Source organism: 'Nostoc azollae' 0708 (assembly GCF_000196515.1).
Taxonomy (GTDB): domain Bacteria; phylum Cyanobacteriota; class Cyanobacteriia; order Cyanobacteriales; family Nostocaceae; genus Trichormus_B; species Trichormus_B azollae.
Genome location: NC_014248.1, coordinates 4,248,771 through 4,306,441, shown reverse-complemented (window position 1 = coordinate 4,306,441; position 57,671 = coordinate 4,248,771). Strand labels below are relative to the sequence as shown.

The 57,671-nt window shown below is 37.5% G+C and carries 57 protein-coding genes and 13 pseudogenes; 39 read left to right on the top strand and 31 right to left on the bottom strand.

Translation table 11 applies throughout. The features are described from left to right. The first annotated feature begins 112 nt into the window (after positions 1–112). The 5 genes and pseudogenes from AAZO_RS31525 (at position 113) to AAZO_RS35720 (ending at position 2,772) form a co-directional block, all read left to right on the top strand. Entirely contained in the window at positions 113–349 is a 237-nt protein-coding gene (locus AAZO_RS31525; RefSeq protein ID WP_013192636.1) for a hypothetical protein, read from the top strand. A 231-nt stretch (positions 350–580) separates the two neighbouring features. Then, complete coding sequence (locus tag AAZO_RS34305) at positions 581–808, top strand: helix-turn-helix domain-containing protein (protein ID WP_266886390.1); 228 nt, start codon at positions 581–583, stop codon at positions 806–808. Next, entirely contained in the window at positions 778–930 is a 153-nt protein-coding gene (locus AAZO_RS35725) for a hypothetical protein (protein WP_187289670.1), read from the top strand. The genes AAZO_RS34305 and AAZO_RS35725 overlap by 31 nt, the downstream gene beginning before the upstream one ends. 599 nt (positions 931–1,529) lie before the next feature. Further along, positions 1,530–2,579 (top strand): annotated as a pseudogene (locus AAZO_RS27445) (IS701 family transposase). A 10-nt stretch (positions 2,580–2,589) separates the two neighbouring features. After that, a complete protein-coding gene (locus AAZO_RS35720) occupies positions 2,590–2,772 on the top strand; it encodes a hypothetical protein (protein WP_049790852.1) in 183 nt (60 codons plus the stop codon). 524 nt (positions 2,773–3,296) lie between these two features. Here the strand turns inward: AAZO_RS35720 and AAZO_RS20095 are convergent. Together AAZO_RS20095 and AAZO_RS20090 are read right to left on the bottom strand one after the other, a co-directional pair. Next, positions 3,297–4,448, bottom strand: coding sequence for a hybrid sensor histidine kinase/response regulator (locus AAZO_RS20095; RefSeq protein WP_013192634.1), 1,152 nt, complete (start codon positions 4,446–4,448; stop codon positions 3,297–3,299). Between the two features lie 169 nt (positions 4,449–4,617). After that, on the bottom strand, positions 4,618–6,147 hold the full coding sequence (locus AAZO_RS20090) for a response regulator (RefSeq protein ID WP_013192633.1): 1,530 nt from the start codon (positions 6,145–6,147) through the stop codon (positions 4,618–4,620). Positions 6,148–6,518: 371 nt separating this feature from the next. Between AAZO_RS20090 and AAZO_RS20085 the strand changes: the two genes are divergently transcribed. The 5 genes from AAZO_RS20085 (at position 6,519) to AAZO_RS20065 (ending at position 15,163) form a co-directional block, all read left to right on the top strand. Further along, positions 6,519–6,911 (top strand): response regulator, encoded by a 393-nt coding sequence (locus tag AAZO_RS20085; RefSeq protein ID WP_013192632.1) that lies wholly within the window; start codon positions 6,519–6,521, stop codon positions 6,909–6,911. A 114-nt stretch (positions 6,912–7,025) separates the two neighbouring features. Further along, positions 7,026–8,087: a putative bifunctional diguanylate cyclase/phosphodiesterase gene (locus AAZO_RS20080; RefSeq protein WP_013192631.1), complete on the top strand. Its 1,062-nt coding sequence runs from the start codon at positions 7,026–7,028 to the stop codon at positions 8,085–8,087. 586 nt (positions 8,088–8,673) lie between these two features. After that, complete coding sequence (locus AAZO_RS20075) at positions 8,674–12,642, top strand: response regulator (protein ID WP_013192630.1); 3,969 nt, start codon at positions 8,674–8,676, stop codon at positions 12,640–12,642. 113 nt (positions 12,643–12,755) lie between these two features. After that, on the top strand, positions 12,756–13,493 hold the full coding sequence (locus tag AAZO_RS20070; protein WP_013192629.1) for an RNA methyltransferase: 738 nt from the start codon (positions 12,756–12,758) through the stop codon (positions 13,491–13,493). A 143-nt stretch (positions 13,494–13,636) separates the two neighbouring features. Beyond that, complete coding sequence (locus AAZO_RS20065; protein ID WP_013192628.1) at positions 13,637–15,163, top strand: serine hydrolase; 1,527 nt, start codon at positions 13,637–13,639, stop codon at positions 15,161–15,163. Positions 15,164–15,439: 276 nt separating this feature from the next. On the opposite strand, the gene AAZO_RS20055 is transcribed toward AAZO_RS20065, so the two are convergent. Then, positions 15,440–16,099: a DUF2301 domain-containing membrane protein gene (locus AAZO_RS20055; RefSeq protein ID WP_013192627.1), complete on the bottom strand. Its 660-nt coding sequence runs from the start codon at positions 16,097–16,099 to the stop codon at positions 15,440–15,442. 178 nt (positions 16,100–16,277) lie between these two features. On the opposite strand from AAZO_RS20055, the gene AAZO_RS41685 reads away from it, so the two are divergent. Further along, positions 16,278–16,403: a hypothetical protein gene (locus AAZO_RS41685; protein ID WP_266886381.1), complete on the top strand. Its 126-nt coding sequence runs from the start codon at positions 16,278–16,280 to the stop codon at positions 16,401–16,403. 157 nt (positions 16,404–16,560) lie between these two features. Here the strand turns inward: AAZO_RS41685 and AAZO_RS39430 are convergent, their stop codons facing one another. Then, the gene (locus AAZO_RS39430) at positions 16,561–16,791 is read right to left on the bottom strand and encodes a hypothetical protein (RefSeq protein WP_013192626.1); all 231 of its coding nucleotides are present in this window, start codon (positions 16,789–16,791) and stop codon (positions 16,561–16,563) included. A 109-nt stretch (positions 16,792–16,900) separates the two neighbouring features. After that, positions 16,901–18,533, bottom strand: a pseudogene (locus AAZO_RS44105) (IS1634 family transposase). A 592-nt stretch (positions 18,534–19,125) separates the two neighbouring features. On the opposite strand from AAZO_RS44105, the pseudogene AAZO_RS44100 reads away from it, so the two are divergent. Further along, positions 19,126–19,531 (top strand): annotated as a pseudogene (locus tag AAZO_RS44100) (DUF4277 domain-containing protein); the annotation flags it as partial. Positions 19,532–19,703: 172 nt separating this feature from the next. Here AAZO_RS44100 and AAZO_RS20015 read toward each other — a convergent pair. Together AAZO_RS20015 and AAZO_RS41680 are read right to left on the bottom strand one after the other, a co-directional pair. Beyond that, the gene (locus AAZO_RS20015) at positions 19,704–19,979 is read right to left on the bottom strand and encodes a transposase family protein (RefSeq protein ID WP_266886375.1); all 276 of its coding nucleotides are present in this window, start codon (positions 19,977–19,979) and stop codon (positions 19,704–19,706) included. Between the two features lie 181 nt (positions 19,980–20,160). Next, complete coding sequence (locus tag AAZO_RS41680; RefSeq protein WP_266886372.1) at positions 20,161–20,367, bottom strand: helix-turn-helix domain-containing protein; 207 nt, start codon at positions 20,365–20,367, stop codon at positions 20,161–20,163. A gap of 331 nt (positions 20,368–20,698) precedes the next feature. On the opposite strand from AAZO_RS41680, the pseudogene AAZO_RS44095 reads away from it, so the two are divergent. Then, positions 20,699–21,922 (top strand): annotated as a pseudogene (locus AAZO_RS44095) (IS1634 family transposase); the annotation flags it as partial. Between the two features lie 555 nt (positions 21,923–22,477). Here the strand turns inward: AAZO_RS44095 and AAZO_RS20000 are convergent. From AAZO_RS20000 to AAZO_RS19985, 3 genes and pseudogenes are all read right to left on the bottom strand, one after another. Continuing rightward, positions 22,478–23,549, bottom strand: a pseudogene (locus AAZO_RS20000) (ISKra4 family transposase). 85 nt (positions 23,550–23,634) lie between these two features. Continuing rightward, positions 23,635–23,796: a PIN domain-containing protein gene (locus AAZO_RS39405; protein WP_228371309.1), complete on the bottom strand. Its 162-nt coding sequence runs from the start codon at positions 23,794–23,796 to the stop codon at positions 23,635–23,637. Positions 23,797–24,826: 1,030 nt separating this feature from the next. Further along, positions 24,827–25,621, bottom strand: a complete 795-nt coding sequence (locus AAZO_RS19985) for an SAM hydrolase/SAM-dependent halogenase family protein (protein WP_041643517.1) — start codon at positions 25,619–25,621, stop codon at positions 24,827–24,829. 121 nt (positions 25,622–25,742) lie between these two features. Between AAZO_RS19985 and pirA the strand changes: the two genes are divergently transcribed. Next, a complete protein-coding gene (gene pirA, locus AAZO_RS35710; protein WP_013192621.1) occupies positions 25,743–25,898 on the top strand; it encodes an arginine synthesis PII-interacting regulator PirA in 156 nt (51 codons plus the stop codon). A 153-nt stretch (positions 25,899–26,051) separates the two neighbouring features. On the opposite strand, the gene gatC is transcribed toward pirA, so the two are convergent. From gatC to AAZO_RS19965, 4 genes are all read right to left on the bottom strand, one after another. Then, on the bottom strand, positions 26,052–26,342 hold the full coding sequence (gatC, locus tag AAZO_RS19980; protein WP_013192620.1) for an Asp-tRNA(Asn)/Glu-tRNA(Gln) amidotransferase subunit GatC: 291 nt from the start codon (positions 26,340–26,342) through the stop codon (positions 26,052–26,054). A 148-nt stretch (positions 26,343–26,490) separates the two neighbouring features. Continuing rightward, on the bottom strand, positions 26,491–27,012 hold the full coding sequence (locus tag AAZO_RS19975) for a photosystem I assembly protein Ycf3 (RefSeq protein ID WP_013192619.1): 522 nt from the start codon (positions 27,010–27,012) through the stop codon (positions 26,491–26,493). Positions 27,013–27,127: 115 nt separating this feature from the next. After that, positions 27,128–28,612, bottom strand: a complete 1,485-nt coding sequence (locus AAZO_RS19970; RefSeq protein WP_013192618.1) for a UDP-N-acetylmuramoyl-L-alanyl-D-glutamate--2,6-diaminopimelate ligase — start codon at positions 28,610–28,612, stop codon at positions 27,128–27,130. A gap of 32 nt (positions 28,613–28,644) precedes the next feature. Beyond that, complete coding sequence (locus AAZO_RS19965) at positions 28,645–28,932, bottom strand: glutaredoxin family protein (protein ID WP_013192617.1); 288 nt, start codon at positions 28,930–28,932, stop codon at positions 28,645–28,647. A 142-nt stretch (positions 28,933–29,074) separates the two neighbouring features. On the opposite strand from AAZO_RS19965, the gene AAZO_RS19960 reads away from it, so the two are divergent. From AAZO_RS19960 to AAZO_RS35700, 5 genes are all read left to right on the top strand, one after another. Beyond that, complete coding sequence (locus tag AAZO_RS19960; RefSeq protein WP_013192616.1) at positions 29,075–29,269, top strand: hypothetical protein; 195 nt, start codon at positions 29,075–29,077, stop codon at positions 29,267–29,269. A gap of 246 nt (positions 29,270–29,515) precedes the next feature. Further along, the gene (locus AAZO_RS31480) at positions 29,516–29,698 is read left to right on the top strand and encodes a hypothetical protein (RefSeq protein WP_081462839.1); all 183 of its coding nucleotides are present in this window, start codon (positions 29,516–29,518) and stop codon (positions 29,696–29,698) included. 12 nt (positions 29,699–29,710) lie between these two features. Then, positions 29,711–29,860, top strand: coding sequence for a hypothetical protein (locus AAZO_RS35705; protein WP_187289535.1), 150 nt, complete (start codon positions 29,711–29,713; stop codon positions 29,858–29,860). 250 nt (positions 29,861–30,110) lie between these two features. Further along, positions 30,111–30,290 (top strand): hypothetical protein, encoded by a 180-nt coding sequence (locus tag AAZO_RS34290; protein ID WP_144031339.1) that lies wholly within the window; start codon positions 30,111–30,113, stop codon positions 30,288–30,290. Between the two features lie 37 nt (positions 30,291–30,327). After that, positions 30,328–30,492: a hypothetical protein gene (locus AAZO_RS35700; protein ID WP_187289534.1), complete on the top strand. Its 165-nt coding sequence runs from the start codon at positions 30,328–30,330 to the stop codon at positions 30,490–30,492. A 787-nt stretch (positions 30,493–31,279) separates the two neighbouring features. Here the strand turns inward: AAZO_RS35700 and AAZO_RS39400 are convergent. Beyond that, a complete protein-coding gene (locus AAZO_RS39400; protein ID WP_228371308.1) occupies positions 31,280–31,510 on the bottom strand; it encodes a hypothetical protein in 231 nt (76 codons plus the stop codon). Between the two features lie 759 nt (positions 31,511–32,269). Here AAZO_RS39400 and AAZO_RS41675 point away from each other — a divergent pair. The 9 genes and pseudogenes from AAZO_RS41675 (at position 32,270) to AAZO_RS44090 (ending at position 35,649) form a co-directional block, all read left to right on the top strand. After that, positions 32,270–32,398, top strand: coding sequence for a hypothetical protein (locus tag AAZO_RS41675; protein WP_266886355.1), 129 nt, complete (start codon positions 32,270–32,272; stop codon positions 32,396–32,398). A 60-nt stretch (positions 32,399–32,458) separates the two neighbouring features. After that, positions 32,459–32,725, top strand: coding sequence for a zinc ribbon domain-containing protein (locus AAZO_RS39390; protein ID WP_228371306.1), 267 nt, complete (start codon positions 32,459–32,461; stop codon positions 32,723–32,725). 91 nt (positions 32,726–32,816) lie between these two features. Continuing rightward, a complete protein-coding gene (locus AAZO_RS42820; protein ID WP_338027217.1) occupies positions 32,817–32,933 on the top strand; it encodes a DUF4158 domain-containing protein in 117 nt (38 codons plus the stop codon). A gap of 88 nt (positions 32,934–33,021) precedes the next feature. Beyond that, a complete protein-coding gene (locus AAZO_RS41665; protein WP_049790848.1) occupies positions 33,022–33,354 on the top strand; it encodes a DUF4158 domain-containing protein in 333 nt (110 codons plus the stop codon). A 186-nt stretch (positions 33,355–33,540) separates the two neighbouring features. Beyond that, the gene (locus tag AAZO_RS39380; protein WP_228371305.1) at positions 33,541–33,738 is read left to right on the top strand and encodes a hypothetical protein; all 198 of its coding nucleotides are present in this window, start codon (positions 33,541–33,543) and stop codon (positions 33,736–33,738) included. Between the two features lie 27 nt (positions 33,739–33,765). Next, a complete protein-coding gene (locus AAZO_RS39375) occupies positions 33,766–34,047 on the top strand; it encodes a hypothetical protein (RefSeq protein ID WP_049790847.1) in 282 nt (93 codons plus the stop codon). A 114-nt stretch (positions 34,048–34,161) separates the two neighbouring features. Continuing rightward, positions 34,162–34,530 (top strand): hypothetical protein, encoded by a 369-nt coding sequence (locus AAZO_RS39370; protein WP_049790846.1) that lies wholly within the window; start codon positions 34,162–34,164, stop codon positions 34,528–34,530. 12 nt (positions 34,531–34,542) lie between these two features. Beyond that, a pseudogene (locus tag AAZO_RS39365) lies at positions 34,543–35,457 on the top strand (Tn3 family transposase); the annotation flags it as partial. A 42-nt stretch (positions 35,458–35,499) separates the two neighbouring features. Further along, positions 35,500–35,649, top strand: coding sequence for a transposase family protein (locus tag AAZO_RS44090; protein ID WP_041641554.1), 150 nt, complete (start codon positions 35,500–35,502; stop codon positions 35,647–35,649). A gap of 322 nt (positions 35,650–35,971) precedes the next feature. On the opposite strand, the gene leuS is transcribed toward AAZO_RS44090, so the two are convergent. Both leuS and AAZO_RS19930 read right to left on the bottom strand, forming a co-directional pair. After that, positions 35,972–38,551 carry a leucine--tRNA ligase gene (gene leuS / locus AAZO_RS19935; protein WP_013192615.1) on the bottom strand — a complete coding sequence of 860 codons (2,580 nt, stop codon included), beginning with the start codon at positions 38,549–38,551 and terminating at the stop codon, positions 35,972–35,974. A 316-nt stretch (positions 38,552–38,867) separates the two neighbouring features. Next, positions 38,868–40,007: pseudogene (locus AAZO_RS19930) on the bottom strand (TRAP transporter substrate-binding protein). A 309-nt stretch (positions 40,008–40,316) separates the two neighbouring features. Here AAZO_RS19930 and AAZO_RS19925 point away from each other — a divergent pair. Next, positions 40,317–40,940: pseudogene (locus tag AAZO_RS19925) on the top strand (TRAP transporter small permease subunit). 8 nt (positions 40,941–40,948) lie between these two features. Continuing rightward, positions 40,949–42,292, top strand: a pseudogene (locus AAZO_RS19920) (TRAP transporter large permease). A gap of 89 nt (positions 42,293–42,381) precedes the next feature. Here the strand turns inward: AAZO_RS19920 and AAZO_RS42815 are convergent. Then, the gene (locus AAZO_RS42815; RefSeq protein ID WP_013192613.1) at positions 42,382–42,552 is read right to left on the bottom strand and encodes a type II toxin-antitoxin system PemK/MazF family toxin; all 171 of its coding nucleotides are present in this window, start codon (positions 42,550–42,552) and stop codon (positions 42,382–42,384) included. On the opposite strand from AAZO_RS42815, the pseudogene AAZO_RS44085 reads away from it, so the two are divergent. The 7 genes and pseudogenes from AAZO_RS44085 to AAZO_RS19890 form a co-directional block, all read left to right on the top strand. Further along, positions 42,511–42,768 (top strand): annotated as a pseudogene (locus AAZO_RS44085) (ISH3 family transposase); the annotation flags it as partial. The gene AAZO_RS42815 and the pseudogene AAZO_RS44085 overlap by 42 nt on opposite strands. A gap of 465 nt (positions 42,769–43,233) precedes the next feature. Then, positions 43,234–43,686: pseudogene (locus AAZO_RS44080) on the top strand (ISAzo13 family transposase); the annotation flags it as partial. Between the two features lie 243 nt (positions 43,687–43,929). Then, on the top strand, positions 43,930–44,136 hold the full coding sequence (locus AAZO_RS44075; RefSeq protein ID WP_420807032.1) for a helix-turn-helix domain-containing protein: 207 nt from the start codon (positions 43,930–43,932) through the stop codon (positions 44,134–44,136). Continuing rightward, positions 44,082–44,774, top strand: coding sequence for an IS630 family transposase (locus tag AAZO_RS44070; RefSeq protein WP_420807031.1), 693 nt, complete (start codon positions 44,082–44,084; stop codon positions 44,772–44,774). The genes AAZO_RS44075 and AAZO_RS44070 overlap by 55 nt, the downstream gene beginning before the upstream one ends. A 508-nt stretch (positions 44,775–45,282) precedes the next feature. Continuing rightward, positions 45,283–45,510, top strand: a complete 228-nt coding sequence (locus tag AAZO_RS41660; protein ID WP_266886348.1) for a transposase family protein — start codon at positions 45,283–45,285, stop codon at positions 45,508–45,510. Next, positions 45,480–45,647 (top strand): hypothetical protein, encoded by a 168-nt coding sequence (locus AAZO_RS35685; RefSeq protein ID WP_187289669.1) that lies wholly within the window; start codon positions 45,480–45,482, stop codon positions 45,645–45,647. The genes AAZO_RS41660 and AAZO_RS35685 overlap by 31 nt, the downstream gene beginning before the upstream one ends. A gap of 184 nt (positions 45,648–45,831) precedes the next feature. After that, complete coding sequence (locus AAZO_RS19890; protein ID WP_013192610.1) at positions 45,832–46,236, top strand: ISAzo13-like element transposase-related protein; 405 nt, start codon at positions 45,832–45,834, stop codon at positions 46,234–46,236. Between the two features lie 237 nt (positions 46,237–46,473). Here AAZO_RS19890 and AAZO_RS19885 read toward each other — a convergent pair whose 3' ends face one another. Together AAZO_RS19885 and AAZO_RS19880 are read right to left on the bottom strand one after the other, a co-directional pair. After that, positions 46,474–47,109: an anti-sigma factor family protein gene (locus tag AAZO_RS19885; protein WP_013192609.1), complete on the bottom strand. Its 636-nt coding sequence runs from the start codon at positions 47,107–47,109 to the stop codon at positions 46,474–46,476. Between the two features lie 156 nt (positions 47,110–47,265). Further along, positions 47,266–47,922 (bottom strand): sigma-70 family RNA polymerase sigma factor, encoded by a 657-nt coding sequence (locus tag AAZO_RS19880; protein ID WP_013192608.1) that lies wholly within the window; start codon positions 47,920–47,922, stop codon positions 47,266–47,268. A 399-nt stretch (positions 47,923–48,321) separates the two neighbouring features. On the opposite strand from AAZO_RS19880, the gene AAZO_RS19875 reads away from it, so the two are divergent. Beyond that, complete coding sequence (locus tag AAZO_RS19875) at positions 48,322–49,143, top strand: L,D-transpeptidase (protein ID WP_013192607.1); 822 nt, start codon at positions 48,322–48,324, stop codon at positions 49,141–49,143. A 76-nt stretch (positions 49,144–49,219) separates the two neighbouring features. On the opposite strand, the gene AAZO_RS19870 is transcribed toward AAZO_RS19875, so the two are convergent. From AAZO_RS19870 to AAZO_RS42800, 5 genes are all read right to left on the bottom strand, one after another. Continuing rightward, positions 49,220–49,765, bottom strand: coding sequence for a late competence development ComFB family protein (locus tag AAZO_RS19870; protein WP_013192606.1), 546 nt, complete (start codon positions 49,763–49,765; stop codon positions 49,220–49,222). A gap of 125 nt (positions 49,766–49,890) precedes the next feature. Continuing rightward, positions 49,891–50,811: a M23 family metallopeptidase gene (locus AAZO_RS19865; protein WP_013192605.1), complete on the bottom strand. Its 921-nt coding sequence runs from the start codon at positions 50,809–50,811 to the stop codon at positions 49,891–49,893. A gap of 620 nt (positions 50,812–51,431) precedes the next feature. After that, on the bottom strand, positions 51,432–51,764 hold the full coding sequence (locus tag AAZO_RS42810) for an ATP-binding protein (RefSeq protein WP_049790843.1): 333 nt from the start codon (positions 51,762–51,764) through the stop codon (positions 51,432–51,434). 30 nt (positions 51,765–51,794) lie between these two features. Further along, positions 51,795–52,034, bottom strand: a complete 240-nt coding sequence (locus AAZO_RS42805) for a histidine kinase (protein WP_338026943.1) — start codon at positions 52,032–52,034, stop codon at positions 51,795–51,797. A 99-nt stretch (positions 52,035–52,133) separates the two neighbouring features. Then, positions 52,134–52,397, bottom strand: coding sequence for a histidine kinase dimerization/phospho-acceptor domain-containing protein (locus AAZO_RS42800; RefSeq protein ID WP_049790841.1), 264 nt, complete (start codon positions 52,395–52,397; stop codon positions 52,134–52,136). Between the two features lie 602 nt (positions 52,398–52,999). Between AAZO_RS42800 and AAZO_RS19855 the strand changes: the two are divergent. Beyond that, positions 53,000–54,667 (top strand): annotated as a pseudogene (locus AAZO_RS19855) (IS1634 family transposase). Here the strand turns inward: AAZO_RS19855 and AAZO_RS31450 are convergent. The 6 genes and pseudogenes from AAZO_RS31450 to AAZO_RS41645 all read right to left on the bottom strand — a co-directional run bounded on the left by AAZO_RS31450 (position 54,664) and on the right by AAZO_RS41645 (position 57,379). Beyond that, a pseudogene (locus AAZO_RS31450) lies at positions 54,664–56,103 on the bottom strand (IS66 family transposase). The pseudogenes AAZO_RS19855 and AAZO_RS31450 sit on opposite strands and share 4 nt — an antisense overlap. 373 nt (positions 56,104–56,476) lie before the next feature. Further along, positions 56,477–56,635, bottom strand: a complete 159-nt coding sequence (locus tag AAZO_RS34280) for a PAS domain S-box protein (RefSeq protein ID WP_187289531.1) — start codon at positions 56,633–56,635, stop codon at positions 56,477–56,479. A 54-nt stretch (positions 56,636–56,689) separates the two neighbouring features. Then, positions 56,690–56,845 carry a hypothetical protein gene (locus AAZO_RS35680; protein WP_187289530.1) on the bottom strand — a complete coding sequence of 52 codons (156 nt, stop codon included), beginning with the start codon at positions 56,843–56,845 and terminating at the stop codon, positions 56,690–56,692. Beyond that, complete coding sequence (locus AAZO_RS31445; protein WP_187289529.1) at positions 56,846–56,956, bottom strand: PAS domain-containing protein; 111 nt, start codon at positions 56,954–56,956, stop codon at positions 56,846–56,848. It lies immediately after the preceding gene. Positions 56,957–57,080: 124 nt separating this feature from the next. Then, positions 57,081–57,206: an adenylate/guanylate cyclase domain-containing protein gene (locus tag AAZO_RS34275; RefSeq protein WP_228371304.1), complete on the bottom strand. Its 126-nt coding sequence runs from the start codon at positions 57,204–57,206 to the stop codon at positions 57,081–57,083. Between the two features lie 47 nt (positions 57,207–57,253). After that, on the bottom strand, positions 57,254–57,379 hold the full coding sequence (locus AAZO_RS41645) for a hypothetical protein (protein WP_266886329.1): 126 nt from the start codon (positions 57,377–57,379) through the stop codon (positions 57,254–57,256). Positions 57,380–57,671 lie beyond the last annotated feature (292 nt).

The window sequence follows — 57,671 nt, the reverse complement described above, 5'->3', positions numbered from 1 at the left end:
TCATAAAAGATGATTGGCAAGATTTTAAAGCCACATTAAGTGCAGAAAAATACCAACAATTACCCAACGAAATCAATTTACCAATAGGAGTATTTTATGGAGCAGGAAATAAATGTCGTTGCAACAGCATAGTTCTACTACATTGCATTCAATTGTCGTCGAACTTGCGGCTGTGGATGTGGGATATATTCCTCCTACTTTATCTCGTGCATTACACGCGCTGCTACTCAAATGGTTAACGGTAGGAAATCCATCTGTTGCAGAGTTTGTTCATACAAGTCAACATTCACCATTAGACCTGTCAGGAAAATCAACTTGGTGTCAAAAAAATGGTAGAAGGGAATTTTGAGGGTGTCCCAAAAGGAAAAATCCACTAAATTAACTATATTCAAGATAAATTAACTATATTCAAGAATATCTACATCGTACAAAAAAAATACTGGGAATAACTGACCATCAGTTTCAAGACTTGTTAGCCCAAGGTGAAATAAAGATAGGTATAAATCAGAAACGAGGAGGGGGCAAAGGGAAACTAGAGATCAAAGAACAGGTATGTCTATCCTTGTTCTCTTTGAGGAAAATGCCAACATTTGAGGTTTTAGGTTTGCATTTCGGTATATGGAAAACGGAAGCAAAGGACACGTTTCATTACTGCCTAGAGATATTAGGAAATGTTTTCTCTGCTAGTCTCCTTGAACAGGTAGAAAAACATGATAGCGATTATGCCATGGCGACTCAGAATAAAAGGCAGGAAACAAAGAGTTTTCCACCAAGGGTATTTTTGTTGAACAGGTCATTAGACTTGTAAAAATATTCCGGGTACCTCAACAAAGATTTCGCCTGAATTCCCCAATTTACTCACAAGTAATTCTTACTATTTGTGGTTTAGTCACATTAGGAATTGGTTCATTAGTTTTGCCCATTTCATAAGTGTTATGGATATGAGGTCAGTTATGAATTTGTCATCAACATCTTCATGGATAGGAACTATCCGTAACTATTCCCAACCCTGATTCTTTCCTTGGCTCTTTCCTAATCTTAACACTATGGAAAGCCAGACACAGACTCCTTTATAAATTTTCGGCGGTCTCTATTGCATTGTTAAAATGTAAAGTTTTGCTATTATTGGGAACATAACCAGGTATTTTTCCGGACGCGATCAATAATTCCTTGATGATACCAGTCCCCAGGTTTATGAGGTCAATCTTAAAATCCAATATCCTCGGAAGACCTTCTAAAGGTTAGTTTTGGACAGATTCAGTTAAACCTCAAAAATTAAACATATAATAAGTATATTTTCCACAATTTTTGCACAATGTTTGTCTAAATTAAAATTACAAGGTTGCTGAGTCGATCACAAAACCTCCCAACTATCCTACACAAAGACTATTGTGTAGCGTCTCTAAGAGAAAACCGCATTACTTTCTGCCTCCTTGCACTCAAAACCATATCAATAGGACTTACGCATTGACAAAGTAGCAAAATACTGTAGTGATAAAAAATGTGATCTACTTAGGAGGTATGGGAGAATTAGAGAAATAACCAAACCTTCTGCAGCAGAATGCAATCTGGAACATTACACTCTGTTGTTGCCATCAGAACCAAAGCATGAGGGATGTTGTAGATTGCCAGAGATATTGGAAAACGTTTCACATGACAGTGTGAATAAATTATTGCTCACAGAGACATAGGAACCGAAATATTTATTCGATACAGTAAGGAAAATCATAAATAGAGTAGGAGGGATTTTAACTGTAGATGACACATTAGTATAAAAACTGTATAGCGATCCAAAAAATGCAGAATTAATCAGTTATTTTTGGTCTGGGAAATATCATAAGAGCATCAAAGTAATAAATTCAATTACACTGTACTACAGTGATGTGTATGGAAATTCAGTACCAATAAACTACAGAATATACGAGAAGAAGGAGGGAAAGACGAAGAACGATTGTTGTCGGGAAATGCTCAAGGAAGTGATTGATTGCGGTGTAAAACCAAGAATAATTACAGGAGACAGTTGGTATTCAGGGGTAGAAAGCTGAAAATTTTTAAAAAACCAGAAATTTGGTTTTCTATTTGGGATCAAGAAAAATAGAACCGTATCAAATAAACTGGAAAAGTATTGTCTATTAAGGAGTTTAGAAATTCTTGATGAGGGTTTGATAATTCATTTGAGAGCATTTGGGTTGATCAAACTGTTTAGACAAGACTTCAAAAAAGAAGACTCTAGAGACTATATAGTGTATCTACCAGATCAAGAAGCTCTCAATCAAATCGCCAAAAGTGAATTTGTGAAAATTCATGATACTCATTGGGGGATTGAAAGTTTTCATAGAGCCATCAAAAAAGTATGTGGAATTTGTCGATTTATGGTTAGAGACAGCCAAGGAATTGAAACACAGATATTTTGTTCACTTCAAGCATTTGTTCGTTTAGAAACAATGCGCTCTGAAAACATAATTTCTAATTGGTATGAATTGCAAAGGAACTTATTCACTTTAGTTGTGCACAACTACATTGTGGAAAATATTACCAAGAATTTGGATAAAAGCTGGATTAGCAGGTTTTTCTCCTGATTTAGCACTAGTGCTAATCAAACCAGAAGAACTAAGAAAGCAAGTAAGTCCAGGTGTTTTCAAAAATTCTGAAGTATTAATTAATGGCAAAAGTACTCTGTGGGATTTAGCAGTCAAAATGAAACGGAATATTTTATCAATTACCCGTTTATTACTTCCTTATATTCATCCAGGCATAACTGCACTGGTATAAGTACCTGATTTACTTTTACCATTTAAAAAGGTCAACAACTACCAACTAATTAAAACAGCAACTAGTAACGTGAATGTTCCACTGATAGCTTGTATAGATGATAGTCCTTAAGTCTGCCAATTACTGGAAAAAATCATTATTGGCAATGGCATGAGATTTCTTAAAATAGAAGATTCTCTGCAAGCTTTACCTGTTCTGATTAAACATAAACCAGACTTGATTTTCTTAGACTTAATTATGCTTGGTATCAATGGTTACTAACTCTGCGCTAATTTACGGTTTACTCCTGCTTTTGCTAACACACCCCTGGCTATTTTAACAGGAAGTAATGGTGTTCTTGATAGAGCCAGAGCTAAAGCATTTGGTGCTATAGATCTTATCACCAAACCTGTATCTAGCGATAAAGTTTGGGGTGTAATAGAGAAATACTTAGGAACAGCACCGAAAAATGTAAACTTATCTAACTCCTGTATACTGCCTCTTCTCAACGAGCAATAATTATGTTCGTCTCATGAACAGTGATGTTAGGACTCACTGTGATCATAACGAGGTAAGGATACGGTAAATGTTGTGCCTAAGTTTTCTTGACTCTCCAGTGAAATATTTCCTTGATGAACTTCGACACATTTTTTCACAATTGCTAGTCCCAAACCTGTTCCCTTGATGTCACCCACATTATTGCAGCGATAAAAAGCTTCAAACAAATGTGATTGATTTTCTATCGGAATTCCCATCCCTTGATCACGTATTTGGAATATAGTAACATGATTCTGACATTCCAATACCAAATCAATTTTTGATCCAGATGGAGAATACTTAATAGCGTTAGAAAGTAAGTTTGTCAAGATACGCTGGAGTAATACTATATCCATTTCTGCCCCTGTGTTGTCAGAGCAACTAAAACAGATTTGATGTTGATTACCTAGACTGTATTGCAGAGTATCTATGAGTTCATAACAAAATTCTTCCAAGTTCACTGATACAGGGTGATATTGTATTTTTCCAGATTCTATACTACCAATGAGCAGTATTTCATCTAATAAGCAAAGTAGATGATCAACAGCATTATTAATTTTGGAAACATAACGGTTAATTATTTCCGGTGAGGGAAGTTTACTACCACATTCAAGTAATCCTGCAAAACCTTGGATACTGGTGAGTGGATTCCGAAAATCATGAGAAATCATAGATACGAACTCTGATTTCAGATGATTGAGTTCTTGTTCTTGTTCTAAAGCCTTGATGGCTTGAGTTTTTGCTTGTTGCAGTTCTATTTGCATCCGTCGTAAGCTGATGTGATTTTCAAGTCTAGCCAGCACTTCTTCTAATTGAAAAGGTTTGGTAATGTAGTCTATCCCTCCTATACGAAAGGCTTTGACTTTATCTATTGTTTCGCTGAGGGCGCTGAGGAAAATTACTGGAATGTCGCGAGTACGTGGATCAAGTTTTAACCGCTCACAAACTTCATAACCATTCATATTTGGCATATTAATATCTAAAAGAATAATATCTGGATGCTCCATCTCCACAGCCCTCAGTGCGATCGCACCACTGTTAGCACAACGTACCTCATACCCTTGTTCCTCCAACATACTGGAGAGTAAATGCAAATTATTGGGTGTATCATCAACAATTAAGATGTTAGCTTTATAGGAGTATGTCTGCAAATTATTCATAATTAAACTATAATTCAAAGTAGGATTAACAATCCCTCAATAGCATTTCCAAATTACCTAGTTAACTGGCTGATCAATACTTAACTATTCTGACAAAATTAAATTCTCAACTCCTGATTATATAAAAGTTTACAATAGCTAACTGCTAGTTTTTATATCATCTAATCACTTATTTAATCAGATTTGTTTCCATCTGATTCTTGATTGTACTGATGCGTTGGAGACCGTTACTAATTCTGATCAACAGTTCCTTCGGCACAATGGGCTTAGTTAAGTAGTCATCTGCACCTATAACAAATGCTTTTTGCAAGGTTTCTACATCCGTACAGCTACTCAAGAATAGGATTGGTAGCCAGTTCCAGTCATCATTTTGACCTACAGCCCGGCACAAATCTAAACCTTCAGTGCCACTAGGCATATAAATATCCAGAATTAGAAACTCTGGTTGGTTATATGGCACAGTTTCCCAGAAACGATCTGGATTAGTCAAATAAGTTAACTGCACACCCAAAGGTTCAAGTAATGTTTGCACGGTCAGCAAAATTTGTGGATCATCATCTACTGCTAGAACTTTGGCATTAATTTGTTCAGATTGGCTCAATTCTTCTAGTTTTTTACCAGTTAAATTAATTAACTCATTAGTATTAGTAGTTACTTCTAGGTCTTGACATAAATAGATCAGCAACTGCTCTATTTTTTGTTGATAACCTAGCGAAAAATGCGATTCTACGTGAAAACTAGATTCTAGTAAAACTTCTATTTGTCTAGCTAAAAAACTTCCTTGCTCAAATCCAAACATACCCAGAGACCCAGCAAGTTTATGGGCCTTCTGTATACCATCTTTGAGAAGTTCTGCATCAAATATGCCGAATACAAGAGACGAAATCACTTGTTCTAAAACAATTAGACCTTCAAAAGTTAAGTTTTTTGTGTGCTGCCAAATTTCTGTAATCGAAGCATCTGAATTTTCTTGTTTATCTGTATTAACATTACTGATATGAGTGGAATGATTGGATTTTTTTATAAAAGTAGGATTTATCCTGTATCCTTGTCCATAAACCGTTTCCAAAAAATTATCTGCACCAACTGCTTTTAAGTTGCGACGAATATTCGTAATATGGGATCTAACTGTCCATTCATTGGGTGGTTCAGCATCAAATGCCCATAGTTCATCAATAATATCTCTGCAACTGTAAATCCGTTTTTGGTTCCGGAGAAACAACTCCACTAATAGGTATTCTTTGCGACTCAACTGTAGCAGATGTTCTTGATAATTCACCTCATGTAAATTTGGGTCAAGGTGTAAATGACCACATACCAGTGTAGGATAAGGAGAGGAGCTTCCACGACGAGTCAAGGCAGGGACTCTAGCTGCCAATTCTTGGACATTAAACGGTTTGACAACATAATCATCTGCTCCCCTATCTAGCCCTTGCAGTTTATCAGTTGTGGTATCACAGGCAGTCAAAAGCATTACTAAAACAGGACTTTTTTGCTCTCTTAGACGACGACAAAAACTGATTCCATCTAGTTTTGGCAACATCACATCCAACAAAATTAGATCATACTGAAAGCCTTCTACTAGTTCCCAGGCAGCCTCACCATCTCTGGCTACATCTACAACATAGTTTTGCTGTACTAACAGCTTTGTTAAAACTTCTACTATAATTTCATCGTCATCTACTAGCAGAATCCTCATAGGCTTTTATTTTTTTTAATCTTTCCCTACTTTTAAGTTTTCTAACCTTTAGTCAAATTTTATAGCAATGAGATAGGATTTGATTATAAGTAATGTTACTGAAATTTCGGTTATTCACTGTTCTTGTAGAGTATGGAGTAGACAATCTTTCCCTGCACCCCACACGCCATACCCCATTTTCGTCCAGACCAGCTAAGTAGTTAGGAACAACTAAACATAATCATAATTAATATAGATAGATGATGAAAAATATTAATATTAGGTGATGAAAAATCAACGAGACTCAGATTCTCTTCTCTCCTGCCTTCTGCGTTATCCTAACGATAAATGTTCAAGCCCACTTACTTATACCAACAGCAAGGAAATTATCTATGACAACGAAAAAAGTATTAGTGATTGATGATGAAGATGATATCCGGGAGGTTGCTAAAATTACCCTGGAAATTATGACAGGATTAGATGTTATCTTGGCTCGCACAGCCATGGAAGGCATACACAAAGCCGAGACTGAACAGCCTGATGCAATTTTACTGGATGTGATGTTACCAGATATGGATGGGGTGATGACATTTGAGAAACTCCAGGCTAATCCAAACACAAAGGATATTCCTGTGATTCTCCTCACAGCAAAAGTTCAAGTATCAGATCAACAGCGTTTTGCTAACTTGGGGATTAAAGCCCTGATTGCCAAACCTTTTAAACCTGCTCAATTAGCTCAACAGTTGTTAGTATCTCTAGGATGGAATGATTTAAGTCTTCTCTAACTTTGACATTTCTCCACAAATTCTCCATAATTCAAACTTAAGATGACTAAACTATCAGCCAATTAAGTAACTGAAAAATTCACTAATTTACTTCTAAGCGAGAATATAAAGAGTATGAATATAATTCAATCCATCCATATTCCATCTAATCATGTTCCTCTCCCAAATCTCTCAGATCAAATAGGTGGAGATATAAGTCACGAGTTGCGTACCCCTTTGACCGTGATTCAGGTAGCCTTGGATATTTTAAGTTCTGGTAAGTTAGGTAATCTTTCTCAACAGGAATTAAGAATGGTAGATATTGCTACCAATAACGTAGACAGGCTAATGCGCCTTACCAATGCTATTGAGGGAGAACCAGAGGCTCAAACTACATTTTTATCTCGTGAAGCACTAGCTCAACTGCGATTAGAGAGAGATCTAAAAATGGCACTAATTCGCAATGACTTCACACTTTGCTACCAGCCGATTGTTTCTCTCAAACAGTATGAAATTTTAGGATTTGAAGTTTTGTTGCGCTGGCAACACCCAGAGTTAGGAACGATATCTCCTGAACAATTTATTCCTTTAGCAGAAAAAAGCAACTTAATTTGCGATATTGGTACATGGGTTTTGCAAACAGCTTGTCATCAATTGCGTACTTGGCAAGAGCAATTTCCTGATAACTATGATAATTTAAGGATCAGTGTTAATGTTTCCAGTAGACAGTTAGCCAACTGTGATTTAATTACACAAGTTGAGCAGATTTTGCAGGAAACGGGTTTAAAGTCTTGCAACTTAGTATTGGAAGTTACCGAGAGTGCGATGATGGAAAATGCTGTAACTGCCAAGAAAACATTGGAGAAGTTGCAAAGTCTGGGAGTGCTGGTATATATTGATGACTTTGGTACTGGTTATTCTTCATTGAGCCGACTTTGCGAACTACCCTTGAATGTATTAAAGATTGATCGTTCTTTTGTGCAGAAGTTAAATTCTCCGAGCGGCAACCAAGTAGTTCAAGCTATTACTAATTTAGCACATACTTTAGGATTAGAAGTGATTGCAGAGGGAGTGGAAACAGTTGAACAATTTTTAAAGCTACAATTGCTTGGTTGCAACCAGGGACAAGGATATTTCTTTGCTAAACCTTTAGAAAATAATGCAGTCACAAAATTGCTAATAATGAATAAATACTAGTACCACCGTAAATTGAAAATTCACAATAGAGCCTACAGCTTCCGTCAGGGATACAAAATTCAAAATATCTCCTTAGCAGACCCTACGCGAACAAAATTCAAAATGAATGTAGCCTAAGCTTTTCATAGATTTAACATGGGTGGTTTATTTCCACTGTAGTGTACTAGTACCACTGTAAAGTCAAAAACCAAAAATCAAAAAGCTTATTAATTAGGGTTTTCGTCTATTTTAAATGGTTGCTCTATTTACTCTGTGCTGTATTAGATAGCTAAAAATAATGACATTTCCTAAATAAGCTGAACATCTTTCGATTTTAAATACCCTGGGATCAAAGGTCAATATCCAGGTTTGTTTATTTTTTAGGTTCTTCGGTTCTTCTTATGGGAAGTCTGGTTCAAAGTCATTAAAAGCCTTATTATGTAGGCATTTCAATTAAAAAAAGGGCATAATTATTTATAGCCCTTGCCCCCTAAGGATTTTTTTATCATCAATTGTCAATTACCATAAAAACAACGCAAGAGCCATTTGTTACATAACAATAGGTCTAAACAATCAAACTCATGCTCACCAGCCCTGAAAAAACAAGATGAGCCAGCAGCAAACCTCGGAATTCTTAGCAAATATCTTGGTGGTTGATGATAATCCCGTCAATCTAGTTATATTATCCAAGGTACTTTCCAAGTATGGTTATAAAGTGCGATCTGCACCAGATGGTGAAATGGCATTAAAATCAGTTGAAGCTAAGTTGCCTGATCTCATTTTGCTGGATATTATGATGAGCGATATGAATGGCTATGAAGTCTGCAACAGGCTCAAAACAAATGAAAAAACCCGTGATATACCTGTAATTTTTATTAGTGCTCTAGAAGAGCCTTTAGATAAAGTAAAAGCATTTACTTTAGGTGGGGCTGATTATATTGCTAAACCGTTTCAAACTCAAGAAGTAATTGCCAGGGTAGAAAATCAACTACGGATTCGTAGGTTACAAAATCAGTTAGTTGAACAGAATGAACAGTTACTGCAAAAAACTCAAGCACTTGCTGATTTCAGTTCTAGCCTCAAGCAGTTACATCGGATCAATATGACTGATTTTCATCATGTTGATGACCTTTTTTTAGATTATTTAGATACAGGTTGTAAAGTCCTGCGTTTTTCAGCAGGAGCAGTTGGTAAAATTAATCATCAAACTTATTCATTCTTAGCTGTTAAATCGGAGTTTGAGTCATTAGTTCCTGGATTAGAAATCAATCTCTCAGATGCTTATTGTAGAAAAGTAGTTGAGCAAGAAAAAACAGTTACATTCCAAAATGTAGGAACAATAGAAGAGATGTGTTGTCATCCACTCTACCAAAGGCTGAAAATAGAATCTTACATTGGCACTCCTATCTGGGTAGATGGAAAAATTTATGGTGCACTTTGCTTTTTTTCGACGACTGCCAGATTTGATAAGTTTGAGAATCACGAACAAGAAATTATTGAGTTGATGGCTCAAAGCATTGGTAAGTTTATCAGCACGCAGCAAATAGAGATTAAACGCCAACAGGCAGAGGAAAAATTAAGAAAAAGTGAAGAACGCTGGCAACTAGCAATTCAAGCCAGTCAAGATGGAATTTATGATTTTAACTTACAAACAGCTGAGGTTTTTTATTCTGCTCGCTGGAAGGAAATACTGGGCTATCAAGATCAAGAAATTTCTAATAATATTGAGGAATGGACTAAACGTATTCATCCAGATGATTTGAAGTTGGTGATCCAAACAAATTCTAATCATCTCAATCGGGAAATTCCTTTTCTGATGCAAGAATATCGCCTACAATGCAAAGATGGTATTTATAAATGGATTTTAGAGCGTGGTCAGGCGCTGTGGGATGAAAATGGTAAACCGACGAGATTTATTTGTTCTCATACAGATATTAGCGATCGCAAACGTCAGGAAACAGCCTTACAACTAATTGTGGAAGGTACAGCTTCGACAACAGGAAATGAGTTTTTTCGTTCACTAGTGCGTTATTTAGCAGAAGTTTTACAAGTTCGCTATGCTTTTGTCACCAGATTTACAGATCCAGCAAAAACCAAGGTTCTTACCTTGGCATACTGGAAAGGAGAAGACTTTGGTGAGGACTTTGAGTACAAGATAGAAGGAACTCCTTGTAAACAGATATTTTCTGAAGACATCGTCTATTATTCCCATAATATTCGGTCTTGGTTTCCAGACCATGAACATTTAGCAGAATTAGAAGTAGAAAGCTATTTAGCGATCGCTCTCAATGATTCAGCGGGAAATGTTCTAGGACACTTGAAAGTTTTGGACACCAAATCAATGGTGAAAACCCAGAACACAGAACTTATTTTAAGAATTTTTGCAGCTCGCGCAGGTGCAGAACTAGAGAGGCAATTATTTGAACATGCATTGCAAGAAAATATAGAACAACAAAGAGCAACATTGCGCGTAGTGGAAAAGATGCGTCAGACCTTGGATATTGCCCAGATTTTCCGCACCACAACGGAAGAATTACAAGAGCTATTAAAATGCGATCGCGTTGTTATTTATCGCTTCCATCCTGACTGGAGTGGAGAATTTGTTGCTGAGTCTGTCAACAGTGGATGGATTAAACTCTGGCATGAACCAAATAATCCAGCGCAAAATCACCCCCAATTCCAAGCAAATATCAATTTCCCTCAGGAATGTACCGTTGAAAATTTTGACAGAAGAAAAGTTGATAGAACAGCCGAAACTACTCAAATTGAGGATAAAAACTATTTACAAGATTCTCATTTCCAAAATCCCAAAGGAAGCATCTACAATGACTTACCAAATTTTCGTGCTGTAGAAGACATATATTATACAGCCGGATTTAACGATTGTTATCAGCAACTTTTAGAAAAAATTCAAGCCAGAGCCTATACTATTGTACCAATTTTTAACTCTGGTAAATTATGGGGATTATTAGCAGTTTATCAACATTCTGGTCCTCGACAGTGGAAACCAAATGAAATTAATCTGGTTATAAATATTAGTAATCAGTTAGGAATTGCCCTCTATCAAGCAGAATTATTTGCTCAAATTCAACAACAGTCCCTAGAACTAGAAAAAGCAAGAGACGCAGCCGAATCAGCGAACCGGGCTAAAAGTGAATTTCTAGCCAATATGAGCCATGAATTAAGGACTCCCTTAAATGCCATCATGGGCTTTACTCAAGTTATGAGTCGCGATATTTCCCTCAATCAAGAACATCAATCACATCTCGATATCATTAACCGCAGTGGTCAACACCTTTTAGAACTAATTAATGATGTATTAGAAATGTCCAAGATTGAAGCAGGTAGAATCAAGCTAAATACCAGTAGTTTTGATTTATATTATCTACTCACTAATCTGGAAGATTTATTGCGGCTAAAAGCTGATTTTAAAGAACTAACACTCATTTTTGATTGCGCCCAGGATGTACCCCAATACATCACCAGCGATGAAGTCAAATTACGCCAAGTTTTACTAAATCTGCTGGGAAATGCGATTAAATTTACCCAAAAAGGAAAAGTAACACTGCGTGTCAGAAAAATAAACAACAAAGATTATGGAGATCCAATTTCTACATCCTTGCTGTTTGAGGTAGAAGACACCGGAACAGGCATTGCACCAGAGGATATAAAACAATTATTTACCCCTTTTGTTCAAGCCAGAAACACTGATGCCCATGAAGGAACAGGACTAGGATTAACTATTAGTCAGAAATTTGTCAAATTAATGCAAGGTGAAATTACAGTTGAGAGCGTTGTAGGCCAGGGAAGCACATTTCGGTTTAATATCCAGGTAGATGGGGCTGAAAATGTTAATATTCCTAACCAACTGCCCAAAAATCGAGTCATTCACATTGCACCTGATGAACCAGCTTATCGGTTATTAATTGTAGAAAACCAGTGGGAGAGTCAACAATTTTTAGCAGAATTGCTTGTGCCATTAGGATTTGAAGTATACACAGCCGAAAATGGTCAAGAAGGTGTGGAATTATGGCAGCGCTGCCAACCCCATCTAATATTCATGGATATACAAATGCCTGTCATGAATGGTTACGAAGCTACACAAAAGATTCGAGCTATGGAAATGAATAATTTAACTGATATTTTACAACCAACAAAAATTATTGCGTTAACTGCTAGTGCTTTTGAAGAACAGCGGACTTATATTCTATCTATAGGTTGTGATGATTTTATTTGTAAGCCTTTTAGAGAGGAATTTCTGTTGAATAAGCTGGCTGAACATTTAGGAATCAAATATATATACGCAGAAACAATTAAAGATATTGGTGCAAAAGATGAAGATTGTTCATCTTTTATTCTTTCTCCTTCATCTTTACAAGTGATGCCTGATGAATGGATTTCCCAATTAATTCAAGCTGCTAGTAGATGTAGCAAACGTCAAACAATGGGCTTGATAGATAAAATTCCTGAACCACAAGCAAATCTAGCGCAAGCATTAACAGAGTTGGTCAATAAATTTCTCTTTGAGAGGATTGTGCAGTTATGTTTGGAGTATTCGCCAAAACATATAGAATGAATAGGGTGTGGGATGTGAGGTTATGGGGTGATGGGGTGATGGGGAAGATGAGGGTGATGGGGGTGATAATAACTGATAACTGATAACTGATAACTGATAACTGGGAGTAAAGTATGGGTTCGGCTGGAATTAGAATTGTGTTGGTAGAACCAGCAGGACCGTTAAATTTAGGCTCAATTGCTAGGGTAATGAAAAATTTTGGTTTAGATAACCTAGTGTTAGTTAACCCGCAGTGCGATCACTTATCCTTTGATGCCTTAAAAATGGCTGTTCATGCCAAAGAGATATTAGAATCTGCGGTGATATTTCCTACATTACCAGAAGCATTGCAAGGATGTGTGCGTGTGATTGCTACCATTGGCCGTGATTACAGTGGACACATACCCCTAGAGTCCCCTCGCACCTCCCTACCCTGGTTATTAGAAGAAACAGAAAAGCCAGTAGCCTTAATTTTTGGCAGAGAAGATAGGGGCTTAAGCAATGAAGAATTAAATTATGCCCACAAATTAATTTTTATTCCCACCAATCCACAATATCCATCTCTTAACTTAGCTACAGCCGTGTCCATCTGTTGTTACGAACTATCACAATACGAACTATCACAATTAGCAAAAATATTTACAACTCCCAAACCACCAACAACCGAAATGGCACCCGTGGATATGCTAGAACCTTACTATCAGGAATTAGAATCCTTACTATTATTCATAGGCTATCTTTATCCTCATACAGCAGCCAGTAGAATGGAAAAGTTTCGCCATCTATATAATCGCGCTCATATTCAGACCACCGAAGTAGCCATGCTGCGCGGAATTTTGCGACAAATAGAATGGGCAATTCGTAATTCTTAATTCATAAATTCAGTAAAAACTCTTACCTGTCACCTGTCACTATTCGGCTAACCCTCACAGCCAAGCCTGTCACCTTTGACCTGTCACCTATATAATATATTTAATTTTGGGTCGAACATTTACGTGGGTAACAAGGAGTAGCAGTGTCAGAATCAAGTGACAACCTAATAGCTGTCTCACTACGAGAAGCACAGCGTCGTCGTCCACGCCAAGTCCAAAAGACAGCACAAAAGCCAGTTAAGAACCAGCAACCAACTGAAACCAGAACAGAAACTGTGGCCTTAACACGCCTAAATAATCATATCAGTAACCCTGCTTTACCATCTGGGGGGCAAAGACCACCCTCCAGAATAGTGATGCCGGTGGCAGTTAAACCCATCCCTAAACCCAAGGCTAAGATGCCACAACGGGCGGTGGGGAAGCTCAAGACAGTGCCTGTCCAAAAGAAGGGAAAGCCGAAAATAAATAGGCGACCATCGCGCAAAACCCAGTTAAAGCCGATGGCGAGAACCATACTATATACGCTGCGTTTATTGATTGTTGGAGTTGGTATAGGTGCTATTGTCGGTACGCTGTTGTCAGTTTTAGATCCTGCTAATCGCATTCCTAAAACTGCTGCGCCTCGATCTGGGACTAATGTTACCCAATCTAATCCTAATAACCAAGTTTCTGCTTTTGGTTTATACCTATCCCAAGAAATTATTCCTTTAACAACCACTGTACAAAATCTGGCAAGACCATACCCAAATCTGATTCCTGGGGTGTTTATGGTGGATTTAGATACAGGTGCTTATGTAGATATTAATAGTAATGCTAGTTTTCCTGCGGCCAGTACAATTAAGATTCCCATTCTGATTACATTTTTCCAAGATGTGGATGCGGGAAAAATTCGCCTGGATGAAATGTTAACTCTGCAAAAAGAGATGATTTCAGAGGGTTCGGGCAGTTTACGCACCCAAGCTGTAGGTAGTCAATATACGGCGCTGGATATTGCCACCAAAATGATTACTATCAGTGATAACACGGCAACAAATATGCTCGTTACTCGACTGGGAGGCCAGGAGGTATTAAATGAGCGTTTTCGTAGTTGGGGATTAGCAACGACAATGATTCGTAATCCACTGCCAGATTTACAAGGCACAAATACAATCTCACCCAGAGAATTGGGGGATTTGATTGCTAAGGTAAATCAGGGTAATTTAGTGAGTATGCGATCGCGTGATTTAATGTTGGATATTATGCGTCGCACAGAACGAGATAATCTCCTACCGTCTGGCTTAGGACAAGGCGCTAGAGCATATCATAAAACTGGTGATATTGGGTCCATGTTGGGAGATGCTGGTTTAATTGATATCCCCACAGGTAAGCGTTATATAGCTGCTGTCATGGTACAACGTCCCAATAATGATCCCAGTGCAGAAAAACTGATTAGTTCCATTTCTAGTGCTGCTTACCAACACTTTAGCCAAACTACTGTCACACCCCGCACTCCTACAAATAATTCACCGAGAACTAATTTTCAGCCACCCGTTCAGCCTATTCAGCCTGTTCAACCATTCATTCAACCCCAGTTGATGAGTCCCACCGTACCAAATGGAATGGTTAACAATGCCCCTATGGGTACTTATCAAGCCCCTGTAATGACACCACAATATTACCCCCCACAGTAAAAAATTCAAAATTCAAAATAGTGCTTCCAGCAGGCTGTGCCAACAAGATTCAAAATAGAGCAGGGTGCATTAGAGAAGTTTAATGCACCATTTTGCAGTTACCCAATTAATCCTCTCATCTCCCCTATTGCCTACAATTTTGGATATCCCATTCCTGGAAGTTGGGAAACCAAACCCATAAGTTCCAACTTCAGAAATTTGCGACCAAGCTAAACAATAAGCTCTTTCTTCATTGACATTTCTCAACATCAAACCTGTGTGAGATTTTCTGATTCTCTAACCATTCGCTAACCCTTGATTTTTCAAATAATCAAACACAGATTTATCACCAATATCTGTGGGGATTTTCTGAACTGTTTTCCGCAGTGCAAAGATTAAAAAGAAAATTACCCAAATTCCTAATAAAATCTCTTCTGATTGAGTTGATAAAGTTCCTGCTAAATGTCCTAACAAAAGTAAGGGAACAAGGGGAGTTAGAATTTTAGTTTCTAACCGATTGAAGCAAAATCCTTCTTTAAAGAAAATACCTGTTAATGCTGCAAAGGTAAAACCTATTCCAAATAAAGTTAGTGGTTGATTATAAACAGTAATCGCAAAAGGTTGACTGTCAAAATGTCCAAGAATAAAGGCAGTAATACTACCAATTATCCAGAAAAGCTGTAATATTTGGTGCAGCAATTTCATATATATATGAATAGTTAATAAACTCACTCCCAACGCTAAACTAAAACAGGTGTAAAGAGGAGTAATGGCTTGAATAGCAGTAGCTTCATGAGGATAAAATAAAGCTAACCCGCTGGCGAGCGCAAAACTAATTGCTGCTATTATTAAACCTGTACGATAGATGATAACACCTGTGCGATCGCTCTTCGTAATTGTAAAATCGCCAAACTGTCCTTGATATACTTCTGGTACAGATAATATTTGTGTAGTCATATTCAATAATGGCTCATATTTTTAATAGGCTTCTCTAGCTATTCTATCTCATACCCTTCCTCTTACCCCCCTTTTTAAGGGTGGTTGGGGGGATCTAATTTCCCCATTCTCAGTAAAATCCCTATCACTGATCATTTAGGATATATATATGATTTTCTGCGTAAAGGCGTGAATCTGAATGATAGGTAGAATCATTACAGGACGTTACAAAATCATAGAAAGTATAGGAAACGGTACATTTGGGACGACTTATTTAGCCATAGATGCCCAAATACCAGAACCTAATGAATATATATATAGTTAAGCATTTTACACCATTAAGCACAGAATCAGAAGTGTTAAAAAAGGCTAAAGAATTATTTGACCGCGAAGCTAAAATCCTCAACCGACTTGGTAAACATCCACAAATACTCACCCTTTTAGCACATATCCATCCAAGAAAATCAAGATTTTTTTATAGTTCAAGAATATATAGAACCCACATTCGGCACCCTAAACTGCCACAGAGAGAAATTACGGAGACAAAAAATCCAAGGGAGCATAAAAAGAAACATATGCAGTGAACAGAGGCATTGGAGAAACAGTAAAGCACCAAAAATAGCATCAAAAGCTATCCTCAATAAGGAGCAATAAGAAAGAACACCGCCCAGAGCAGTCAACAGATAAATGAAGATATTCAAGAGATAAATCATAACTTAGACTCATAGATTGAAGTAAAAAAAGAAATTCTAGTAAAATAGAGCTATAAATCAAAGACATTAGGTTATTTTCTCATAGAAATTAAATTAATAGAGAGAAAAATTAGGTAAGTAATTGATAGTAGGGAAAACAATGCTCTGGTAAAAGATTCACAATGAAATCTCTCTCTTGAGTCCAGTAACAGATGTGTTTTTCTTGGTTAAGTATAACTAAATGAATAGACTGAAAGCATGGAAAAATCCAGCGTAAAGTGGGGCGGTCAGTTGGTTTGCCCAATTGATTTTTTACTGTTGATTTAGACTCTCTTAAAGGGGTTATAATTTGTCGTTGCGATAAACTGTAAACAAGCAGACATAAATCCATCATCATTCCCAGGGACTCTATTCTCTCTGGACTTTTTAGGAAAATACTGTCTGCAAAAAATAATGGGTCTTTGAGAAAAGCAAACCCTCTCTGGCAAGACTATTGAGCTTTATATTCACTCAAGATGGAGTCATGGGTAAGTTCATTGGAATCCAAAAGGTTTGTAGCAATAATAAAAGGCCCTGGCCTCAGAAATTCTGTATTAATTTTACTTTCATTCTGGGAGAATGTAGCTGATATTTCAGAGGATACTCTCCTGAACTATCTTTTTTCTTAGATTTGATTTGAGTAACTTTACTCTGGTTAATTTGGTGATATTTGAATTGTTTGAATAGTTTAGATAACCCCTTGATAGCATCACCTTCACAAGCAAATTTTTCTGGTGATAACTTTTTGAAATCTTGCACAGCTTTTGATTGTGCCTTGGTAATTTTTTGTGAGAGTTTACCTAGGTCTGATTCTCTTCTTTCTTGACTTTGCACTACTAACCATCTTTGTTCTATTCCTGGATAATTTACTGTTTTTGAAGCTAGTTTATATCCGGGTAAGTTACTATCAACAAGTTCTGGTTCTGGTAATGTTGATATTAATGATTGTGCTGATTTTACGCTTAATGGCACTGGACATAACCAGCTTAAATATGACATCATTCATCATTTTTAGATTTGATTCTGTATATAAGGCCCAGTCTACTACTATGAGACTGTTAACTTTTAATTGTTTTTGGTACTCTACTGCTATTTTACCAAAGCATGATAAATCTCCTTGGTTTCCCGATGCTAGTATTAAAAATATATATTGGTATGTCTCCATCTCCTGAACATATTATTTCTATGATGAACTGTTTTAACTCCGCTCTATGGTCACCAGAATAACCGTAGGTGATGGTTATTTCTTTTGGTGATTTTACTGCTAATTCTTCTATTTCTTGATTGTTTCCTACTTTTTGACTCTCAAATATTACTTCTGGTAAGCTGGTATTATATTGCCCATGTATGTACATTTATGATGAGTCTAGATGCCCTGCTCATAGGGATACTCCAAATTTTTGGGCTGCTTTTAAGGCGACAATAAAAAATATTCTATCCAATCCTTTTATAAATAGTTTATCCATGACTCTCCCCAGTTTATCGTCCTTGAGATATTCTGGTGTTACTCCTGGTCCTATTAGATGGTCACAGGGGATTGTTTCAAAATCTTGGAGAAACATATATAAGGGTTTTTATACAAATCCTAACCCGTTGATTATCATGGCTTTTACTACATGACCCGGACTTACGTTCTCTCCAATTTCAACGATTACTTCTACTACTCCTATGGCGTCTATTATTCCTGGTACTATGCCTAAATGGTCTAGGTTTTGAATTTCCATTTTTTGAAGCTTTGGTTTCACAACAGAATTATCCACAACTCCTGTTGTGATTAAATCATTTCTTCTTCTGTTCTAATTTAATTTTTAAATCATTAAATCTTCTTTTCTTTTATCTTCTTTACGAAACTTTATTCTCTCACTCTATTGCCATTTTAATCATACTTGTTCTTATTAAGCCTTTTCTTCCTTGCAGGAATTCTAGTTCTGCTGTACTACTATCTGTGACAGTTAGGGTACAGTTAGGGTGTAGAAGGTGGGATTTAAAGCGATATGATTTAACAAAAGAACTACCTAATAGTGTTCCCATCCGTGAAGATTTTGTCATTAAAATTTTAAAAGATATTCTGGAAGTTTTAGGACCACATTCTGCACTTATTATGCACTTCATTTCGAAGTATACATGCATGCATACACTAATTATAATGAGTTACAAAATTACGTAGTAACCACATATTTGAAATAGTAAAGAAAATAGACAATACAATAAGAATTTCCAACAACTTGGAACTCGTAAGTATTGACAATAAATTCAGAGTGAAAGATGATAAGATGAATGTAAATGAGCCTGGATTAAATAAGAATAACCAAAAATATGAATTATCAAAAGGAAGACTTTGAGAGTAAGAACTTGGACACTTGGGAATAAGAGATGAGATAGTAATTGTAGAAACAATGAATAAGATATTCTGAATATATATTAGAGAGAAAGTGAATACATGACAAATAGTCAAGGCAATCATTATGGACTAGGTTTCATATGGAGAAAATTATATTCATTTCCTCAATTTCTTGAGGAAAAAGCCATAGAAAATTTATTATGAGTGGGAATTGAAGCTGAAGATTTATATGATGATAAAATAGGCAGAGTAATGGATAACCTATACAAATATGGATTAAATAAATTATTCCTAATAATTGCCTTAGAGGTAGTAGAAAAATATGGAGTAGGAACCAAATATTCCCATTTAGCTTCAACGTCATTGCATTTGCATGGAGAGTCTAATAATTAGAGAGGTCCGAAAATTTAGAAAGGAGTATGTGTCTGGCTTTCCATAGTGTTAAGATGAGGAAAGAGCCAAGGAAAGAATTAGGGTTGGGAATAGTAACTCATAGGAACTATCCATGAAGATGTTGATGAAAAATTCATAACTGACCTCATATTCATAACATTTATGAAATGGGCAAAACTAATGAACCAATTCCTAATATGACTAAACCACAAATAGTAAGAATTACTTGTGAGTAAATTGGGGAATTCAGGGGAAATCTTTGTTGAGGTACCCGGAATATTTCTACAAGTCTAATGACCTGTTCAATAACAATACCCTTGGTGGAAAACTCTTTGTTTCCTGCCTTTTGTTCTGAGGTTAATTCTCCTTTACGTGGTTTCTTATAAGGTGTGCTAATATTCTTTCCTCCTTGATATGCTTTATCTCCTTCAAACATTTGGTTGTTATGGAACTTTTCTTGTTGCTCTCGAAATAAGCTAATATAACTGGTTGGGCTTTTTCTCCTACTTCTACATCGAGAATATCTTTTCCTTCTGGTAAGCTGACAAAATGTGTGCTGCTTCTTTCTTCTTACCTGAAAAATACTTTTTTTGCTCCTGATTATCTGAAGGCATTCCTCATGGCTGTTCCATACTGTCCACTATTAAGTGAAACTCCGTCAATAGTTCTATCGCCATGGCATAATCGCTATTATGTTTTTCTAGCTGTTTAAGGAGACTAGCAGGGAAAACATTTCGTAATATCTCTAGCCAGTAATTAAATATCTCCTTTGCTTCTGTTTTGTATATACCGAAATACAAACCTAAAACCTCAAATGTTGGCATTTTCCTCCAAGAGAATAAGGATAGACATAACTGTTCTTTTATCTCTAGTTTCCCTTTCCCCCCTCCTCCTTTCTGATTTATACCTATCTTTTTACTTTCTATGTCACCTTGAAGTTGTTTATGCTGCATTTCACCTTGGGCTAACAAGTCTTGAAACTGATGGTTAGTTATTCCCAGTATTTGTTTTGTACAATGTGGATATTCTTGAATATAGTTAATTTAGTGGATTTTTCCTTTTGGTACACCCTCAAAATTCCCTTCTACCATTTTTTTCACACCAAGTTCATTTTCCTGACAGGTCTTTTGTCTCAATAATTTAGGACAAGAATTAGGAATGAACCGAGAAAATCCGATTAATATCACACAAGGATATTCTCGTGACCATCGTCCAGACTTAAAACAATGTATATTAGATTTAATAGTAAGTAGTGACAGAGATATACCCGTATTTTTTAGAGGAGCATCAGGAAATGAATCAGATAAAGCAGTATTTGCTCAAATCTTGGTGGAGTATGACAAACAAATAGATTTCGAAAGTATAATGGTGGCTGATAGTGCATTATATAGCGAAAGTAATTTAAAATTAATGTCGAACATGAAATGGATAAGTTGAGTACCTTTATCCATTGAAAAAGCCAAAAACTTGGTCAAATTATTTACCAGTACAGAACTGAAACCAAGTGAAATCAAAGGATATAGCTATCAAGCAGAAAAAGTATCTTATGAGGGAATAGAGCAAAGATGGCTATCAGTAGAAAGTGCAGACAGAAAAAAAGCAGACTTACAGAAATTAACCCAAAGCATTCAAGAGGAGTTGCTAAAAATCAGTAAAGTAAACAAGTCGGTAGATTAGTCAAAGAATAATTTGAACAGACATCCTTAGCAGAATTAAAAATTAAAGAACTGGCAGCAAAATTGAAATATGATAAAATATCGGACTTATAAATTACCGACAGGTTAAATAAATGACAAAGAGTAGTGTATCAAGTAAGAGGTAAACTAATAGAAAATCAGGAGTTAATCACCCAACATCATAAACTCTTGTGGTCGATTTATTTTAGCAACGAATATTTTAGACACAAGGGAATTAGGAACCATAGAAATATTGAGAATATATAGAGAATAGCAATCAACAGAAAGAGGATTTATATTTATCAAAGACCCGTTATTTTTCGACCATAGTCTTTTTGTGAAAGAGCGAGAAAGAGTAGAGACAATGATGATATTAATGGCATTGTGTCTTTTGGTTTATAATCTGGGACAAAGACAATTAAGAATCTCGTTAAAGACGCAAAAAGCGACAGTTAAAAACCAACTGAATAAACCTATAGAATCCCCTACTTTACGTTGGATATTTCAGAGCCAGTGCCTTGGGCTGGTTCCCCGACTTGATTAGGGAAGCTCCTCGGAAAGAGGCAGCAACTGGCGTATGTTTTCAAGGGATTCATTTTCTGATTACACAAGGAGTTCATAGGATTCTGAACTTGACAGACGAACGTTGTCGAATTTTGCAATTCTACCTACAGCTTGTCAAAAGTATTATTTATTTCCTTAGTTTTCAAATCTCTAATTCACTATTGCATAGTCTTGTATTTTCATAAGTGATTCAAAAATTCCAATTAAACATTGTTGTCTAACTAGCTTTTCTCACCCAATAAGAAAGCTGGAACTTTGACGTGGATAATTTATATTTTCATGTGGAGTTTTAAAAACTATAGTTCTGAATTTCCTGTAAATGTAGTTTGCTTATGGCACTTATTTAAGTGCGGAATGTGGCTTTTAGTAATTATTCATAATCAAAATGTTATTCATCGAGATTTGAAACCTCAAAATATCAGAAGTAGAAAAGATGATTCAATCTTTAGAAATTCAGTAGGTTGACTTGTTCGCGTCAGGATTGCTACGCAACCCTGACGCGAACATATCATAAATTGTCTGAATCAGGATTTACAGGATTTATTCTCAAATTATTGGGATTAAGTAAAAGGGTTTAAAGGTGGAATACCACAACTGTCAAAATCACGAATATTGCCCATGACTCAAGTTAGTTGGTGTATTTAAGCAGTAGCACCAATAATCTATCGGGAGGATAGAGTTTTGGCAGAAAAACTCAAATAGGAAGCAAACCATTGAGATAAGCACAAGGAAGGGAAAGGATTTGGTAGACACTTTCAACATTCCACTGTGGGCCAGAAATTTTAATCCTTGTTCCAATCTGTTGAATAGCAGATTCGACAGATCCAGAACCAATAGAACACAGTTGTTTAGCTCGGTAGTAGATGTAGTTAATAATGCTAGTGGGATGTTTTTCGCTTATGTCGAAAAACTTCTTAACTTGTTTGCCTCGACAATTCTTAAATAAGGCTTGAATTGGCTCTATCTGACCTTACCACAATAAACTCTCAACAGCTTGGAGACGGTTGAAAGAACCACCAATTTGATAAAGATTCTCTTTGAGGTGATACCAATCCAAAATTTCCAAAGGTTTGAATTTTTCAGTTCCAAACTCTTTAACTAAATTCCAAACTCCATCATGACCATCCCCCAAACACACAAGGGGGTTAACCAAAGACTGGGTATTAACATAATCAACTAATGATTGGTTGTTATCAAAAAATGCGCCATCATAAATTCCTTGTAGACGAAGGGTTTTATAGTCTCGCCAGTACCAGCCTGCTTGTGGTGTTTGCCCCCTAGTCGTACTTTTCCACCATCTATACTCACTTCACAGACAGCTTGTTTTCCTTGTGGTAGCTCCCAATCTTCTTCCACAACTAGTTTTTTTTGCCTCCTATAGCCAACTTTTACTCCTGTTAATGCCTCAATTTCAACTTCTGCTTTTTGATATGATTCCTTTCTTAGCTGATAGCCTCAAGCAGCACTTTTGAAGTAATGGACTTAATCGACTTCTTGGCTTCAAACCCAGTCTCTTCAACTGTTTAGCTTTTAGTTTTAGTTCTCCTACCAAGGTTTTGACTTTCCTAGTCTTACCTACTTTCCTTCCGGTTGTTTCTTCAATAAAAAAAAAGGCTATTTCTGGACTTACCACTTCTAATATTTGACTCCTTACTATTTTTTCTATGCCTTCCAAGTCTGTTATCTGACTTTTGTCTGCTTCTTCATATAACAATGTTGCCTATTCTTCTAAGCAGGCTTTGAGCCGTTCTTTTATCCTGGTTCATGGTTGCTAATCCACACTTGTTTATCCTTATATTCTCCTATCACTTGTGTATCTTCCAATAGTGTATCCTCCCAAGACGGTTATGCTTAGGTGACAGTTTTACCAGTTAATCTTTGTTGGCCTCGTAGTTTACCACAGCGTTTAGCTATTTCATCGGCAATAGGCAATATTTGGCAGTTTTTTTTGATAAAATTATCAAAACAATTTTGCATTTTCGGGTTAGGTTTTGAGGTTAAACCATAACACATTTCTTCTAGTGTAATTACACTAATATTTATTTATATAAGATAAATTCTGTATCCAGATTAAAACACCAGCATTAGGTTGAGGTCTGGCAAGTTCACTAATAATTAATATTATTATCACACAAAAATGTCATGGTCGCTATTAATGAAAGGGATTGGGGTGGTCTTGACGAGAGGGCGTTTCTAAAAAATAATCTTCTTCAATACAGATTTGCTGAATTTCTTGAAGAGCTTCTCATAAAGTCTTGCTTTGAGTATCTTTATTTAAAGATTCCTGGGAATCATATACAGAAATCTGAGATCTTTTTAAAGAATATTCAGTTTCTCATAGTGAAGGAAATTCCAGAAGTTTTTAAACTTGTATAGAAGTCATGATTTTATTTCTATAAGCTTTGATTGCTACAAGCTTCGATTGCTACAGATTCTAAAACTTTTTGTGGTAAGTGTTACCAGTTTTCCTGTAATTGGTTGCCTATATCTTCAGGAATGTTGATGGTAATTTGCATATTTTTATCTTTTTTCAATGCGGGATTTATCTAAATTATATCGTATTCTTGTCTGAATCAGGATTGACAGAATTTAAGGATTTACAGGATGTCATGTTGACTGAATTGATTAATAATCAATATGTAGAAACCAACACCACCCACAAATATAGAGAGCCCAACTTAAACGCACTATTTTTTTATGCAATGGTTCCGCTGCTAGTGTACGATCAATAGACCTCTTGCAAAATTGTTTATGTGGTATGATAGCGAGTTTTAGATTTTATGTATTTTTGGTGTTCTTTGCGATCGCTAATTCAAACATAACCGTGTAACTCTAACTTTTGGCTTGAACAAAGAAAACCTACTATTATAACATGAAATTAATTCTGCAAGAGGTCTAATATATGTTGAGGGGTTATCCCAAATAGAATAGGCTGACATTCCTATTTACAAAAGCTTTTATGTATTTCTCTGCATATTTCCTCCTTTCTTCCTTTGCGCGAAACTTCCCTCTCTGCCAATACCTCTAATTCGCATAGTATAAATTAGCAAGACTGCAAAAACAAGACTTCTAACCCATCTTGCCAATTAACTTGTAATTTTATCTGTGCATTACCGCTATTAATCGCAATTTCTACCCAACCGTGACTACCAACTAAGGCTAGGGCTTCACCAATTTCCACATCACTATAAGCTGCACATCCTAGTATGGTCAAACCCGCTATTTGCACACACCAGTTTTTATCTTTTACATAACTTGCGGGAATGTTGCTGACTAGGTTGCCAAAGTGATCTATATATTGGATATAACCCGTTACACCGTTTGTCGTTTCCCAACATTCGCCAATATCCATTACCACAGTTTCGGGATTGATTTCTGTACCTAATTCTTGCAGAGAAACACCGTTTCCTAGATGCGCTGCTACTGGTGCAAAGATATCTATTCCATTAAATGTGCTGCTAGGTTCGGATGTGCGCCAAAAGTTAGGATTTGTAAGTTCTATTGCTGTAATAATCTGATTTTTGCTGGTTATGCCGCTAAAAATGCCGTTATCGGGTCCGACAAGATAGCCTTGTTCTAATTTTAGGGCAATCGCTCTCCTTTGACTACCTACCCCCGGATCTACTACGGCTAAATGTACCGTACCCTTGGGAAAATAATCATAGGCATTCATCAAGCAAAACCTAGCTGCGGCGATATTTTGCGCTGGAATTTGGTGCGTTAAATCTATTAAGATCAAATATGGGTTAATCTGAGCAATTACTCCCTTCATTACCCCTACATATACATCCTTATCGCCAAAATCGCTCAATAAAGTCAGGATTTTTGATCTAATCATTTGTTCCTGAAACAAGCCTTGATTATTAATATAGATAATCTTATTATCTTCTGTAATAACAGCTACAAAATACATGTTATGTTATACATGACATAAAAATAAACATAAAGAGGTTATGGCAATGAGTAGCAATAGACTACAATCAATTCAAAGAGCCGACGAAGCACACAGACAGAATATTCAAAAAAGCGTAGAACACCGTTTAGAAGTAGCCAAAGCTAAAGGTGACGACAAGCTAGTTCGTCAATTAGAAGCGGAACAGGCTTATTATAGCTAACGCGCTAAAGTAAAATCTTTAGAGTTCATGGTTTTGTTCTGTCTATGCCTGCGAAAGCAGGTTTTTTTGTAGGGTCATACAATCAAATCTAATCAGTAAAAATTAGGGCGGGAATCTTTTCCACCCCACAGAAATTTTGATTTTAACTGCTATTTAGTCAGTGTTGAGTATTTTAGGAACTTTGAAAAATTCACCTTCCTGTTCAGGTGAGCTGCGAAGGATAGCTTCTATATCAGGATAGGGTTGTAATTTATCCTCTCGTGTTATATTACTCACATCAATTGCTCTGGTTGTAGGAAGTACATCAGTGACATCAAGTTCACTGAGTTGCTCGATATACTCCAAAATAGTACCGAGTTGGGTAGTAAATTTTTCCTCTTCATCTGGTGTCAGTTCTAACCGAGCCAGATTAGCGACTTTGTGGACTTGTTCACGATCTATCATTGTCAGGGAGTAGGGAGTAGGGAGTAGGGAGTAGGGAGTAGGGAGTAGGGAGTAGGGAGTAGGGAGTAGGTGACAGTTAAGAGATAATAGTGAATAGAATAATAATTATTTACCAATTACCAATTACCAATTACCAATCACCAATTAGTTAAAAGAATACGTCAATTTGCGATCGCCTGGTGGTTTTTAACCAGTTTTGGGCTTCAATGTAATTATTGGGAGCCATGCGAATTGCTCTCACCCAATAATCTGCGGCTTGGTCAAACAGTGCTTCTCCAGCGTCGTTATCTCCTTCTTCCTTGGCTTTTTCACCTTTGAAGTGATAAATCACAGCGATGTTATTTAAGGCTTGGGGTAGACGAGGATTCAATTCAACAGCTTGGTGATAGTATTCTAAAGCTTTATCATGATCACCATTACTAGCATAAATCAACCCCATATTGTAGAATATATAACTCCTGTCGTTGGTATCTTCCTCTAGAGTCAGGGCTTCTTCATAGTAATCCAATGCTTCGGCATATTCACCTTCTGCCTGGGCTGACATCCCATCTCGATAATATACAAATGCTTCCTTAGCTTTTCTGTTGGTTGGCAGCAGTTTGAGGATTAAGTCGGCCATAACGGTAAAGGACTTGTCAACAAAGTTATCATTTTTCTGTGTTCTTGGCATATTTGTCCCTCTAATGACTCAAATCAAGCAGACTTTTCAGGAACTAAATTCTTGGCAACTCTTTAGTTAATCTAACTGATTTCTGGTTGCTTCTCATCTTTCAACAGTTTTATGCTTAAATCGAGATTCTGGCCTGTAGAGCTTCCCGTGCTTGTTCTCGGTCATCAAAGTGGATTTTTTCAGTACCCAGAATTTGATAATCTTCGTGGCCTTTACCTGCTAATAATACACCATCACCGGGTTTAGCTTCCAGGATAGCAGCACGAATCGCCGTAGCGCGATCGCAAATTACCATTGGTTGCAATGTATCAGGAATACCCGCCAAAATATCCTCTATAATCCTTTCTGGGTCTTCAGTGCGGGGATTATCGGATGTCACGACAGCTATATCAGCAAGTTCAGCCGCAATTTTACCCATTTTCGGACGTTTTGTGCGATCGCGATCGCCCCCACAACCAAACACACAAATTATTCTTCCAGGTATAAAAGCACGAACTGATTTCAGTAAATTACCCAGGCTATCAGGAGTGTGAGCATAATCCACAATCACGCTAACATCCTTATTATGAGAGATTTGCACCCGTTCCATCCTTCCCGGAACACCAGTAAACTTAGAAATCGCATTTGCTACCAATTGCAAATCTAAACCCAGATGTAAAACAGCAGCAACAGCAGCCAAAAGATTTTCTAAATTATATTGTCCAACCAAAGGAGAACTAAAAGCCACATCACCCTTGGGAGTATGTAAAATCCCGCTGACACCAATTGGCTGATAATTTAAATCACTCATCCGCAAATCTGCGTGATGATTATTAACGCTGTAAGTCCAAACTCTTTCTTTACTTAACCCAGTAATTAACCGTTGACCATATTCATCATCAGCATTAATAATTGCCCGTCCTTGGAGATAATCAGGGCTAAATAACAACGCCTTCGCCCCAAAATAGTCCTCCATATCCTGGTGATAGTCAAGGTGGTCTTGGGTAAGATTAGTGAATACAGCCACCTCAAAGGGACAACCAAAAACCCGATCCTGCGCTAAAGCATGGGAACTGACTTCCATCACCCCAAACTCACACCCAGCGTCAACAGCTTGTGCTAAACGCTGCTGCAAATCCACCGCAAAAGGAGTAGTAAAAGCTGCAGTTTGGGAAAAACCAGGCCAGCGAGTGTAAAGAGTTCCTAACAAAGCAGCAGGCAAATTAACCTTGGTCAGAAAATATTCAATCAGATGGGTAGTTGTAGTTTTACCATTCGTGCCGGTCACACCCAGCATTCTGAGTTGTTGTCCAGGATAACCGTAAAAAGCCGCAGAAATTTGAGCGCAGGCTTTATTCATATTACTGGCACTAATTACCAAAGATTCCGGTGTAGGGGGATTTTTCTGCACAGCTTCAGGGGAGACAATAGCCGCAACCGCACCAGAAGCTAAAGCACTTTGCCAAAATTCTCCACCATCAACCCTTGTTCCCGGTATTCCAATAAACAAATCTCCAGCACCGCAATCATCGGAGTTAGTTTTAATACCGTCAACTTCCACATCCCCAGTCTTTGGATATTCTACACCGTCTACAGCCGCTAATAATTCCCGTAATTTCATATACCACACCTCGCCGCAAGCTTACCTTGCGCTTATTTTGCATTATTTTTTTCTGTATTGGAAATATATTTCCATAGAAGTTGTTCCAATTGCTTGACATTAGCGCGAGGAGATGGACGGAGAATAGGTTGTAAAGTCTCTGTTTCATCCTCTGCTAGATACAGTACAGGGACTTCATATTGATACGCTTCAAAGCAAGCTTCACTGCTAGTAATATCACGTATTTCCAACTCGATGTTGAGGTTTTGGATTTGTTCTAGCTTTTCTTGCAAGCCTTCACAGAGATGGCAACCAGGTTTACTGTAGAGGATAATTCGCATAATGTTGGTAGTTAATTGTTTGTGTGTTTTGTTGGGGTAGGGATTCAACTTTGATTAGATTGAGAATAGGAAAAACACCTCATAACAATGTCATAACAATGCTAGTATAACAATACATCTATATTCAAATAGTATTTGAATTATGAAAAGAATAGAACTAGAACTGGATCAAGAAACTTATGACAAAATACAACAACTAACCCAAACTCATCATTGTCAACTCTCAGACCTAATTAAAGCCATGATTGAGCAACTAACTCAACTAGAAATTCTCAACGATTCATTTATTGGTAAATGGTCAAATAGACATCTCCAAAATAGTAATAATCTATGGTAAAAGGAAATGAGGATAGATTTTTAACACCCAAAAATGGGTGTTGTACTGAAATTAGATTGAAGAGAATTAAAAAGAAATACAGAGGTTAATTGGACGGTTTATATGTTGAACTACAAAATATTGAAGATGCCGAAAAATTACACTATGAAAAACAAGGTTGATTAAAATCAAGAAAAACGAGAATCAGTAAGGATTCAGGTGGTGGGGTATTGACAAGTGTGATAGGAGAGGCAGAATATAGCAGTTGTGGAAAAGAAGCTGCCACCAAAACTAGACAGAGAGATATTGAAGCAGTTGGGAACAGAGCAACTGGTAGAAATCATTATTAACCAGGGGAAAAGTATAGAGAACCTAACAAATAGAGTAGTAGAACTGGAAAAAGAAATAGAGAAACTCAAAGTCAGTAGAGATTTAGAGACCATAACATGATCCAAACCACCCTTGGGAGACATCCTCAAAGAAACCGAGAACAAACAAGAAGAGAAACCAGAAGAAAACCAGACACGAAAACGGAAACCAAGAGGACAACCAGGGCATAGGGGAAAAAGGAGAAAGGTGTTTGGTGGAGTAGATAGAATAGATTTGAGATAGTGGGAGGGCAAGTGTGTGGATGGTGAGGTCAGGGGCAATTGTTTGGCGAACTAATAAAAATCGAAACACAACAAGTAGGGGAGTTGGTGGACAGGCCAATGGAAGTGGATTTGCATGCAGTGTGTGTGGGGAAACACAAAGTGTACACTGGTCACCAGAGATAGTACCGGGACAAGATATAGGAATCACACTACAAGCTTTTTTGGGATGGATCAATAACTAGGGCCATTGACCCTATGAAAAACAACACTTGTTGTTGTGGGAACTGGGTCAAATAGAAATTGGAGTGGGAAAATTAGTAGGTACCAATGAAGGAATAGATGGTCCAGTGGCTCAAAGTATTCATAGCCTCAAACAGTGGATAAAACAAACCCAGCCTCATATCCTTGGGGATGAAACACCCTGGGTACTCAAAGGGGTGAAACAATAGTTATGGATTTTCGCCAATAGTGACTTCCCTTTATTTCATGGGTCCTGATACTCCTTGTCCTGGCGAATTAGAATCCATTGTGGGTTCAAGTTACTCTGGTGTACTCAGTTCTGATGACTTTACTGCCTATAAGGGTTATCCGGTCACAGCTCAACAGAAATGTCAGGCACATCTACCCTACCCCGTCACTTCAAGACACTAATCAAGATTCCTGGCTTCAATCACCAAGAAATTGGCACAAAATTCATGGACCTCATAGATGAAGGTTTTAAAAACTACCCTTTATTCCAACAAACCCAAAACCTTCATGAATTCTTGACTTGCCCATCCTAGTTTCAACCAAAAGTTGAATCTTCCATTCATTCATTGATCAAGCCCCAGGGGAACCTGGTAAACTTTTACCTTCCTTAGGCAATAGACCTTGATCATAATTTAGCTGAACTAAGGTTAGGTTTAGGAGTGACACAACGAAAGGTCTGTGGTGGTTCTCTTTCTCTGGAGCTATTCCAACATCCTGCCAATTTATTGACCGTTATACAAACTTGTCGTCCTCAAGCACTTTCTCTAATTGAGTTTCTTGACCAACCTATGAAAGCCATGGTTCACTCTGCTTTCCATACACCTTCTTTAATGCCTCTACCTTAGACCTGAATCCTTACCTGAATCATTGCAGGTGGAGGTGGATGTAAACCTAAATTATCTATCTCGGAACAAATAATTTTAACTTTGGTGTATCTCAGGCACATGAGGCTAGACTGTGCCAAAATGGGATAATTGTACGCTAAGGAACTAAGAGAAGTGCTGAAAGTTTTGTGATAGTTAGCTTTCAGCTATTGCCACAAAACAATTCTTCCAAAAAATCCATGAAGATGGACTGGAGGATGACTCAGTTTACAGTTAAAGAGTAATACCCATACTTTTTACCTATTCAGAATTTAGCACCTTTAGTCTTTACCCCTAATTTACTTAATTCACTATCAAATCAATATTTAATAACCGTAAGTAGCAATTTTTTCAAACACTGCTTGCGCCACTTCTTCTGCACGTTTAGAATTTACTTTTGAGTAGCGTAAAGTCATTTGGATTGTCTCATGACCCATAATAAGTGCACGCAGGTCGTGAATACCCATCAAACCAACGCATTCCGTACCAAAAGTGTGCCTTAAATCATGAAAACGAATCCCTTGTAACTCTGGAGTACCATCAATCAAGTCCACCAAGGATTTATACGCAGTTGCGATAAACGCGGAACTTCCTTGGTAAAAGGCTGTTTGGCAGTAAATAATGCGCTGATACTTGGATGCCTGTAATATTTAAGGTAATTATTTAGATAATTAACAATATTTTCACTATAAAAACACGAGCGTTATTTATTCCGTTTACCTATCACTTGGAATTTCCAATTTTGAAGATATACGTCGGATAAATGCAAAGCCAATATCTCGGAAATTCTGGCTCCAGTACTATGTAATAAATGCACCAATACATCCAAAGGAGCATCGGATTTAGTCATTTGGAATAAAAGACTTAATTGTACTACTGTTAAATAACGTACTTCTCCATCTGAATTATGTTCTCCCTTTTCCCAATCTGGTTTACGTCATTTCAATTGAGAAATTGGATTTGCTCTAATATAGCCCTGCTCAATAGCAAAGTTGAATAAGGTGGTAACTACTGCCTGATGCTTGTGGTGAGTTGTAAATTTGGCCTGCTTTAAATCATTTAAATATGCAACTAATATTTCTCGCTCGACAATCTCTATGGACAGACCCCGATAAAGCTGAAGCAATGGTATAAAAATGGACTCATAGCTACGAATAATTGAATTAGTTATAATCCCGGTCTATCTAAAAAACGTGTAATTAATACGGCTAAAGTAATAGTCATATTTTTATAAAAATATGAATTAATTAATATGTACTACACATAGTAGTATATTTTAATTAATAAAAACAAGTAATAAAAATAGCAATACTTTTATGAATGTATCTATTGCAGATGTGGCTCCAAACCCATCTGAGCCGTTGGGACAGTATATTCAACGGGTTAGTGATTCTATGCGTTTAACACAATTGAAATTAAGTATCGGAGCAGGTATACATATTTAAACTATACGTAAAATTAAATCAGGTGCAACATCCCAACTTAGCTAAGAATGTCGTTCTGCATTGGCTGCTGCTCTTCCTATCCCCCAGGAGTACTTAGATGCTGTCGTCAAACAAATACCCCTAGAAACGGTAACTGCACTCAAATATTGTCCCCAATGTTGGATACCAGGGACGGCACCTGATCCTATGTGGACTTCACTCCGCTCAAAATATTGCTTTGCTTACGGTACAAGCTTGCGTTCGCGATGTAGAAGTTGCAACGAACCTATCATGTTGTTGACATTTAGGTTCTGTCCGTATTGTGGACAATCCTATAAACAACCGTAAGGTTCTTCATTCTCGAAAATAAATATACAGCTCTAAAAATTTGGCTACCCGTGAATTACTATCTCCCGAATAAAGAAGACAATTTAGAGAAATACCCACAGATATTAGTGCTAGAGATATAGCTCGTCACTACATCTTAAACTCTGATGACCTAAAAGATATCAATTGTCGCCGTCGCGTACCTAATCGGTTAGGATTTGCAGTCTGATTATGTTATTTACGTTTTCCAAGTCGGGTATGGGAGTTAGGAGGAAAAGTCCCAAAGACTGTCTTATCTTATATAGCTTTGCAACTAGATGTTAAACCTAATAGATGTTAAACTTAAAGTCATTAAAGATTATGGAGTACGGGATACAACTCGATGGGACCATCTAGCTGAAATTCAACAAATTTTTGGCTATGTATCTTTTAGTATATCTCATTATAAAAAAGTTTCCAAATGGTTAATGCGACTGGCTTGGAGTATGGATAAGGGAATTGCCTTAGTTAAAGCAATGATTGAAGAAATGCGTCGGTGTCAGATCATTCTTCCTAGTATATTTACTGTAGGAAGACTGGGTTGGGAAACTAGACGAGGCGCTCAAGAGAACTTTTATTGGCAACTTACTCAACAATTAACACCAATTTAAAAGAAAGAAATTGATGGTTTATTGGTTCTAAATCCTGATAAAAACCGCACACCTTTAGTTTGGTTACGTCAACCACCAAGTGTACCAAATTACCAGAACTTTTTAAAAGTGTTGGAAAAATTATAATTTATCCGTGACTTGAAATTAGATTCTTCATATTTATAAAAGGTAGATCATAATAGTTTGGTGCAATTAACTCGATTGGGACAGAAAAGGACACTTGCACATATAGCCAGATTAGATGATTTAAGAAGGTATACAATCATCATCGCTTTCCTATTAGAAACAGCATCATTATTAATTGATACTGCAATTACCATGCATGATAAAATGATGGGGAAATTGTTCCGTCGTAGCGAAAACCAACCCAACCAAAAATTTTAACAGGATGGAAAAGCGATTAATGAAAAGGTGCGTCTCTATAGCCAAATTGGAACTGCTTTGATTGATGCTAGAGAGGGTCAAGGGGATGCATACACTACAATTGAATCAGTGTTAAATTGGGATAATTTTGTCAATAGTGTGGAAGAAGCAGAAGAGTTGGCACGTCCTGCCAATTTTAATTATTTTGATTTACTCGATAAACGTTACTCCCAATTACGTAGATATACACCCAAGTTACTCTCATTTGTCGATTTTAAGGCTAGTAATCCAACTTCATCTGTTGTAAAAGCTTTGAAGATTATTAAATAGCTAAATGATACTAATGGTCGTCATATACCTGATGATGCACCTGTTGATTTTATCAAACCCAAATGGTCAAAGTATGTTTTTGATGATGGGAAGATTAACCGTCATTATTATGAAATGTCTGCTTTGAGTGAATTCCGGGATGGTTTGCGTTCTGGGGATATTTTGGTGAGTGGTTCCCATCAATATCAGGATTTTGAGGATTATCTACTACCAGCTAAACAATGGCAAGAAATAGGTGAGCATCATCAAATACTAGTAGCCATTACCACTGAATATACCACCTATTTAAAACAACGTTCAACTCTATTATTTGAGAAATTCGATCATTTTTCTTATCTAATTGCTAAAACTGAACTACCAGGTGTGGTGATTGAAAAAGGAAAATTAATTATTAGTGCTGTTACTAGTAATCTACCAGATGGTGCTATTCAATTTCGCGACCGTGTTTATGGTTTGTTACTAAGAATTAAGCTGACTGATTGACTTTTTGAGGTTGGTGCTTGGACTAGTTTCACTCAATATTTTACACACCAACAAAGAGGAGAATTGGTATTAGATAAAACTACTTTGTTTAGTGTTATTATGTCTGACGCGATTAACTTGGGTTTAGTCAAGATGGCAGAAGCATATCCTGGTTTGACTTGTGAGCGTTTGGCTTGGGTTTCTGATTGGTATATCCGTGATGAAAACTACTCGAAGGGATTAGCAAATGTGATTAATTTTCATACCAAAGTTCTTTTTTCTGCCTACTGGGGTGATGGTAAAACTTCTTCGAGTGATGGACAAAGATTGAAGGCAGCTGGTCCTCACTCGTTTAATCAAGAGATCAATGCTAAATATGGAAATGATAGAGGCGTTACCTTTTACACTCATATTTCTGACCAATATGCACCTTTTCATACCAAGGTAATCAATGCAACTATTACAGATGCTACTCATATTTTAGATGGGTTACTCTATGTTGAAAGAACTTTGTTTACTCTCAATTGGTTACAAAGCCCGATTTTGCGCCCTAAGGCTACTAATGAACTTAACAAGGGGGAACTCAAAAATTGTCTTTCTAGGGCAGTTTCCTTTCACCGTTTGGGAGAAGTGCGTGACCGTTCTTTTGAAGACCAGTCTTTACCTGCGAGTGGTTTGAATTTGACTATTATGGCAATAGTATTATAGAATAACGTATATTTAGAGAATGCGGTAAATTGGTTGAAATGCGAGGGGATGATTATCCCGGAGGAATACTTACAATATTTATTACCTATGGGTTGGAAGCATATCAATTTGACTGGTGATTATATTTGGAATTTCAAGTCAGTGATAAGTCTTGATAATTTGCACGCTCTGAGAATAAAAAAAGGATGGAGCGTGATGGCTGAAAGCATTCTTATACAGTCTTTTCAGGACTTTCTTTAATTCCTTAGGGTACAATTCTCCCGTTTTGGTACAGTCTAGCCCATGACAACATTTCAATTACTAGGAATTCAATTTGGAGTCAGCGAATCTACAGCAAATAGTACATTTAATTACTGGTTGCCACTCATAAGAGAATTACTGCCATCTAGTTTACTTGAACAAGTAAAAAAAATGCATCTGACTATGAAATAGTTAAAGAAATACTGACAGATTATGAATTAATCGTAGATAGCTATGAGCAAGTTAGAGAAAGACCTGGAGACAATCAAGAAGAAGAAAAGTATTACTCGGGTAAGAAGTTTAATCATACATTGCAAAGTCTAGTCCCTTTAAAGATTTTGCTAATTTGCAATCAGTAACAGCAGCCCTTGACGATCCAGATCATAAATGGGTTATTTAATTACTGGGTTTACACACTAGACATCTAGTGAAAATTAAATATGTTTGGGTTTAAAACCTTGTAGTGATTAAGTCTCTAGGTTAGGTTTCCATCCACCCAACCTACAAACCAAAATTAACCCAAAACGAAATTCACTAACTTACCAGGAACAATGATCGCTTTCTTAATTTCCTTCCCTTCAATGTAACGCTGTGCAACCTCTGACTCAAGAGCATATTTTTCCAACTCAGCTTTATCTAAGTGCGAAGGAACTTGAATAGAACCGCGAGTTTTACCCATAATTTGAATCACCACAGTGATTTCATCAGCTATCAAAGCTGCAGGATCAAAACTTGGCCAAGTTCGGGTATGCACTGAGTTTTTATTCCCCAACAATTGCCATAATTCATCACCAATATGCGGTGCGAAAGGTGCTAACATAATCACCAAAGTTTGAATCCCTTCGGCATAAATTGGTGAATTATTGCAACTTGCATCAGTCAAGGCATTACTTAACTTCATCAATTCCGAAATTGCGGTATTGAATTGATATTCATCTCCCACATCTTCCGTAATTGCTTGAATTGCAATATGAATTGCCCGACGCAAATCTTTTTCACCTTTACTTAATTTATCAAGTTCTGATTTTTGCTTACAAACTCCCGCCGCAGCATAATTAGTAACCAACCGCCAAACACGATTTAAAAAGCGGAATTGTCCCTCAACATCAGCTTCATCCCACTCTAAATCTTTCTCAGGAGGTGCTTTAAATAAGATGAACATCCGCGCTGTATCTATGCCATATTTATTAATAACATCTTCTGGTGCAACACCATTTCCTTTTGATTTTGACATGGTTGCATAGAGACGCTTTAAAGGTTCTCCTGTTTGCGGATCTACAGGATTATTAGCATCAACTAAATGAGAAGGAATCCATTTATCCTTTCCATATTTTTTCGGGTTCATGTAAGTTAAACCCTTTACCATTCCCTGAGTTAACAACTTTTGAAATGGTTCATCAAAGTTAAACAAACCTCTATCTCTCAATACTTTAGTGAAGAAGCGCGAATACAACAAATGTAAAATTGCGTGTTCGATTCCACCCACATATTGATCTACAGGCATCCAATAATTTACTTTATTGGAATCGAAAATCTTTTCTTCATTCTTCACATCAGGATAACGCAAAAAATACCAGGAAGAATCAATAAAAGTATCCATGGTGTCCGTTTCCCGTTTTGCAGGAGTACCGCAACTAGGACAAGGCACATTTACCCAACTTTCTAACTGTGCTAAAGGTGAACCACCACGACCACTTAACTCAATTTCTTCCGGTAATTGTACAGGTAAATCTTTATCTGGTACTGGCATAACACCACAGTTAGGACAGTGAATTACTGGGATAGGTGCGCCCCAATAACGTTGACGAGAAATTAGCCAATCTCTAAGGCGATATTGTACCCGTAATTTACCGAAGTTTTGTTTTTCTGCAAATTCGACAATGGCTTTTTTGGCATCTATAGAATTCATGCCATTGAAGTCACCAGAATTAACCAAAATTCCTACTTCTGTATATGCTGCTTTTAAAGTTTCATCTGCACCGACTTCTGGTACAATTACAAATTTGATGGCTAAATTCTGTTCTTTGGCAAATTTGAAATCTCGCACATCATGGGCAGGTACACCCATCACCGCACCTGTACCATATTCATAGAGAACATAATCAGCTATCCAAATCGGTACTTCTTCCCCAGTGAAGGGGTTAATAGCTTTTCCACCGGTAGGAATACCGCGTTTTGGTTGATCTTCCGCTGTTCGTTCTAACTCGCTTTGGTTAGTAATTTCTTTAATAAAGGCTTCTACCACAGATTTTTGTTCTGAAGTGGTGACCACTTGAGTTAAGGGATGTTCTGGGGCTAATACGACGTAGCTAACACCATAAATGGTATCGGGACGTGTGGTATAAACGCCAATTTTTTCATCTAACCCAACAATGGGAAATTCTAAATATGCGCCGATGGATTTTCCTATCCAGTTGGCTTGCATTAATTTGACTCTTTCCGGCCAACCTGTTAATTTATCTAGGTCATTCAACAATTCTTCAGCATAGTCGGTAATTCTGAAAAACCATTGACGCAATAATTTACGTTCTACTATTGCACCACTGCGCCATGAACGTCCTTCGTTATCAACTTGTTCGTTTGCTAATACAGTTTGGTCGATGGGGTCCCAGTTAACTGCTGCTTCTCGTTGATAAGCTAAACCTGCTGCTAAAAGTTGCAGAAAAATCCATTGAGTCCATTTGTAATAATCTGGGGAACAGGTAGCAAGCTCACATTCCCAATCTAAGGATAAACCCAGGCGCTGTAATTGTTGCCGCATCTGCTCGATATTCTGATATGTCCATTTGGCAGGGGGTACACCTCTATCAATGGCGGCGTTTTCTGCTGGCAGTCCAAAGCCATCCCAACCCATAGGATGTAATACAAGATACCCTTGCATCCGTTTGAGGCGGGCAATCACATCAGTAATTGTATAGTTACGGACGTGACCCATGTGCAACCTACCGGATGGGTAAGGGAACATGGAAAGCGCGTAGAATTTTGGCTGGTTGTGATATTGAGGTGTTTTATCTAAGCCAAGTTCTGACCATATTTTTTGCCATTTTTCCTCAATTGTGGCTGGGTGGTATAACGTTTTTTGGGGGGACTCCACAACTAAAACTCCTAATGCTGTTAGAGATGTCTAGGTTGAGCAATGCGATCGCTCTTCGCTATTGTGGCATAATCTAGATATTGGACATAAAAGTGAAAATTAAAATTGATTTTAAGTAGGTTGGTATATTTTTGTCTGAAATAGCTAACGCCTCGTCGCGTAAGGGATAGATTGATTTGGATAATTTATTTCTTAGAAATGGGAAAAAGGAAAAATTGATTCTAATCAAGTTGGCGTTTTGTGATGTCAGAATCAGGATTTACAGACTTTTTTGGCAACATAGTATCACCAAAAAAGTCTGTCAACAAACCCTAAATTAATTCCCTAATTTCAGTTTCCCATAAGCATAACGGCTAAGACTGCCTTCATTCAGATTGTTCCAAGTATACATCTGGTCTCTAAAGGGTTTCCACTGTTCATAAACTGCTTTAAAATCAGCGTCTTTAGCTGCAAATTAATCATATAAAGCAAAAGAAGCTTTTTCCGCTGCTTCCAAAATTTCCTGACTATAAGCACGAACTTGAATCCCAGTTTTTAATAGTTTCTCTAATGCCTGACTATTCTGGGCATCATAACGAGCTAACATTGTTGTATTCGACTGATATGCAGCCGTTTCTAAAGCTGCTTGATAGAGAGGTGGTAGCTTTTTCCATTGGTCTAAATTAATTTGTACTTCTAGAGTTGGGCCTGGTTCCCACCAACCAGGATAATAGTAAAATTTAGCGACTTTATTTAAGCCTAATTTTTCATCATCATCAGGTCCCACCCACTCAGCGGCATCAATAGCCCCTGTTTGTAAGGCTTGGAAGATTTCCCCCCCTGGTAGAGTCTGCACTGTTACCCCTAGTTTGGCCATAACTTGTCCACCTAAAGCGGGAATACGCATTTTCAGACCCTTGAGGTCATTGAGTGTTTTGACTTCGTTACGAAACCATCCTCCCATTTGTGTACCCGTATTTCCCGCCGGAAATTGAATCACATTAAATTTCCGGGCATAAATTTCTTGCAGTTTGGCTAAACCGCCCCCTTCATATAACCAAGCATTTTGTTGTTGGGCATTGAGTCCAAAAGGTACTGATGTACCAAAAGCTAAGGAGGGACTTTTACCAATGTAGTAATAAGCGGCAGTATGTCCTGCTTGCACTGCACCTTGAGAAACAACATTGAGAACTTCTAAACCGGGGGCTATATCTCCTGCTGCACGGGGTTCAATGATAAATTTACCGTTGGTTAGGGTTTTGACACGATCTGCTAAAACCTGCGCTCCGCCAAAGATTGTTTCTAAGGATAATGGCCAACTAGTAGCCATTTGCCATTTAATGGTGGGTAAGTTGCTGGAGTCTGCTTGTCCCTTTGCGCCTTGAGTTTGGGCTTTTTGACAGCCACCGACTATGGCCACTCCTGTAGCTGCGATCGCACGTTGAGATAATCTGTTAACAATAGCTCGACGTTTCATAAAAGTTAATACTACTTACCTAAGAATTCAGCAGTCAGGAGTCAGAATATTTGAGAAATATTGAGATGATCTACCAATAGTGAATTTAGGAGTAGGCTGAATAAAGGGGAATTATTACCTATTGACTCACCATTAAGATATTCCCACAATATCATAATTGTGCAACAATTCAGGTAAAATAAGATGCTTTAATTTCGACAAGTCAGAAGTCACACTATTTGCTTGGAACAGGAATATAGAGAAGTGAGTTTTTGAATTATTTATGCTCATTTCCGTATGCTCAAGATTTACCGTTAGTTTATATTTTGTATGCGTAATTCAAAAAAATTAACCCTCATCAGCAAACTATTAAGATTCTCCCAGTTTATTGACAGTTGTGCTGATAAATTGGGATGGTTATCTAACTGGCTAGTATTACTCACAATTGGAGTTGCTTTCTTTAATGTTGTAGTCCGTTATCTAGGACGTTTCATTGAAGTGCAATTATCTTCTAATGCCTTATTAGAATTGCAATGGTATTTATTTTCTCTAACTTTCTTATTAGGCTTTGTTTATATTTTACGTCATGGAGAAAATGTGCGTGTAGATTTTCTCTATACTAACATGAGTGAAAAAAGGCGCGCATTAGTAGATCTTGTGGGAACAATTTTATTTTTAATTCCCTTTTGTATACTTGGTATTTAGGTAACATTCAATCCTATTTTACAATCTTGGGGAAGGTCAAGTGATGGTAGTTGGGGGACTTGGGAAATATCTTCTGATGCTAATGGTTTACCCCGCGCATCGATAAAAACTATGATTCCTGTAGCTTTATTATTACTACTCCTACAAAGTATTTCTCAAGCCATTAAATATTTAGCAGTATTATTAGGCTATCAACAAGTAGCAGACAGAATTCGCTTAGAAACTTCAGAAAGTATAAATATTGAGTAGGTAAAATCATGGGTTTTGAATGGTTAGCAATTTTAATGTTCGTCGGCTTCTTCTTTATTTTAATGAGTGGGTATCCTGTCGCTTTTTCTTTTGCAGGTACAGCAATTGTTTTTGGATTAATTGGTACAGCAGTAGGGGCTTTTGATCCTGCTCGTCTACTACTATTACCTAATAGTTGGTTTGGCACAATGTCTAATTTTACTCTACTCGCTATTCCATTTTTTGTCTTCCTGGGTGCAGTTTTATAAAAATCAGGATTAGCTGAAGAGTTATTAGAAACTATTGGGATTGTTTTAAGTCGTTTACGGGGAGGATTAGGGTTAGCAGTTGTCTTAGTAGGAACGATTTTAGCAGCAACAACCGGAGTTGTCGCCGCCACAGTAATTATCATGGGAATGTTATCATTACCTGTAATGATCCGCTATGGCTATGATAAAAAATTAGCTGCTGGGGTAATAGTTGCTTCCGGTACTTTAGCGCAGTTAATTCCTCCGAGTTTAGTCTTAGTAATTCTTAGTGATCAAATCGGTGTTTCTGTCGGAGATTTATTTTTAGGGGCATTCATTCCCGGATTAATGTTATCTGGTTCTTATATTCTCTATATTTTAGGACTAGCTTTTTTTCAACCGGAAAAAGTTCCACCTATCCCTGCGGATGTGGAAATTCCTCAAGGTAGTCAATTAATTCAGAGAGTTTTTAAAGCCGTTCTTCCTCCTGTTATCTTAATTTCTGCAGTATTAGGCAGTATTTTCTTTGGTGTTGCCACTCCCACAGAAGCAGGCGCTGTAGGTGCAGTTGGTGCTTCTATTCTTGCAGCTTTTAATAAACGTTTAACACCCCAATTAATTCGTGATGCTTCTCATTCTACAGCAGTAATTACAGCTTTAGTAGTGATGATTTTATTCTGTTCTCCGATGTTTAGCTTGGTGTTTGATGCTTTAGGTGGAAAAACTCTCATTACTAATTTATTAACAGGTTTACCAGGAGGATATTGGGGATTTTTAATTATTAGTAATTTAGCAATTTTTGCTCGGGGAATTTTTCTGGAATTTATGGAAATTCGCTTTATTGCCATGCCTTTATTTGTACCTGCTGCTCAAGATTTAAATATTGATATGGTATGGTTTGGGGTGGTAATGGCCATTAATTTACAAACGGCTTTTATTTCTCCACCTGTGGGATTTTCTCTCTTTTATTTACAAAGTGTTGCCCCTAAAGAAGTGAGTACATTTGATATTCATAAAAGTGCTGTTCCTTTTATGTTTTTACAACTTATTGTGTTAGTAATTGTGATTTTTTTCCCGCAAACAGTTCGCTGGTTAATTGATATTTCGGCAACTACTGGGACTTGAAAATTAAGGTCAGCGACGGTAGGAAAAATAGGTCACTCACCGATAATACATCTGAGCGATCACTTCCCATCCCACAACATGAAGACTCGTTAGCTTAGGTAGTTGAGGTATAAAAGAGTTCTCAATCCCTGATCTACTTCCTCTTGCAAATAGTCTGGCAGTGAACCAATACGTTCAACTAAGAAGGTTTTATCAAGTGTGAAAATTTGAGATACCTTAGTTACCGGAGCAAAAATATTTGTCGCATTAGAATCAATCATAAAAATCCAGTATTAAGATTATTATTCGTTGGTATATCCTTTCTTCTAGTTAATATTTGGGTTAATCTCCTTTCGCTTAGAATCAATAGTAAAAGGAAAGGTAGTAGATTAATGTATCGTAAACTTTTCGTACTCAAACAGATCTTAGCCTTTTTATCTCAAGCTATTGAACATAAATATCAAGTTGTTGAAGGCATTTATCTTCCATCAGGTTAGTATCTTTTTTTGTGTATTAGTAATACATAAGTAATTTTAATAGAGACTTATGTCTACTGATCAATATATTATGTCTTCGAAATTACTACAAACCAGCAAATACTTATCAACCGCTTCTCGGAGAAAAACTTTTTGGTTTACTGATTAGGATTCTGCAAATAATACTTTAACCAATCACAACCATCCACAAGTCATCAGTCTAAATTCCGCACAGGCCACAACCTCGCTGTATTGTCAAATGATGCGGTAGCGATGGTTTTCCCTTAAGATCAAACCAATATCCATATTGACATATTAGACCTCTTACAAAATTATTTCTGTGGTATGATAGAGGGTTTTAGACCTTAGATATTTCTGGTGTTATTTGCGAGCGCTAATTCAAACATAACCATGTAAGAGTAATCCAAGGAAAAAATTATCCAAAACCAGGGATACTGAGAGAATAATTAGCGTGCAGTATGGTTTATGTCTCCAGAATCATTAATCCAACTAAGTGATAGTCTAAGGTCGTTGTATATCAAGACAGCACAAAAGGTAAAAGCAAGTGACGGAAGACAATTCATGGCAGAGGTAGTTAAAGGATGGGGACGAGGAGGAGCAAGAATTGCAGAACGAGAACTAGGATAGAATCGACGCACAATTCGGAAAGGGATGCAAGAGTTAGAGCATGGAATATCGATAGCAGACTCATTCCGGCTCAAAGGCAGAAAACCAACAGAACATAGACTACCAAACTTACTAGAAGATATACGCTCAATTGTAGAGCCACAAAGCCAAACAGATCCAAGTTTTCAGAGTACAAGGTTGTATACCAGGCTGTCAGCAGCGCAAGTTCGTTATGAGTTGATAGAAATCAAAGGATATCAAGATGAAAAACTCCCAATATCTGAGGTAATTCGAGAACTGTTGAATCAACTAGTAGTCCACCAAGGCAATGTTGCTGGGTAAGCCCCTCTAATTGATACACTAGTCAAAAAAGGGGTTGACCATGGCAAAAAAGTATGTTTTAGATTTAAGCGAAGAGGAAGTTTTACAACTGCAAGCAATCCTCAAAAAAGGAAAGCACAAAGCAAGAAGTATAACCCGTGCAAACATTCTTTGAATGGCATCTGAGGGAGAAACGGACACGGCGCTGCCGCAGTTCGAGTTCATGTTGCCACGGTGGAAAGGACAAGAGAAAACTTTGTGATTGGTGGATTAGAGTTTGCTTTAAAGGATGGGGAAAATCCACCAAAACCCAAAAAATTAGATGAAGAACAAGAAGCATTTTTGATTGCGACTGCTTGTTCTAATCCGCCAGAAGGAAGAGTGCGTTGGACAATGCAATTATTAGCGGAGCATTTAGTGAAGCTTGGTATCATAGATTGAATTTCAGACGAAACAATACGCTAAACTCTAAAAAAAATGAAATTAAACCGTGGTTAAAAGAACAGTGGTGTATTCCCGAAGTTAACCCAGAGTATGTGTTCAGAATGGAAGATGTTTTGGATTTGTACAATGAGCCATATGATCCGAAAAAACCTACACTCTGCCTAGATGAATGCCCATATCAATTAGTAGAAGAAGTAAGACTTCCTTTGCCACCAGAACCACATCAGCCTGAAGGTTATGATTGTGAGTATAAACGCAATGGTGTTGTAAATTTATTTGGCTTTTTTGAACCAATAGCCGGGTGGAGGCATATTGAAGTTACACAAAGTCGGACAAAAGCTGATTTTGCTAAAGAATTAAAAGATTTAGTAGATGTTTATTACCCCCAAGCTGATGTGATACCTTTACTTGTTGATAACCTAAACATTCATACTCCAAGTATTTTATGTGAAGTTTTCTCTCCACAAGAAGCATGCCGCATTATTCAGAAATTAGAGTTTCACTATACTCCTAAACACCCTTGTTGGTTGAATCAAGTAGAAATTAAATTATCAGTTTTATCTCGCCAATGCTTAGAACAACGTATTCCTAATGTAGAAATATTATCTTCTGAAATTGCTACTTGGGAGTCATAGCGTAATCAAGAAAAACCCAGTTTTTATTGGGGTTTTAAAACCAAGGATGCACGTAAAAAAATGCAGCGTTTATATCCGAGCATTTAACCTAGCAAAATTGCCTTGGCAGACTACTAGTATCGCTGTGAATTTAAAATGCTTCTTTCAGAAGAGCTACGCTAACAAAATAGTGGTTCAAGCAGGCTGCGCCAACAAAATTCACCATTAGACCTGTCAGGAAAATGAACTTGGTGTGAAAAAAATGGTAGAAGGGAATTTTGAGGGTGTACCAAAAGGAAAAATCCACTAAATTAACTATATTCAAGAATATCCACATTGTACAAAACAAATACTGGTAATAACTAACCATCAGTTTCAAGAGTTATTAGCCCAAGGTGAAATGCAGCATAAAAAACTTCAAGGTGACATAGAAAGTAAAAACATAGGTATAAATCAGAAAGGAGCAGGGGGGAAAGGGAAACTAGAGATCAAAGAACAGGTATGTCTATCCTTGTTCTATTTGAGGAAAATGCCAACATTTGAGGTTTTAGGTTTGCATTTCGGTATATGGAAAACGGAAGCAAAGGACACATTTCATTACTGGCTAGAGATATTAGGAAATGTTTTCCCTGCTAGTCTCCTTAAACAGGTAGAAAAACATGATGGCGATTATGCTATGGCGACTCAGAACAAAAGGCAGGAAACAAAGAGTTTTCCACCAAGGGTATTTTTGTTGAACAGGTCATTAGACTTGTAAAAATATTCCGGGTACCTCAACAAAGATTTCTCTTGAATTCCCCAATTTACTCACAAGTAATTCTTACTATTTGTGGTTTAGTCACATTAGGAATTGGTTCATTAGTTTTGCCCATTTCATACATGTTATGGATATGAGGTCAGTTATAAATTAGTTATCAACATCTTCATGGATAGGAACTATCCGTACCTATTGCCAACCCTGATTCTTTCCTTGGCTCTTTCCTCATCTTAACACCATGGAAAGCCAGACACAGATTCCTTTGTAAATTTTCGGACCTCTCTAATGTACACGGCATGAGCTTTTCAGACATTTGGAAGGTTGGTTTATTTACGCCTTACTGTACTAGGTTATGGCTTAAAAAGGGTGGCTAAAACAAAACCAATCAAACAGATATCAGAAACAGAAACCATCTTGAAAGAAGATAATCGCATCAATCAACAAGTGGATGATAAATCAACAACATTGGAAATTTCTATAGATGCTAAGGTGGGAATCAAAATCGGAGAGTTCGATAGAGGTGGAAAAACCCGTGCCGAAACCTTACTACGATTAGCTTCTACCCTAACTTTCAAGGGCAGAAATCCTGTGGTTACTTTGGTTGAGATAATTTATCATACAGGAGTTAAACTTACACAACAAGCAATGGCGGACATCGAACAGCTGATTCACCGCTTACCAACCTTGAAAAAATGGTTTGTTGAAATCTTTTGCCGAACCGACTGACGTTTTGGATCATTTTTTAGTTGGAACACTCTAGAAGATTATCACTCCACAAAACCAATAACAGAAAACCTCTATAATCGCGAATATATAGGGATTTTTGAGTCAACTGACTTATCTTCAGGTTGGGCTTGGGTGTACTGGATGCCACCCGAAAAAGTTTACCAACTAGGTGTTATTCCTCAACGAGATGGTTGTTGGAGGAAGTCCTGACTTCTAACTCCTGAATTCTACACTTGATTAATTGATGTCTAATTCCGTGTCTTTTTCCAGAGTTGTTGACTCATCAATTGGTGTGATTGGAGAAGCTATTGCTGTTTTGGGAATTTCAATGACTGGGTTGTTCAACGCTACCATTAATGGTGAAGCCGGGACTACTGGCTGTGTTTTTACCGCTATTGGTTGTATTTTCTGTTGTACTATTTCCAATTTGGTTGTATTACCAGGAATTAAGCCAGATATTGAGCCGATTACACAAGCCGCTACAGCTACACAACCAACTAACCAGCTTAACTGGGTAAGGTTGCGTATACGTTTCCATACCTGTTGAAATGTAACTTCTGGTGAGTTTTGATATGCTGGTATAGGCATGGACTTTACACCTTGCCTTAACTTTAGTAGTCGCTGATACAAGCATTGAACTGAGTCATCCGTTGCCAGCCATTCTTCCACTTGCCTACGTTCAGACGCTGTCACTTCACCATCAAGATAAGCACTCAATAACTCGAAGCGATCGGCTTCTTTATGCCCTTGGTTATCGTGTTTCTCCATATCCATAGCAGCCGTTAATTCATTGGTATGTTGAGCCATTCCATTTGATACATCACTAGAGAGTTGGGAGTGGGAACGGTTGTAGAACTGAGAATCAGTATTCATTTTAACGTTTTTACCAATTCATACACGGGCAAACACAGGAGATTAAGTACGAGAATTTAGTTAAATTTGCTTCCATGAGGCAGAAAAAATCTATTTTTGCAGGAATTTTTAATATGTTTAAATTCTGCCATAGAACTGAGGAAACAGATTGTAAATTTAGGTATCTAGATAGGTTTGTAACTGTGCTTGTAATCTGGATCTGGCTCTAGCTATTCTCGATTTGACTGTTCCTAATGAAACGCCTGTCATTTCGGCGATTTCTTCATAAGCCATGCCTTCAATTTCTCTGAGAACGATTGTAGTACGGAATACTTCTGGTAAATCCGCGATCGCATCTCGCAATTGTTCGTAAAATTCCCTGGTTGTCAGTTCTTCTTCTGGACCTGGACTGTCACCAGCAATATCCCAATCCATTTCGCCATCTTCTAGGGAACGAGGAGCATCTAGTGATAGGGGACTAACCACCCGTTTGCGTTTACGCAATTCATCGCAAAACAAGTTAGTGGCAATACGGCTTAACCAGCCCCGAAATTTAGCAGGTTCTTGTAATCGGTTAATATTCCGATAGACTCGAATCCACACTTCTTGAGCTAAATCGGCTCTGTCAGACCAATCAGGGGCTAGGTGGTATAAAACCCGATCAACCTGAGTCTGATAGCGACGCAAGAGTTCTGCAAAGGCAGCTTTATCTGGCCGCAATGCTGCTTGACAGCGTAAAATTAGATCGTGATTTGAGAGTTTGTCAACTTGCACCGATGCTTCCGAATAAGTTGCATCAACCGTTGACCAGGATACCGTAATCGCTTGACTCATAGATCTTACTGGCGTTAAATCATCCCCTGCTATTAGACAGGATAATTTTTCAGAAGTTCCCAGGCTAGGTGACGGATTTATGAGATAACCACATATAAATCAGGAATTATTAAAAAAGTGTTGAGTGTACATTGCTGGGTCTTGGGTTTATGGAAAAAATTAGTAAAATGTATTCACTTGAACAACTGACTACTACCCCTTGACCAAAAACCGGGTGTGGGTGATGGGGCATTGGGCATTGAGAATTACCTTCTTATCCTCCTGACTCCTGCTAAATTATGAAGATATTGTCAGCGTAATGAGACAACTGATAATAATTGATAAATTTTTTGCTAATTGACTGGTCTGGGTAGTCCATAATTTTATAGAGCCAGATAGGTCAGGGATAAACAATAAGCGATGGCAATGGCAAGAAATAAATCTGTAGCGCGGATGGTAATGTTCCTCTGTTTTGGCACAGCAATTTTGTCTCTGGCTGTCCATTGGCATACTATGAAAACGACAGGGCAGTTAAATCAATCAGCATCCACAACATTGAGGAAAAATCCCACCACCCGCACTGACTCTGGTCAACATTCCCCAGAACTTATTGGTATTGGAGAAGTGGCTTTGGGGGTGTCTGTACCTCCATCAGGACCAAATTCCTCTGTTACCAAGCCTGGGACTAGCTTAGTACAAGGCAAGCCAAATACAGATGGTGCTGTGGACAAACCAAAAAAGACAAAGTTGACAGTTCCAGAAAAGGGAGAGAATAAAAAGGAGAATAATAGTCCCAAGGGATTTTTCTTCCCGGGTGTAGCTCAAGCTAAATCTGTTCAGGGACTGGAAGTTAGTCGAACACAGGCGATAGTTGATTTAAGCGATCGCCGGGTCTATGTTTACCGCTATGATGAAGTGATAGCTAGTTATCCAATTGCTGTAGGAAAGAAGGGTTGGGAAACACCAACAGGCGAGTTTCAAATCATACACAAGCAACATGATCCCATTTGGAAGCATCCAATTACTGGCCAAGTATTTGAAGCAGGTACTGATAGTCCTTTAGGAGATAGATGGATTGGGTTTTGGTCAGATGGAAGAAATGAAATTGGCTTTCATGGGACACCTAATACTGACCTAATAGGAGCAGCAGTATCTCATGGTTGCCTAAGAATGCGTAATTCTGATGTCCGAATACTGTATGAACAATTGAGTTTAGGCACACCAGTTTTGGTGAGAAATTAGTTACTTGTCAGTTGTCAGTTTCTAATATTTGCCACTGACTACTGACTCCTGACTCCGACTTCTAATTCCTGACTCCTTAAGGATGTGATTTTTGTTCAAAATTGGGTGCGTAAACTTGGAGTAAGTTACTAACTTGGCTGAGGACTTCATTACCAGTGTGTTTGCTTAAGGCTTGACGTTCTGGGAAGAATTCAGGTCTATCTAAGTAACAATCAATGGCTTTGGCTACTTGTTGACAAATCAAGTTCTGAAGTTCTGTTTTGGCGCGTTGGCGCTGGTAATTCGCTCCTTCTTCCGTAGTAGCATACAGAGGTGGAAGACGATTAAGAGCGTAAGCGGTGATATCTCCCACGTCCAGAGAGCTTTCAGAAGTGGCTTCGATTTCTGCTACTTTGCCGATTACTTCAGTTAGTACCAATTCCTCCATGACGTTAATAAATTGTTTACGAGGTACTGCCACTACTTCACCGATCAACAATGAACCCATGAGTCGATCTAGAGCCATGTACTCTTCAATGGAGAAATCTGAGGCGTTATCACAAATTCGTCCAACTTCGGCTTCCATTACTGGTGTGAGATAACCATCCTGAAGGGCTTGTTCGACAATCTTTTCAATACTCATAATTAATTCTCACGATTAAATTTAAGCAATACGCAATACAGGGAATAGACAAAGCAATTGATTATGCTAAACAAATTCATAATTATGAATTATGAATTTAACTACGAATTACGAATTACCAATTATTAATCAACGACCTTGGTTTGCCAGGATGTGGGATCAATAGATTTTCCATTGACATATAAACCCCAGTGCAAGTGCGGGCCTGTGGAAGCACCTGTTGAACCTACTCCACCAATGAGTTGACCAGCTTTGACAATATCTCCTTCTTTGACATTAATGCGGCTGAGGTGCATGAAAATACTGGTTACTCCTTGACCGTGGTCGATGCCAACTACGTTACCATGAACACGGAAACCTTGGGAAACTGTACCTACTAAAGCAACTCGTCCTGGGGCTGGGGCAATTACGGGTGAACCTGCTGCACCAGCGTAGTCTAGACCACGATGGTAGTAGTCATTTGCAAATTTACCATTATAGTAGCGACGTACACCATAGGTTGTGGTCATGCGTCCTTTATTTGGTCTGAGGAAAACTCCGTTCCAACATTTTTCTGGTGTCTGTAGGGCTTTAAATTCTTTGACTTGCTGGAGTTCATAGTCTGTGGCTTGTACTCCGGCTTTTCCTGGTGGTAAGGTGATACGTTGGATGGGAAATTTCCGAGCGCTTACTTTTACTGCTAAATTTCTTTCTTGTCTATCTCCAGCTACTGTGACTTTTCTTACCTCTGCTTTTTCTAGTGGAGTGGTAGGAATAAAAGCGCGATACTTATTAGGGGAAATTGCAAAAGCTGGATATGTTTCTTCCCCAACTTTCACTGTGGGATTAATCACATTTTCTTGACTAGCTACATCAATTATGACTGAAAGTGTATCTCCCAGTTTCGGAGCAGTTGGTGTTATCTGTACTTGCAATGCTTCTGCGGGTAATGACAAAGCAATAGGGACAACCGCAACCATTCCGATGAAGATTCTATTTGCACGGTTGATGATACCAACACACTGAAACTTATTCTGCGGATTAATAGCTTGAGTTTTGGTAGTCATAAAGTTATGAAAAATCTATTGTTGCTGTTTCTCAAAAGACTAACTTATTATCTCTGGTGTTTCCACTTCCAGATCAAAATTAGGGGTTTGGGCATTGGGTATTGGCCATGGGAGTAGATTACGAATTATTTTGATTTGAATTGTTGTGAATTGATTTAACTTCTTCCTGCTAAATGTGCTACCACAGCCCCTAATTCGGCAGGATTGACAGCTTTGAATATGTAATTGAAAACCAGCTAATAAGGCTTGGGTGCGGTCTTCTGCTCTAGCAGAAGCTGTGACGGCGACTGCAGGAAGGGAATTTATCCCTCCTGATGACTAGGTAGATTTATAACTTCTTATTTCTAACTTCTTTATGAATTAGTGTATAGCGATCTTCTTCTGCCATTCCAATATCACTGATTAATATATCTGGATAAAATTCTCAAAAACTCTGTTACAGAAGCAATAGTTATTGCTTAAGAGGCATATTGCCCTAAATAAAATTGTGGTCAGCAAATCCCGTGCATTTGCTTCATCATCAACAACAAGTAGCCGTAACCTCTAATATACTTAATTTACTCACATCTTAATTATAGCATACTTGTTGAGCAGATATGAGTAGGTTTGGATAATTATTCTTATGCAGTTGCCAGCCCTTGCAAGATAGATAATTGCTGTTTCAAAAAATCATCATCAACGAGAAGTTGCTGTTGCTCTGATGTATTGTATTCAACAGTAACGGCTTTCATGGACAGATTGACGATGAACGTGGCTCCCTGCTCGAGTCCGGGACTGGTAGCTGAGACTGTGCCTCCATGGAATTCTACCAGGTGACGGACAATTACTAGTCCTAGTCCTAATCCTCCATGCGAGCGCATAGTCGAGCTATCAGCTTGGAAAAATCGTTCAAATACATGAGGTAGAAAATCAGGATTAATGCCCCCTCCGGTATCACTGACTTGAATCTGCACACGGGAATTAATAATGCGTTTGAGTCCTCCCTAAAATTTTCCTCTCTTGGGTGTAAACTGGACAGCGTTGGAAAGCAAATTCCAGACAATTTGTTGTAAGCGGTTAGCATCACCTATTACTACCCCCACTTCTGAGTGGGATTTAATCGTAATTTCTTTCGCATCTGCTGCAGGACGCACAGTATCTATGGCTACTGAGACCACTGGGGCAAGTTCTACCAAATGCAGATTCAATCGCAGTTTGCCGCAAATAATCCGCGAAACATCCAAAACATCTTCAATTAACTGTGCTAAAACACGGCTATTACGATCAATCGGATCTAATGCCCTAGCAGTGGTAATTTCATGAAACTTGCGGCTTTTGAGTAACTATGACCACCGCAGTATGGCATTAAGGGGAGTGCGGAGTTCATGAGATAGTGTCGCTAAAAATTCATCTTTGATGCGGTTAGCAGCTTCTGCTTCTGCCCTTCCAGCTTGTTCTTGCTTTAATAGTTTTTCTCGTTCTTGTTGTGCTTGCTTGCGTTCGGTAATATCAATCATGAACCCATGCATTTGTTTGGGATTATTTTCAACCCACACCACATTCACAATGTTATATTGCCAGACTACCCTGCCATCAGCTGACAACATTCTATACTGAAGTTCATAATTATCTTGTGATTCTTAAGCATGGACACAATAATCAACCACCCACTTTTGATCATCTGGATGGATGTGTTTTACCCAAAAATTAGTGGTATACTAATCCTTTAAGGAATAGCCGTGCATATCTTAACTATGTGAAATTTCCGGTTTTGTAATCTGCTTCTTAAGGAATTATGCGCACTTTTTCTGTTAGTTTCTGAAATCTTTCTTGACTTTGTTTGACAGCATCTTGTAATTTTCTCTGCTCAGTAATATCTCTAATTAAACCAACAAGTCCTTCTACTTTTCCTTGCCGATTAAAGTGGGAAACCTAAATCAGATCTGTATCACGAATTATTGCATATTGATGCAATAGTTACGTTTCATCAGTTACTTATTTTCCTGATACACCCCACATTAGGCACTTCATGTTGTACTACATCCACAGAAAAAATACAAATAACTAGGTAGTAACCACATAGGTAAAATAGTAGAAAAAATAGACAATACGTAAGGATCCAGGTGGTGGTGTATTGACAATAAATTCAGGATAAAAGATGAGGAAATGAATGTAAATGAGCCTGAATTAAATAAAAACACCCAAAAATATGAATTACCAAAAGCAAGAGTTTGAGAGGAATAAATTGGATCACTTGGGAATAATAGATGAGATAGGAATTGTAGAAAGAATCAATAAGACATTCTGAATAGATAATTAGAGAGAAAGTGAATATAGGAGAAATAGTTAAAGGAATCATTATGAACTAGGTTTTCTTTTCTATGGAGACTATTATATTCATTTCCTCAAGTTCTTGAGGAAAAAGCCATAGAACATTTATTAGGAGCGGGAATTCAAGCTGAAGATTTAAATGATGATAAAATAGGCAGAGTAAGGGATAATCTATACAAATATGGATTAAGTAAATTATTCCTAATAATTGCCTTAGAACTAGTAGAACAATATGGAGTAGCAATCAACCAATTTATATTCCCATTTAGGTTCAACCTCATTGCATTTGCATGGAGAGTATAATAATTGCCTAAATAATTTAGGACAAGAATTAGGAATGAACCGAGAAAATCCGATTAACATCACACAAGGATATTCTCGTGACCATTGTCCAGACTTAAAAAAATGTATATTAGATTTAATAGTAAGTAGTGACGGACATATACCCGTATTTTTTAGAGGAGCATCAGGAAATGAATCAGATAAAGCAGTATTTGCTCAAATCTTAGTGGATTATGATAAACAAATAGATTTTGAAAGTATAATGGTGGCTGATAGTGCATTATATAGCGAAAGTGATTTAAAATTAATGTCGAACATGAAATGGATAAGTCGAGTACCTTTAACCATTAAAAAAGCCAAAAACTTGGTCAAGGCATTTACCAGTAGAGAACTCAAACCAAGTGAAATCAAAGGATATAGCTATCAAGAAGAAAAAGTATCTTATGGGGGAATAGAGCAAAGATGGCTATGAGTAGAAAGTGCAGACAGAAAAAAAGCAAACTTAAAGAAATTAACCCAAAGCATTCAAGAGGACTTTCTAAAAACTAGTAAACAAGTAGGTAGATTAGTCAAAGAAGAATTTGAACAGACATCCTTAGCGCAATTCAAAGTTAAAGAACTGGCAGCAAAATTAAAATATCATACAATATCGGACCTAAAAATTAACTAAAGGTTAAATAAAGGACAAACAGTAGTGTATCAAGTAAGAGGTAAACTAATAGAAAATCAGGAGTTAATCACCCAACATCATAACTCTTGTGGTCGATTTATTTTAGCAACAAATATTTTAGAGACAAGGGAATTAGAAACCATGGGAATATTTAAAATATATAGAGAACAGCAATCAACAGAAAGAGGATTTAGATTTATCAAAGACCCGTTATTTTTCGCCCATACTCTTGTTGTAAAAGAGCGAGAAATAGTAGAGACAATGATGGTATTAATGGCATTGTGTCTTTTGGTTTATAATCTGGGACAAAAACAATTAAGAATCTAGTTAAAGACGTAAAAAGCGACAGTTAAAAACCAACTTAATAAACCTACAGAATCCCCTACTTTACGTTGGATATTTCAGAGCCAGTGCCTTGGGCTGGTTCCCCGACTTGTTAGGGAAGCTCCTCTGAAAGAGGCAGCAACTGGCGTATGTTTTCAAGGGATTCATTTTCTGATTACACAAGGAGTTCATAGGATTCTGAACTTAACAGAGGAACCTTGTCGAATTTTCCAATTCCTACCTACAGCTTGTCAAAGGACTCAGGTCTAAGGTAGAGGGATTAAAGAAGGTGTCTGCAAGGCAGAGTGAACCATGGCTTTCATAGGTTGGTCAAAAAACTCAATTAGAGAAAGTGCTTGACGGCGACAAGTTTGTATAACCGTCAATAAATTGGCAGTATGTTGGAATAGCTCCAGAGAAAGAGAACCACCACAGACTTTTCGATGTGTCAGTGCTAAACCTAACCTTAGTTCAGCTAAATTATGATCAAGGTCTATTGCCTAAGGAAGATAAAAGTTTACCAGGTTCCCCTGGGGCTTGATCAATGAATGAATGGAAGATTCAACTTTTGGTTGAAACTAGGATGGGCAAGTCAAGAATTCATGAAGGTTTTGGGTTTGTTGGAATAAAGGGTAGTTTTTAAAACCTTCATCTATGAGGTCCATGAATTTTGTGCCAATTTCCTGGTGATTGAAGCCAGGAATCTTGATTAGTGTCTTGAAGTAACGGGGTAGGGTAGATGTGCCTGACATTTCTGTTGAGCTGTGACCGCATAATCGTTATAGGCAGTAAAGTCATCAGAACTGAGTACACCAGAGTAACTTGAACCCACAATGGATTCTAATTCGCCAGGACAAGGAGTATCAGGACCCATGAAATAAAGGGAAGTCACTATTGGCAAAAATCCATAACCATTGTTTCACCCCTTTGAGTACCCAGGGTGTTTCATCCCCAAGGATATGAGGCTGGGTTTGTTTTATCCACTGTTTGAGGCTATGAATACTTTGAGCCACTGGACCATCTATTCCTTCATTGGTACCTACTAATGTTCCCACTCCAATTTCTATTTGACCCAGTTCCCACAACAACAAGTGTTGTTTTTCATAGGGTCAATGACCCTAGTTATTGATCCATCCCAAAAAAGCTTGTCCTGTGATTCCTATATCTTGTCCCAGTACTATCTCCGGTGACCAGTGTGCCCTTTGTGTTGCCCCACACACACTGCACATCCACGTATATCTTTCATATTCTACTATTTTGGATTGGCCTGTCCACCAACTCCCCTAGTGGTTGTGTTTGGATTTTTATTGGTTCGCCAAACAATTGCCCCTCACCTCAGCATCCACACACTTGCCGTCCCAGTATCTCAAATGTATTCTATCTACTCCACCAAACCCCTTTCTCCTTTTTCCCCTATGCCCTGGTTGTCCTCCTGGTTTCCGTTTTCGTGTCTGGTTTTCTTCTGGTTTCTCTTGTTGTTTGTTCTCGGTTTTTTGGAGGATGTCTCCCGACGGTGGTTTGGATGATGTTATGGTCTCTAAATCTCTACTGACTTTGAGTTTCTCTATTTCTTTTTCCAGTTCTACTACTCTATTTGTTAGGTTCTCTATACTTTTCCCCTGGTTAATAATGATTTCTACCAGTTGCTCTGTTCCCAACTGCTTCAATATCTCTCTGTCTAGTTTTGGTGGCAGCTTCTTTTCCATAACTGCTATATTCTGCCTCTCCTATTATCAAACTTGTCAATACCCCACCACCTGAATCCTTACAACAGTATTCTTTATTTTCTTACTTTTCAAATCTCTAATTCACTATTGCATAGTCTTGTATTTTTATATCATAAGTGATTGAAAAATCCAAATTCAACATCGTTGTCTAACTAGCTTTTTCTACACAATAACAAAGCTGGAACTTTGACGTGCATCATTTATATTTTCATGGCTACTGGATTTTTAAAACCTATAGTCCTGAATTGCCTACTAGCGTAGTTTTTTTGTACTACTCATTGAAGTGCAGACTCTGGGATAAAACTGTTTCTAAATATGGAAAAAATGCTTGATGAACTGATTATCCTAAAATTTATTTCACATGCTTACCAAGCATTTTCGATGTAGGAATCCCAAAGCATTTTTCATATTTCTCATTATTAAATAAATAACGCTGTTGAGCATCTACATAGGAGATTTGTACTGGTAAAGAATTAGTAATTAAGCGTAATTGTTCTACTTGTTGACTCAAGGATTCTTCAGTCTGTTTGCATTTGCTGACATTGACAATATGACCAATTACTTATTAGAAATTATTTTCTAATAATGCCAAGCCTAGCAGCACACTAACACGAGTAGCATCTTTACGGATATATTCCTTCTCAAGAAGTTTACAAACACCTTGAGTTTCGAGTTTTACTGTTGCAAGAACACTTTGTTCCACATATTCTGGTGATGTCATTTATCGAAAATTGATTCGTCCTGATAGGAGTTCTTCTTGTGTATAACCCACCATGTTTAAAAAGGTATCATTTGCTTCTAAAATTCTGCCATTCACATCAGCTATAATCACCCCAATTTGTCACCTTTCAACCGCCGAAACCGGCTAAGTATTGGAAACTGATTTCTAATTGTTTAGCGGTACGTAATTCTGAGTTTAGGCAACTGATAATCAACATTTCAAATAAGGAGAATACTTAGTTTAATAATTCCACTAGTGTAGGTGGTGAAGTATGGCTTGAAAGTTCTATAAATCCGACAATATCAGCAAATAAAACTGTGGCTTCTTCGCATTTTTTTACAGATAAACAGAAAATACACAAATTATTATTGTCAACAATAAATATACTCCATACTCAACATAAAAATATCATAGTTGCTTAAATTGAGGACGATAGAGAATGTATAATCCTGCATAGCAAATAATTGCACCAATGTGATAAATTAACTGTAGCCGCCATAATACTGGAACAATAGTTACTTGAGTGATAAACATCAAATTCCAAACATTAGTGAACGGTTCTACATGATTAAATGAAATAGCTGTGTCAATTTGGATGACGCAAGTTCCACACCAGGATCAAGCCAAAAAAATCAAGTGTGGGTAACGACGACCAAGATGAGTTTTGCATAAGAACCAACAAATTAAGATAAAAGATTCAAGTATTAAGCCAATTTTAAAGGCTTAGATTTTTCCATTAGGTTGCTGATTAACCCACATAAAAAAGCCAGTAAGTGTTAAACCTACCAGCAGCATAATCTTTGTTTGCAATCGCAGGCGTTTGATT

What these genes read in the sequence shown, in the direction of transcription:
- AAZO_RS35700 (WP_187289534.1), top strand. Translation starts at nt 30,328, where the DNA reads ATGGGTCCTGATACTCCTTGTCCTGGCGAATTAGAATCCATTGTGGGT.
- AAZO_RS35680 (WP_187289530.1), bottom strand. Translation starts at nt 56,845, where the DNA reads ATGACATCACCAGAATATGTGGAACAAAGTGTTCTTGCAACAGTAAAA.
- AAZO_RS41675 (WP_266886355.1), top strand. Translation starts at nt 32,270, where the DNA reads ATGAATGTATCTATTGCAGATGTGGCTCCAAACCCATCTGAGCCGTTG.
- AAZO_RS39370 (WP_049790846.1), top strand. Translation starts at nt 34,162, where the DNA reads ATGTCTGCTTTGAGTGAATTCCGGGATGGTTTGCGTTCTGGGGATATT.
- AAZO_RS31525 (WP_013192636.1), top strand. Translation starts at nt 113, where the DNA reads ATGTCGTTGCAACAGCATAGTTCTACTACATTGCATTCAATTGTCGTC.
- pirA (WP_013192621.1), top strand. Translation starts at nt 25,743, where the DNA reads ATGAGTAGCAATAGACTACAATCAATTCAAAGAGCCGACGAAGCACAC.
- AAZO_RS19880 (WP_013192608.1), bottom strand. Translation starts at nt 47,922, where the DNA reads ATGAGTCAAGCGATTACGGTATCCTGGTCAACGGTTGATGCAACTTAT.
- AAZO_RS19985 (WP_041643517.1), bottom strand. Translation starts at nt 25,621, where the DNA reads ATGATTAGATCAAAAATCCTGACTTTATTGAGCGATTTTGGCGATAAG.
- AAZO_RS41660 (WP_266886348.1), top strand. Translation starts at nt 45,283, where the DNA reads ATGCCAACATTTGAGGTTTTAGGTTTGCATTTCGGTATATGGAAAACG.
- AAZO_RS19965 (WP_013192617.1), bottom strand. Translation starts at nt 28,932, where the DNA reads ATGCGAATTATCCTCTACAGTAAACCTGGTTGCCATCTCTGTGAAGGC.
- AAZO_RS20055 (WP_013192627.1), bottom strand. Translation starts at nt 16,099, where the DNA reads ATGACTACACAAATATTATCTGTACCAGAAGTATATCAAGGACAGTTT.
- AAZO_RS19865 (WP_013192605.1), bottom strand. Translation starts at nt 50,811, where the DNA reads ATGACTACCAAAACTCAAGCTATTAATCCGCAGAATAAGTTTCAGTGT.
- AAZO_RS20080 (WP_013192631.1), top strand. Translation starts at nt 7,026, where the DNA reads ATGAATATAATTCAATCCATCCATATTCCATCTAATCATGTTCCTCTC.
- AAZO_RS44090 (WP_041641554.1), top strand. Translation starts at nt 35,500, where the DNA reads ATGACAACATTTCAATTACTAGGAATTCAATTTGGAGTCAGCGAATCT.
- AAZO_RS41645 (WP_266886329.1), bottom strand. Translation starts at nt 57,379, where the DNA reads ATGTTTATCACTCAAGTAACTATTGTTCCAGTATTATGGCGGCTACAG.
- AAZO_RS19875 (WP_013192607.1), top strand. Translation starts at nt 48,322, where the DNA reads ATGGCAATGGCAAGAAATAAATCTGTAGCGCGGATGGTAATGTTCCTC.
- AAZO_RS19885 (WP_013192609.1), bottom strand. Translation starts at nt 47,109, where the DNA reads ATGAATACTGATTCTCAGTTCTACAACCGTTCCCACTCCCAACTCTCT.
- AAZO_RS41665 (WP_049790848.1), top strand. Translation starts at nt 33,022, where the DNA reads ATGTTAAACCTAATAGATGTTAAACTTAAAGTCATTAAAGATTATGGA.
- AAZO_RS20015 (WP_266886375.1), bottom strand. Translation starts at nt 19,979, where the DNA reads ATGTTTGAAGGAGATAAAGCATATCAAGGAGGAAAGAATATTAGCACA.
- AAZO_RS19975 (WP_013192619.1), bottom strand. Translation starts at nt 27,012, where the DNA reads ATGCCAAGAACACAGAAAAATGATAACTTTGTTGACAAGTCCTTTACC.
- AAZO_RS41680 (WP_266886372.1), bottom strand. Translation starts at nt 20,367, where the DNA reads ATGCCAACATTTGAGGTTTTAGGTTTGTATTTCGGTATATACAAAACA.
- AAZO_RS39405 (WP_228371309.1), bottom strand. Translation starts at nt 23,796, where the DNA reads ATGTGTTATGGTTTAACCTCAAAACCTAACCCGAAAATGCAAAATTGT.
- AAZO_RS20070 (WP_013192629.1), top strand. Translation starts at nt 12,756, where the DNA reads ATGGGTTCGGCTGGAATTAGAATTGTGTTGGTAGAACCAGCAGGACCG.
- AAZO_RS19960 (WP_013192616.1), top strand. Translation starts at nt 29,075, where the DNA reads ATGAAAAGAATAGAACTAGAACTGGATCAAGAAACTTATGACAAAATA.
- AAZO_RS19970 (WP_013192618.1), bottom strand. Translation starts at nt 28,612, where the DNA reads ATGAAATTACGGGAATTATTAGCGGCTGTAGACGGTGTAGAATATCCA.
- AAZO_RS34305 (WP_266886390.1), top strand. Translation starts at nt 581, where the DNA reads ATGCCAACATTTGAGGTTTTAGGTTTGCATTTCGGTATATGGAAAACG.
- AAZO_RS41685 (WP_266886381.1), top strand. Translation starts at nt 16,278, where the DNA reads ATGATAGGTAGAATCATTACAGGACGTTACAAAATCATAGAAAGTATA.
- AAZO_RS20095 (WP_013192634.1), bottom strand. Translation starts at nt 4,448, where the DNA reads ATGAATAATTTGCAGACATACTCCTATAAAGCTAACATCTTAATTGTT.
- AAZO_RS42800 (WP_049790841.1), bottom strand. Translation starts at nt 52,397, where the DNA reads ATGTTGTCAGCTGATGGCAGGGTAGTCTGGCAATATAACATTGTGAAT.
- gatC (WP_013192620.1), bottom strand. Translation starts at nt 26,342, where the DNA reads ATGATAGATCGTGAACAAGTCCACAAAGTCGCTAATCTGGCTCGGTTA.
- AAZO_RS42815 (WP_013192613.1), bottom strand. Translation starts at nt 42,552, where the DNA reads ATGATTGATTCTAATGCGACAAATATTTTTGCTCCGGTAACTAAGGTA.
- AAZO_RS20075 (WP_013192630.1), top strand. Translation starts at nt 8,674, where the DNA reads ATGAGCCAGCAGCAAACCTCGGAATTCTTAGCAAATATCTTGGTGGTT.
- AAZO_RS39430 (WP_013192626.1), bottom strand. Translation starts at nt 16,791, where the DNA reads ATGATTTATCTCTTGAATATCTTCATTTATCTGTTGACTGCTCTGGGC.
- AAZO_RS20090 (WP_013192633.1), bottom strand. Translation starts at nt 6,147, where the DNA reads ATGAGGATTCTGCTAGTAGATGACGATGAAATTATAGTAGAAGTTTTA.
- AAZO_RS20085 (WP_013192632.1), top strand. Translation starts at nt 6,519, where the DNA reads ATGACAACGAAAAAAGTATTAGTGATTGATGATGAAGATGATATCCGG.
- AAZO_RS19870 (WP_013192606.1), bottom strand. Translation starts at nt 49,765, where the DNA reads ATGAGTATTGAAAAGATTGTCGAACAAGCCCTTCAGGATGGTTATCTC.